The organism is Ruminococcus sp. Marseille-P328 (assembly GCF_964249465.1).
GTDB classification, from domain to species: domain Bacteria; phylum Bacillota; class Clostridia; order Lachnospirales; family Lachnospiraceae; genus Blautia_A; species Blautia_A faecis.
In genome coordinates this window covers 57,672-110,557 of record NZ_CAXUBQ010000017.1, presented here as the reverse complement: position 1 = coordinate 110,557, position 52,886 = coordinate 57,672, and the positions used below count along the sequence as shown (strand labels likewise).

Below are 52,886 nucleotides of genomic sequence, written 5' to 3'. Positions count from 1 at the left end.
TAAGTATACCACTACATAACGTATAGCTAGTATCCAGTTTTCATTTATTGTGGTGAGATTTTCTCATGATTGTCTGTCGGGAAATAGACAGTTCTAAGAGAGGGAGGGTGTGACTCATATAAACACAATTAACAAAATGAAATCAAAAATGTAGTGGGATTTGAGGAATCAAAACGACTTCCAGATGGATCGTTCTTGATTTCTTTTTCTTTACAAATCGGTTACGTTCGCAGTACTGAAATTAGTGTATAATTGTAATAGTAAAAATCACGCACAATAAAGAAATAATCGGGTTTGTGTAAAATGAAAGGAACATTATTATGAAAGCAAGAATACTGGTGATAGAAGATGAAATGGCAATCAATGATCTGCTTTGTATGAATCTGGAAGCTGCCGGCTATGAAACAGTAGGTTATCTGGATGGAAATGATGCAAGTGAAGGAGTCGCACAGGACCATGAATTTCAGTGCGCACTTGTGGATATTATGCTTCCGGGAAAGGATGGTTATACCCTGTTGCCGGAATTAAAAAAGTTTGGTATTCCGGTTATATTTCTTACGGCAAAGGCTGATGTTACAAGTAAAGTAAAAGGGTTAAAAGACGGAGCCGAGGATTACATAGTAAAACCTTTTGAAATGCTGGAGGTAATGGTGCGTTTGGAAAAAGTATTAGATCGTTATGGAACGGCACCGAAACAGATTCAGATAGACGATGTCATAATTGATACCGTAAGTCACATAGTTACGAAAAATGGAGAAGAAATATATTTAAAACCTATGGAATATAACTGCCTTATGGTGTTCGTAAAAAATCCAAATAAAGCACTTACCAGAAGCCAGATCTTGCAGGAACTGTGGAATGAGGAATTCTGCGGAGAAACAAGAACTGTGGATGCACACGTTGGACGCATCAGAAAAAAACTAAGCTGGCAGGATAAAATCAAAACCATTCCCAGAATTGGTTATCGACTTGAGGTGGATTTATGAAGCTATTTACAAAAATTTTTTTACAGGTAATCTGCATGGTGCTTCTGCTGTCATCTGGAATTTTTTTCTATACAACTTACAGGTGGAAAAATCAGAGCATACAGAATATCAACAGTTATGAAAATAGCAGGTTTCAAACAAATATTTCTAAGTTTGAAAACATGCTAATGCGGATTAAAAGTAAAACACAGGACTCTGATGATAAAATCCGGGAAAAAATGATTATTTATGCTTTTCGTCAGGTATTCCACGACAGCGCCGTTTTATATCAGGATGGAAAAGAACAATATAATGGGACAAAATATGAGTTTGATCTGCAAAATATCAGAAACCTAACAAAAAACAAACACGATGGATTCGAAAATGACAGCTATTGTGATAAACCACTGATCAGCAAAACAAATGGCAACGTAATTTTGCTCTTTTATTTTTCCAGCTACAGTTCTACAGACATGAACTATCAGATTGTCACCTACAAAGATATTACCAGTGTACAAAAACAGAGTCAGACACTGTTTTATCAGGCAGGAGGGTTTACCCTGTTTCTGGTTCTGTTTGTTGGCTTTTTCCTGTTTTTGACTTTGCGGAAAATTATGGAACCGCTCACAAGACTAAAAGAAGCGGCTGTTTCTGTGGCAAATGGAAATTATGAGATAAAAGTGCCAGCAGAGGGAAAAACGGAACTGGCACAGGTTGGGAAAAGCTTTAATCTTATGACAGGTAAAGTAAGGGAGCAGATTGAAAAGCTTTCTTCCGTAAACCAGGCACAGAGACAGCTGCTTGGAAGTTTGGCCCATGAATTAAAGACCCCAATGACTGCAATCATAGGATATGCAGATACACTTCTAACGGTACGCCTATCTCCCAAGAGGCAGGAGATAGCGCTTGATTATATTAGAAATGAATGCCGAAGGCTTTCCAGGCTTTCAGTGAAAATGCTGGAACTTACCGGATTATATGAAACAGGTGAAGCAGAATTTGTTCCAGTGGAAGTTCAGATGAATCAATTTCTGGAAGATGTAAAAAAACTTGTTACTTACAGGCTTCAGGAGAAAAAAATTTGTCTTGAAATACATTGTAATCCAGAGGAGCTTAGAAAAACTTTTGATCCGGACCTTATGATGAGTGCAGTGACAAATTTTATTGATAATGCAGTCAAGGCTTCCGATGAGAATTCAAAAATCGTACTGGAGGCAACCCAAAATCATTTATCTGTTCAGGATTATGGGAAGGGAATTCCAAAGGAGGATCTGAAAAGAGTAACAGAAGCTTTTTATATGGTCGATAAATCTCGTTCCAGAGTAAAGGGAAGTGTTGGGCTTGGTCTTGCGCTATGCCAGAAAATTGCAGATATACATGGATTCCAGCTGGAAATTACAAGTCATCTGGGAAAAGGAACGATCATATCTGTTTTATGGTAAATAATTTGAATTTACAGAACAGTTACAACTTGCGGAAGATTTGGTGTAATGAAAGATGCTATACTTGTGGACATAAACAGGAAGGAGAATTTATTCAACATGAGAAAAAACATAAATAAAATTGTAGGATTAACACTTTGTATAGGAATGCTCACAGGATGTGCCCAGACCCCGGAATCTTCCCTTGTAAAACCAAAAGGGAGCAAGGTAGAAAATGCTTATACAGAAACTGAAGGCGTAGATATGGTGAAGGAGGACTCTTCTGAAAATACAAAGGATAAGAACACAGCGGTAAGAACAACTATTCGAGACCTGCTCAATGCTCCGGAAACCTATAAAAGTCAGACTACAGATGACAGTGCAAAACTTGTAGTGAACACGGATGCCACTGTAGAAATACCGGATGTAGAAAAGATATCCGCAATTTCTGTCACGCCTGCAGAAGTTACACAGGATCTTCTTGACCGTATTACAGATGCCTTTTTCTCAGAGGCAAAGCTGTATACATCGGATAGCTATTATACCCAGACAAAGGATGAAATCAAAAAAACGTTGGATGAACTAAAAGAAGATGTAGCAAACGGAAATCTGGATCCCTATAATTGGGGTACGGATGAAGATGGTAACCTTTACTATAATATTTATGATGATATTGAATACTGGGAAGAGCAGTATCAATCAGCCCCGGAGACGAAGACCCTGGCAGAAGGAAGACCTGTTGCAGGCTCCCAGGAGACAGAAAATGGTACTGCGGAAAATGAATTCTCCGGTGTTGCACAGATGCCGGATGGATCAGAATATTTTTACATGACATCTTCCTACGGATCCGATACCTTATCTGTCAAAATCAGAAAATTGGCAAAATCTGGCGGGGAAAAGCTGCCTGTGGACACGACCTGGTCTGATTATACTTCTTCCAGTGAAGGGGAAAAACCTACTGAGGAGTCCATTGGGATTTCATTAGATGAAGCAAAAAAAATGGTACAGGAAAAAGTAGATAAAATGGGGATTACAGATCTGCAGTTTTCAGACTGGAGTTATGCATTGTGCAATAATCTTGAAAAGGATAATAGTTTAAGTAATCTTGGAAGCGGATATGCGATTTATTACACACGTACTATAAACGGTGTTCCGATTACTCGGACAATGGCAGATGGCGGTGCTTTGGAAGATATGGACAGCACTATGGAAACCTGGTCTTATGAAAGTCTTTATTTCTTTGTCGATAAAGATGGAATTGAAAGCATGTATTATTCAAACCCTTATACCATAGGAGAGACAAAAACAGAAAATTTAAACCTTCTTCCATTTTCTGAGATTATGAAAACATATGAAAAAATGATGGTAGTGACCAATGCAGATAATATGGAATATGAAAAATCAAGAGTTTATGATGTTGACCGGATTGTTCTGGGCTATGCAAGAATTTATGAACCATCCACAGATCCGCATACAGGTCTTCTGGTTCCCGTTTGGGATTTCTTTGGAAGCAGAAAAGTGGAAGGTGACTATGATGGGAATAGTTACTCGGACATCACAGACTATCCAAACTGGAGCTTCCTTACCATTAACGCCGTGGATGGCAGTATTATAGACAGGGATCTGGGCTACTGATATGAAGCAGGTACTTGGAATTGTACATTACAATTTCTTTGGCTATTTTCGAAATCCAAAAGTCATTTTTACCTTCCTTCTGGAATTTGTACTTAGCTTTCTTCTCACTGGAAGAATCATGGTTGTCATGGAAAACTATGATACACCGGTACAGGCCGTAGAGCCATTTCTTTGGACCTTTGGGGATGGAACAGCAGTACTGCTCAGTTCTCTTCTGTTGCTTCTGCTGTTCTCAGACCTGCCAAAGATGACACCAGTTACTCCATATCAGTTAATTCGAACAACAAAGAAAAAATGGCTTTTGGGACAGTTTATTTATATTATTCTTGTGACTGCTCTTTATACAGTATTGATGCTGCTATTTACATCTGTACTGTGTATGAAGGACAGTTATCCGGGCAACCTGTGGAGCGAGACTGCTGCCATGCTCGGATATTCTGAACTGGGGAAAAACTTGCAGGTCCCCTCTACAGTAAGAGTCATGGAGAGTATCTCTCCGTATGGCTGTATGCTGCAGGTTTTTCTCCTGTTATTCTGCTATTCCCTGACACTTGGTTTTGTGATCCTTGTTGGAAATCTTTATAAAGGAAAAACAAAAGGCATGGTGTTTGGACTACTTTATAGTGTATTTGGATTTTTACTGGAACCCAGTGTGGTAGCCGCAATTTTGCATAAGGAAAAATATGAAATGTATCAGGTGAATGTACTGATCTGCTGGATCAGTCCTTTGAACCAGGCTGTATATGGAAAACATAACTTTGGCTATGATCCATTACTTCCGACCATCTGGCAGTCCTGTATGTTCTTCGCAGGTATTTTATTTGTTCTTATGGTTCTGGCACTTCGCAGGATGAAAAAATATCCCTTTGAATTTCTGGGAGAAAAAACATAATCAGAAGGGGAAATATCTATGCGGGTAGAAACAAAACGTATGCTTCTTGGCAGGAGTTTCCTGGCGGCATGGCTGATTGCCTGCTTTTCTATCGCAGCAGGTCAGACTTATCCAAGTTTGAAAAAAGCATTAACATGTGGAACTTTTATCAGCCTGCTGGATGGTTCATTGAAAAGTCAGATGGTATCTTTTGCCATCCCTGTAGCTGCGGTACTGCCGTGGAGTGATTCTTTTTTACAGGAGTATAAAAGTGGATTTTTAAAAGCTGCATTTCCCAGGACAAACCGCAGGCTATATGTGGAAGGAAAAGTCTTTTCTGTTATGACATCTGGATTTTTAGTCTGGATATTTGCTATAAGCACCATACTTCTTGTTAATTTTGTTATATTTTATCCTATGGAAATAAAAGGCAGCTTTCCAAAGGAACAGTTTCTGGAGCTGCTTATGAAAGCTCTTAGGATGGGACTGATCGGAAGTATTCTAAGCACTTTTGGTGGAATCTGTGGTACCTTATGGAATTCAGCTTATATGGCATATGGGATTCCTTTTGTCAGCTATTATTTTGGAATTATACTTCATGACCGCTATTTCAAAGACCAGATCTGGTTTTACCCAGTGGAATGGATTCTGGCAGATGGAAACTGGGGAACGGATAAAGCGGGATTGTGGTTATTTCTGCTATTATTTTTATTGGTGTTAATGGGAATTTTTGGAGGTGTTTTAAATGGAAAAGTGGAAGAAATCTGAATTTCAAAATACCTGTGTGAAAATAGAACACGTAACCAAAAGGTTCGGGGAAGATCTGGTATTAAAAGAAGTAAATCTTACCTTAAAGGTGGGACAGGTTTACGGCGTTGTAGGAAATAATGGCTCTGGCAAAACAGTACTTATGAAATGTATCTGCGGATTCCTTCCTGTTACCACAGGCACCATCCGTGTTTTCGGAAAAGAAATTGGTCGTGATGTAGATTTTCCAGAAAGCCTTGGTGTCATCATTGAGACGCCTGGATTTCTTACCCAGTATACCGGTGTAAAGAACCTGGAAATACTGGCAGATATGAAAAGAATGATTTCAAAGGCAGATATCCGCCTGATCCTAAAAAAAGTAGGACTGGATCCGGATATGAAAAAGCCGGTTGGAAAGTACTCTCTTGGAATGCGGCAACGCCTTGGGATTGCACAGGCCATTATGGAAGATCCTCGCTTCCTGATTCTGGATGAACCATTTAACGGTCTGGATAAACACGGCGTGGCAGAGATCAGGGAACTTTTGCTTGATTTAAAGGCAGCTGGAAAAACCATTTTATTGGCAAGCCATAATGATGAGGATATCCGGATTTTATGTGATCACGTATATGAGATGGATGGCGGAGTTTTAAGAGAAAGGACAGCCTGAAAATGGGAAAAAAATTTGTGAAAACCACATTCGCAATATTAAGTTTCATGATGCTTCTGCCGACATCTGTTTTTGCAGAAGATGCAGGGAATATGGAAGCTGCTTTTGTGGGAGAGTCTGTTCTGGAAGCAGATCAGTCAGCTTCTTATAGTGATGCAGACAGTACATTGCCTTTTGAAGAGGAAAAAAATAATCCTACAGATGAGAAGATTCCGGAAACTGAGGAACAGACTCCTGAAAAAACGGATTCGGAAAATCAAAATTCTGACCTGGATGGATTTATATCAGGAGACGATTCTGCTGAGGACGAAAAGAAGACAATCCATGTCATAATAGAAAATGGAAATATTGATACAGATAATGGAACACAGATCACAGATCCTGTTATAGATAGTGGGGATTATTCTGCTGGAGAGTATAGTGGAGGCGGTTCTTCTGCCAGCTCGTCTGGTGAGAAAATACTACATAAACCGCAGGTTCTTTTAGAGGATAACAATCTTTCCGGACAAAATCTAAAAGCAGGCTCTGTCACAGAAATGTCACTGACATTCCGGAATAAAAGCCGTAGCCAGAATGTATTTGGTTTAAAGATTTCTATTTCTGCGGATACAAAGGGAATTGAATTTGAGAGAAACTCTTTTTATGTTCAGAGACTGACTCCAGGAGAAGCAATTACCCTGAAGCAAAAGGTCACTATAGCAGAGGACTGTACTCCAGGTCAGGCAACCGTTTCTTTTTCTCTGGATTACGAAGATTCAAAAGCGACGGGAGCGACAGGTACAGAAACGCTGTCCTTTCAGATCACTCAGCCGGCGCGTGCAAAACTGGAAGCTTCTGATATTCCTTCCGTTTTATATACCATGGATACGGTAGAAATTCCGGTGAAAGCAATGAATCTTGGAAGGGATAAGATATATAATGCAAGTGTCCGGCTGGAAGCAGACGGATTGAACCCAAAAGAGTCCGCTTTTTTAGGAACATTAGAAGCTGGAACCGCAGTACAGGGAAGTCTCCGTGTGTATGTAAAAGGAAAATCAGAAGAAGATGACGGTTCTTTTCCTGGCAGGATTACCGGAAAACTGATTCTTACTTATGAGGATGCAGCCGGCAATTCCTATGAGGAAAGTACAGAGTTTGAGTCTGAGATTAAAGAAGCTAAAATCCAGTCTTTAAAAATAGAGGATGACCAGGAAGAAACAAACAGCTGGTGGTATTCCGTTATTGCAGTTATTGCAGTACTGCTTGTTTCTGTAATTCTACTTCTTTTGGGCAAGCTGCATAAGAAAAACATACTTCTGGAAGAAACCAGAAAGGTGGATGCCCATTGAAAAAGAATAGAATAGACAGTTTTACCTGTTTTGTAGGTTTTCTTCTGATATTGACATTATTTTTCTCTATAAAGCTTTTGGCAGGAATACAGGATGGGAAAAAACAATACTCGGCACTGGTTTCCCTTGGAGACTTTACTTATGATGATGATTTTTTGAAAAAGGCAAAAAAAATAGAAGGGATAAAAGAGATATGGCCCGTTGTGGAAATTCCAGTAACCATCAAGATTGAAGATTATACGGAAACAGCCACCTTTTTAGGAATAGATCTGAATGCGTTTGGAGAAAATCCAGAGCAGAATGATTTAGGAAATACACCGGTGTTGTTGCTTGGAAGTAAAGCATTGCAAAACATGAAAGACTCAAATAATCATTCCATTTCAAAAAAACAACAGGAAAAATTCCTGCAAATGGGAGAAAATCTAACCATTTCTTATGCACTTGCTGGAAATACAAAAGAGCTTTCTGGCGCGGCAGATCATCTGGTATCCTTGACTGGGCACGAAGAAAATGAACAGCAAACTGTTTATCTTCCATGTAAAGTAACTGCCGTAACGAAAAATGAAGATATCTATATTCCTTTATCACAGGCGCAGGAGCTTTGCAGTGAGATGGGTGAGCCGCTTAAAATTACAAAAATTTATTTGAAAGTGAATGGAAAAATGAATCTGGAGAAGGCAAAAAAATTATTTGAATAAGGTATTCTTGCAAAATTAATTTGTATCAATCTCTGGTATTCATTTGACTAACTATTGTATTTTGTGCATGTTTTATGTAATTTTATCCATGTACTTATTTAAAAGAAAAGTATATACTTTATTCTTGTAAATAAAAGTATTTTATTCCCCTAAGGCTTGCTCCATTGTCTGCATGACAGGCAATGGAGGCCTTCTTCCAGCGTATTAATCATAATAAATTGGTATTTTTGTAAATTGTACCATATAATGGAAAACTTCTTGCTTAATTTGATATTGTAGGGAAGTCAAATGCAATGCGGTACTTCCGTATTTGCCACTCTGAAAACCTTTGAGCCCTCGCTCCGTCATATAATTAAACAATTCGCCTTGCTGTATTTTCTGCAAAGTTCGTTGTAGGTAATGCGATTTTTTTATTCAAAAACAATACCCACTCTTGTTTCCGTTTTGGGAAAGAATGTAATTTATAGTAAATGAATAGAAATTGCGATTGTTTTTTGGTACAATATATTGATTAGTAGTGAAATAGCTGGCGGGATTTATGCGTAAGAGTGAAACTTTTATCCTGCCTTAGCCGAAGATATCCCAGACTTTGTTCGGGAAAAGGGTGTGAATATATGGTAAAAATTATTTCAGACAGTACCTGCGACCTTTCACAGGAATTATTGCGAAAATATGAGATTGACATTCTTCCGCTTCATATTCTTCTGGGTGATAAAGAATATGAAGATGGAAAAAACATTACTCCGGATCAGATCTATGCCTGGTCTGATGCAAACAAGACAACACCTAAAACTTCTGCACCTGCCCTGGCAGATGCCATGGAGCTTTTTCGCCCCTATGCAGAGGCTGGAAGGGAAATTGTCTGCTTTTCTATTTCAGCAGGTATGTCCACTTCTGGAAATGTGATGCGCCTTGCTGCTGAAGAACTGGGGGCTTCTGACCGAATAAAAGTAATCGATTCTGCAAACCTTTCTACCGGTATCGGCCTTCTTGTAGTAGAAGCTGCAATTATGGCAAAGAATAACCGGACAGCTTCCCAGATTGTTTCTGAGATAGAGAAGTTAAAACCAAATGTGAGAGCAAGCTTTGTGGTAGATACCCTTACTTATTTATACCGTGGCGGACGCTGCAATGCAGTAGCGGCTATGGCCGGAGGTGTTTTAAAACTGCATCCCAGGATTGTAGTGGAAGATGGTGCAATGAATGCATCTAAGAAATACCGTGGAAAAATTGCTTCTGTTGTCATGAACTATGTAAAAGATATGGAAAAAGATTTAAAAAAAGCGAGACCTGAACGCGTATTTATAACACATTCTGGCTGTGAACAGGAAACTGTAGAAAAAGTGAGGGCTTATCTGAAAGAACTTGACATTTTTGATGAGATACTGGAAACCAGGGCTGGCGGTGTTGTATCAAGTCATTGCGGACCTGGTACGCTAGGTGTTTTGTATATTGCAAAATAAAGAATGCATTGCGATATCTGCCATATGCTTCATTACTATAAACCCGCAGTAACACAAATATATTTCGTATTTACAGAAGCACTGGAAGAAAATGGTATTCTGACTCAGAAATAATAAAAAACAGGACAGCAAAGGAGAACAAGCCTATGTCAACATTAACAATCATTATATCACTCATTATTTTAGCAGTTTACATTTTCTTATTGGTTACAAAGCAAAGTAATCCAAAAACAAATGGAATGCTGATGGTTGTACAGGGAGCTTTATGGACTGTGATCGCAGTAAGCAACTGGGCTGAGAATACGGTTGTAAACCGGAGTGGTTACATTATAGTAATTGTTTTATCGTTTATCTGTGGAATCCGGGAGCTTATTAAGCAGCAGTAAAAAATGAGAATGGCTAAAACTGTTCCTTTAGGTGGAGATGTTAAAAATGATTCATGATTTAATGTACATTGAACTTAAAACGGGATATTCAGATGATGGTCCGGCATGGATCGGATATGTGAAAACTTCAAAGAGTAAGAAAACAATCTATTTTAATAACCATGCTTTTCAAAAATATAATGGCAATTATTCCAATTATATAGATATTGAGAATGGCGACGAATATTGGATTTCCGGGTTGAAGAAGAAAGAGAGTAATCGTCATTGGGATGGGCATGGAAAAATCATGATCGACCGCAGAGCTGTTAAGGAATATCTTTCTCTGATTGGAGAAAGGGAGCTACCGCTAAATTTGTTTGAAGTGACTGATATGGAAGATAGCTTCCCCATTGAAAGAGTAAATAGAGTATTGAACCAGAAGATTACAAGTACTGATAATTTTGAATAACCATAAGGGAACACTTCAGCTGACAAAAGGGAATGTCTAATGAGCTGTTCTCTTTTTGTTATGCTATGACTCAAAAAAATATAATTTTTTTGAGACGTCCGTCAAAAAAAGCCGACTTTATAATTGAGAACATTTTTGAGGAGGTGAACATCATAGACGATAAAAAAATAATAGAACTCTACTTTGAAAGGAATCAACAGGCAATTAAGAAAACAGATATAGAATATGGAAAGCTCTGTCACAAAATTGCCTATAATGTCCTGAATAACCGCCAGGATTCGGAAGAGTGTGTAAATGACACCTATTTAGGAGTATGGAACAGAATCCCACCTGCAAGGCCAGGCAATTTTAAATCTTATATTTCCACAATCGTCAGAAATATTTCCATCGATAAATTTAGAAAACTAAAAGCCCAAAAACGATCAGCCAATATGGTTATGGCATTGGATGAACTTGCAGATGTACTGCCGGATGAAAGGTATGCTCCGGGCAGGAATGATGAAGAGATTGGAAAATCGATCAGTATTTTTCTTTACAAACAAAAAGAAGAGATCCGGAGAGTGTTTCTTCTAAAATATTTTTATTTTGAATCTAACATAGCTATTGCAGAGAGATGTGGTTTTACTGAACGCAAAGCATTAATGTTTTTGCATTCTTTGTTGGTATGGTTGCAAGTTACTATTTGTATTCAAACTATATTGCAGGATTTTTTCCAAGAAGCTATGCGGTGGTTTGGTTTGGATTTACATCTGTTTCTCCATTATTGGCTTTTATCTGCTGGTATACAAAGGGGAAAGGAAAAGTGGCATTTATACTGTCAGCTCTGATTTTGGCAGTGTTGTTCAATATGTGCTTTCTATATGGATTCGGATATTTTAGTGCATGATACCTATTGCCGGATTGTTATTCGTCATGCGTCCTTTGACGCTGCCCGTATGCTGGTGGCAAGGTGGAAACGGGAAATCTCCCTTGAATATTTGACCGAAGAAAAGTTTGTCCCGCTAAGCACCACAGACGAGTATCGCACATCTGCAAAAGCACACGGTATCATCACAAGGGGGGACGACTGCTATCGGAGGTAATCATATGACAAATCAGAGTACAATAGATAAAGAGGTCAAGAAAAAGAGTCGTAAAAAACCGGAAGTTAAGATATATAAAATATCAATACTTGTTCTAAAGAACTAGCACATCTTCTGTAGATTCTGTATCTTTTGATTATCCATCAGTATACTAATTTTAGAGCGAATTATCGTTCTGAAGGAGGTGTTACGATGGATTTAAAAGCGGTTGGTCAGCGAATCAAGGCTGCAAGAGAGGCAAAAAATCTTACACAGGAAGAACTGGCAGCGCTGGTAAATTTAAGTACAACACATGTCAGTGTGATAGAGAGAGGACTAAAAGTAACAAAATTTGATACCTTTGTAGCGATAGCCAATGCACTTGATATATCGGCAGATGCACTGCTGATTGATGTCGTGACACATTCTGTCACAGATGTTACCAATGAATTGTCTGAAATGATAGAAAAATTACCAAAGAACGAACAGAAAAGAATTTTAAATGCAGTCAGAGCTTTTGTAGGCTAATAGAATTAACTGCAAAATTGAAGGGCATAAAGCTCTTCTTTTTTTTATGGATTCATTTGTAAAACATGTCTTTTTTCGCAATCAAAACCATGATATTATAGTTCTAAAGAACTATATATAATTCTTAAAAATAGATATAGGCAAAATGCAGGATTTGAAGATGTTAATCTGTCTGTGCAGAAAGAACGAAAGAAAGTAACACTTAAAAGAGACAAATCGGTATTGAAAGAAGTAACAGATTATGCAGTAGGACAGTTAGAAGGGAATGAATGGAAATATGAAGAGAAGTATCATTGCAGTGATCTCAGGAGCAGTGATCTTGATAATTGCGGCAAAAAGTATTTATATGAAATCTGAATCCGGTCATAAGAAAGGTGAACCGGATGTAGTTGGAACATTTTCCATAAATCGTGATGAAAATATAACTGTGGTCGCTAACCGGGAAAATATTGAAGATAGAGAAGCGTTTGCAAGAGAACTATTGCAGATGTACAAGGATGATTCTTTTCATTCGACAAAATTCTCAACAGACCATGGATATGCGACGAGCCTTGATATGTACATTTATTTATGGAAAGAGGATATTGAAGAAGGAGAGTCGGTAATGACAGCCGAATATAGGCCTATAGAATACGGAAAGGACTATGACGTTGTCAATAATCCTGATAAATTTCAACTATATATAGATGGAGAAGAGATTGAGTAAGAATTTCCTGTGGGCAAACCTTTTATCATATTTTTTAAAGAAAAATTAAAGAATAACAATACAAGCCTTTGGATAGCTGACACCACGCTGCCTGCAGGAGAAAATCTGCGGGCGTTTTTCTATTTATATGATTTTCCATTAAATCTCAATTTTGGAAAGAAGATGACTATCTTAAAGCCCTTTCCCCATTGGGAAGCAGCTTCCAGACGAAGGTTTAGATCGTCAGCCATCTTCTTAACCAAGTAAAGCCCTATACCGGTGGCTTTCTTTCTGCTGTCAGTAAAATCCCCGGTAAAGCCCTTCTGAAAAATATACGGCAGATCATATTTTTTTACACCGATGCCGTTATCCTCAACTGAAAGGACATCTGCGGTCTCCGAATGTATCATAGAGATCGTTAGCATGGGACTATCGCTGCTATATTTTATGGCATTGCTCACGATCTGTCCCAACATAAACTGAAGCCCTCTACGGTCTGTATAGACTGTTTCAGATTGCAGTTTATTGAGAATTACAAACTGCTTTTCTTCCAGAAGTGGGGCATAGTCCTCCAGAACTTCCCCCAAGCAGTCATTCAAATTGATATCCTCAAACTGATAATCCTTTGTACTGCTCTTTAACCGGGCATAGTATAACATTTGAGTGACATCCTCCTGAAGCTGACTGCGGACATAATCCAGCTTTGCTTGCAGGGGAGAAGATATTTCGTCGCTCCGATTATCCAGGAGCATAGTCAACAGCGATAGGGGCGTTTTCGCTTCATGTGCCCAGCCCTCCACATATTCTTCATAGTCCTGTAGGGCATCTGCCATACTGTTACTCTCAGTTTTGTGTTCCTGTAAAACGGATGCCAGAAGCTGGATAGATTCTCCTTCTTCCCGGCTGATGGCACTGAGCAGCCGTTCCCTGTTGCAGATGGTAGGATCACTGAGGAAATCCCGGAACAGCTCTCGGCGGGTGGTCTCCCGCTTGTTTAGCACAAACAGGATCGCTGAAAACAGAAGGATGCTTGTCAGAACCACTAACCCAATCAAGGTCTGAAATGCCTGAATGTCAGAAATCCAAAGAATGATAGAACAAAAGCAATCCACACCCAGCAGCAACAGCAGCCAAGGGTAGTACCGTTCTATTATGCGCCAAAACTGCTTCATGGAGATACCTCCGCTTCCAAACGATAGCCCATCCCACGAACCGCAACGATTCGTTGCTTCATCTCCAGACCGGACATCGTCTTTTTCAACCGGGTCAGGTTAACCTGCAAGGCATTTTCGTCTATGTATTCTGTGGTTCCCCATAGTGCTAAGCAAAGCTGCTCCGTCGTGACCAGAGCATCACCACTGGCCAAAAGAGCAACCAACAGTTTTCCCTGATTTTTGGGAAGCACCACAGAGGTGTTATGAATATAAAGTGTGTAAGTCTGCTGGTCCAACAGGAAATCCAATCCCTCTATGAGGTTGGTACGGCCTTCATACCTTTTGAGAATATTGGATACCCTGGCAAGAAGCCGGTCTTTTCTGCACGGCTTCGTCAAATATTCATCTGCACCCAACTGGAACGCTTGCAGTTCATCCTTTACCTGGTCTCTGGAAGTCAGCACCAGGACGGGGATAGCGGTTTTATTCTTTAGCTCCTGGCAGATTTGAAAGCCACTGATTTCCGGCAAATTCAGGTCTAAGATCACAAGGTCAGGACGGAGGGCTGCCAAGAGCCGAGCGGCATCTTCAAACTCGGTGATTGCCTCCACAAGATACCCGTCCTTTTGGAGCATATTGCAGAGCTCTTCCCGCATATAGACTTCATCTTCCACAACAGCAATTCTTTTCACGACAGCACCTCCTTCCAAATTATTCTTCTCTCTGTGGCTGCATCAGTGTCAGCAAATACCGATCACTGGAGCGCTTGACCACACTCATATAAACACATTCTATCACACAAAGTAGCAAAATCATAGCAGCAGATACAGGTAGCATTTCAGACACTGTCCCACGGGTTCGTGACGAGAGTATCCCTGTAAACAACGCTCTGACTCCAAACAGACTGCTGACAGCTGCAACCAATACAGGAAGTCCCATAAACCACGAAATCTGCTTTCTGGCGGACTGGCAAAGGCTTTCGTAAGTGGCTCCCAAGCGGATCAGGGTCTGGTATCTACGCCCGGTTTTCTGCTGGCTCATCAGGAACTGAACACCCACAATGGTGTTGGCAACCACCAGGAACACAATCGCCAGATAGAGGGTAATATAGATGGATGCTACGGTGTAGAAAAGCTGGCGGCCCATATTCTGAAGATAGCTTTCATATTCAAGGCCAGTTTCGTTCAGCTTCTCGCTCAAATTTAAATATGCAGTCATAAGGCTATTTCCTTCCATAGCCTGCTTACTGAGTACCGCATTCACATACGTATCATACATTCCTTGGGTATGATAGAGGAAGGCTTCATCTGGAAGAATCAATGCAAAGGACAAAGTAATAGAACGGTCCGCGACCAAATTCACAGACTGAACCTCTCCTGTAAGATGAATCGGACTGCCAACCAGTTCCGTTTCAGGATGTTCAGTAAGTATGCCGTTCAGCATTGCGGTGCGATTTACAGTAGTGAAGTCGGAACCTATATAAACAGCGGCTTCATCCTCACTTAATTTAATGACAGGTTTGCCGGACAATTCCAGTAAACGATTATAGTCTGACAGACAAATTAGATACGGATCTGTGGCATAACCAAGAGTGTTCAAAAGGACATCCCGATCTTCCGACTGGGGCAGGCTCCGAAGAGATTCCATAACAGCATCCATGCTGTAGGCATTCTCGTAATCTTCTGTGGTGCGAATATGCCCAACCTTCATTTCAAAAAGCTCAGAAAACTGATTTTCCAAACCGTTTTCGTTCAGGGTTTTCTGTATATTCAAAAGAACCTGCGCCGAATCTTCAACGGTATAATCTTCAAAGGTATAGTCAATTACATGGTCGGTGGATAGATTGTTTGTCCCTGCGATTCCTAAGCCTGCACCAAAGCAACACAGTGCTGCAAGAATCAGCAGAGAGCTGATAGCCATAGAGCTTGACTGATGAATGACATTCTCCTGAATCTGGCGGAAAGTAAATACATGAAGCTGCTTTTTTTCTTTGCCTTTTTTGACAATCAGAGCAATCAGTGCCCGCATTCCGTAGAACAGCAACATCGTACCAGCCGAACCTAACAGTAAAGTCAGTCCCATCATACTTACCTTTGTCCATGCAATTCCTTGAATTGCCATGTAATAAGCCGTTGCCAACATCACACTTGCACATACAGCAGCCAGCCCATAGAAAATAGAAGGCATTTGCTTTTTGGGACGGTTCGCTGGCTGGGATAGCAAAGTACCGATCTCCTGGCGGCTGATCCGTCCACTCAAAATCAGAAGTGCCGTCAGCTTAATTGCCAGAAATCCTGCCAACGTCCATTCAATCGCAGACCAAGATAAAGAAAACTGATGACCGATGATTCCCATGCCTACTAGCTTGGCGGTGACAAGACTGACAATTTCTGAAAGCACCACAGCCACAGGTAAACCTATGAGCATGGCAAGAATACTAGTCAGGCAATCTTCCGCCAGAAGCATACCAAACAGTTTATTTCTACGCATCCCCAACATTAGATAAACACCAAACTCATGCCGTCTGCGCTCGAACTGATACTTGCAGGCAAAATAGATCAAAAAGAAAAGAATACCCAAGGTCATTCCGTAAAACACAGGAATCAGAAGCAAGAGCCTGTTCACGGCATCGCTCTCCATCTTCTGCAAAAAGATCATAACATCCTGAGTAGAGATGGAAAGAATCATGTAAAAGGCAACAATAGAAATCACCAGGGAGCTGAAAAACAGACCGTTTTCCTTTCGGCTGCGACGGCTGTTCCGAAGAATGAGATTAGAGAACATTTGCGCCGCCCCCTCCCATTTGCGCCATCACTTTTAGGATGCGCCCGTAGAACTCCTGCTGGGATTCGTCTCCACGTCGTAGCTCATGAAAGATCACGCCATCCTGGATGAACAGGATGCGCTTACAGAAGCTGGCGGCATTGGAATCATGGGTTACCATCAGGATCGTAGCTTGTTCGTAATGATTCAGGTCGGACAGCTTCTCCATAAGACTTCTTGCGTTCTTAGAATCCAGCGCACCCGTCGGCTCATCGGCAAGAATCATTTGAGGATGCAAGATCAGAGCCCTTGCTGCCGCAACACGCTGACGTTGACCGCCGGACATCTTGGACGGAAACTTATCCAGAACATCAGTGATTTCCAGATAGTTAGTCAACTGCTTCAGCCTCTGGCTGCTTTCTGCTTCGGATACCCCATGCAAGGAAGTCGGAAGCAGGATGTTTTCTCTGCCAGTCAGGTTGTCCAGCAATTCAAAGTTCTGAAATAGATAACCAACTTTTTTGCTACGGTACTCTGCAAGAGTCTTTCCCTTGAGCGATTGCAAAGTATCCCCATCCACCTGAATGCGTCCGCCTGTGGGCTGAATCACAGTTGCAATACAGTTGAGAAGCGTGGATTTACCGGAACCGCTGCTTCCCATAATACCGAGAAACTCTCCCGGCATGACCTGAAAAGTGATTCCGTTCAGGGCTCTCGTCTGGTTTGGCAAAGTCCCATAGACTTTGGTAAGATTTTCAATATTCAAAATTGGGTTCATATGAATACCTCCTATCCATTTTTAAGTAAATGATAGCACAGAAACACAATATATAACACTTACAGTCGCTGTAAGAATTCTGTTCCTGTTTTCAGAACAAGAATGACGCATCAAGGGGGGAGAAGTATATGTTTTGTAAGAACATCGGATGGCAATGAAAAAATATGCCGGCCTGCATGGATGGCATCCTCGGCAATCAGAAGCTCTGTCAGCTTATCCATCGCTTTCCGGTAAGCCTGCTCTGTACCGCTGGCGGTGCTTCCCTCAAACATAACCGCCAGTTCTGATATGATACCCTCAAGTAGGTTTTTATATTTTTATGCCCTACTTGAGGGTATCATATCAGATATTCTGAAAAATTTTATAGGAAGGATCTATTATAAAATTGACATAGGAATGCGGTAGAGTATAATTACAATTGAATACACTGAAAAATGGAGGAATCACATGAAAGCACACAAATATTGGTCGTTAGGAGCATTTATTACCATGATTGGAACTGTTTATACAGGATATAAAGGCTTAAAATCAAGTCACAAATATTTTGCACTAAGCTCTCTGCTTTGTATGATAATGTCTATCTATACAGGACACAAAATGATTTCTGGCAGTAAAAAAACAAGAAAGAAAGCGGAAGCTACAGAAACGGAGGATTAAAAAATGTTGGAAACAGGAACAAAAGCCCCTGATTTTGAACTGCCGGATCAGAACGGAAACATGCATAAATTAAGTGATTATGCCGGAAAGAAAGTAATTTTATATTTTTACCCGAAAGATAATACAGCTGGCTGTACGAAACAGGCATGTGGCTTTTCAGATCGGTATCCTCAGTTTACAGAAAAAGGAGCTGTTATCCTTGGTGTTAGTAAGGATTCAGTAGCTTCTCATAAGAGATTTGAAGAAAAATACGGACTGGCATTTACCTTATTGGCAGATCCGGAGCGCAAAGTGATTGAGGCATATGACGTTTGGAAAGAAAAGAAGAATTATGGAAAAGTCTCTATGGGAGTAGTAAGGACGACCTATCTGATTGATGAGCATGGAATTATCATAAAGGCAAATGATAAAGTGAAAGCAGCAGATGATCCTGAAAATATGCTGAAGGAATTGGCGTGATGAAGATTATATTATCACCGGCAAAAAAGATGGTTACGGATACGGACAGCATAGCACCCGTAGGAATGCCGGATTTTCTTGATAAGACAACGAAGATACTGAGTTGGATGAAGAGCCTGGAAAAAGAGGAACTGAAAGCAATCTGGAAATGTAATGACAAGATTGCCAGGCAGAACTTTGACAGATTAGAAAATATGGATCTTTATCACATGCTTACTCCAGCTATTTTGTCTTATGAAGGAATTGCATTCCAGTATATGGCACCAGCAGTGTTTGAAGACGGACAGTTTGAGTATATCCAAAAGCATCTGAGAATTTTATCCGCATTTTATGGAAGCTTAAAGCCACTGGACGGTGTGAAACCATATCGCCTGGAAATGCAGGCAAAGGTTACAATAGGAAATACCCGAAATTTATATGACTATTGGGGAGATCTGCTATATCAGTCCGTTATTGATGACAGCCGGATCATTATTAATCTGGCATCAAAAGAATATTCGAAATGCATAGAAAAATATCTGTCACCAAAAGATACGTATATAACGATTACATTTTGTGAATTATCCGGAGAAAAGCTGGTAACAAAAGGTACTTATGCAAAAATGGCCCGCGGCGAAATGGTCAGATTTATGGCAGAAAGAGGGATTGAAAATCCAGCTGATATACAAGAATTTAACAGACTGGGCTATAGGTTTAGAGAAGACTTGTCATCAGAGAAGGAATATATTTTTGAACGGTTGTCTGCACTGTAGTGTGGTATTGCATACTAATAAAACTACATAAAATCATAGCAGAATAATAAAACTGTAATCAGGCATTTTGAGAGAGGAAGCACTGATTGTTTTGAAAGAATACTTTGCTACTCACAAGAAAGGCTGATATACCTCCAGTTTGCAGAAAAAAATGCTGGACCGGAGAGTAAAAAATACGATAATTTATATAAATGGCCTATCATAAACCTAAAGCTGAAAAGAAGGATTGATAATTTTGAATGACCATAAAGCAACTTTTGATGTTGAAAGTAACTTTGAATATCGTAGACATACAATGTCTGGTTGAAAATTCGTGGATTCTCATTTTATGTCGTGGTAATTTTGTTACATATTGGTAAACTGTAAGTGGAAGAGAGGTAGAGACATGGACACAAAAAAGATCGGAGCTTTTTTAAAGCAATGTCGTAAGGAAAAGAATCTGACACAAGAGCAGCTTGCTGAGAAATTCAGAGTGTCTGCAAGAACAGTTTCCAGATGGGAAACAGGAACAAATATGCCAGATCTTAGCATACTTGTTGAGCTTGCTGAATATTACGATGTTGAAATGAGAGAGCTCCTGGATGGAGAAAGGAGCCAGGCTATGAATAAAGAGATGAGAGAAACTTTGGACAAAGTTGCAATGTATGAAGAATGGACAAAACGAAAAGCACTACAGGCTGGAAATCTTGCCTTTGCATCAATGTTTGTGATTGGTGTAATGGCAATTATTATTCAAATGTTATTGACAATAAATATTCGTTTTATTTTAGGAGAGACAGTAAGTGTTTTAGCCGGAGGAATCCTGTATGCAACTATTATGATATACAATGGAATATGGGATAAATGTTTGCCCCAAAATACTACTGTATGGAGGGATTTTCTTACCAGCGTATTATGTTCAGGAATTTTTGCTTTCCTCTATGGCGTATGCTTGTTAAGAATGGGAGCTACAGAAACACAGATAACACGATTAGCTTTTGAATTTTGGATCGGTATTACTATTGTCGCATTTATTATTCTTAGAATTCTGACATTTATCAATCGGAAAAAGAAACAAAATCCAACAAATACTCAAAATATAAAAGAAATTTCACCATTATCTAAGATGGAATATATCAAGATTTACAATGCACAAAATATAATAGAAACGGAACAACTCATGGAAATGTTAAGACAAAATGGAATAATGGCTTTTTCACAGGAGGCAAGTGCGAATGTTGCGATGCATGGGGCACCTGGCTTTGGAATATATGGAATGGATATATTCGTAAAAACTGATGATGCAGAAAATGCAGTAGAGCTGATTAAGGAGATTCGAAATCAAGAAAAGCAGTAGAAAATTGGTATTCTTGATAAAAAAAATTTGGATTCAGATGACAAAAAGAGAATGGCTAAAGCTGTTCTCTTTTTTCTATGCTATAATTCAAAAAAATATAAATTTTTTGAGACGCCCATCAAAAAAAGCCGACTTTATAATTGAGAACATTTTTGAGGAGGGGAATATCATAGACGATAAAAAAATCATAGAACTCTATTTTGAAAGAAACGAGCAGGCAATTAAGGAAACAGATATAAAATATGGAAAACTTTGTCATAAAATTGCCTATAATATCCTAAATAACCTCCAGGATTCGGAAGAGTGTGTGAATGACACATATTTAGGAGTGTGGAACAAAATTCCACCTACAAGGCCGGATAACTTTAAGGCTTATATTTCCAAAATTGTCAGAAGTATTTCCATAGATAAATTTAGAAAACAAAAAGCTAAAAAACGATCCGCTGATATGGTTATGGCATTGGATGAACTTGCAGATATACTGCCAGATGAAAGGTATGCTCCGAGCAGGAATGACGAAGAGATTGGAAAATCAATCAGTATTTTTCTTAATAAACAAAAAGAAGTGGTCCGGAGAGTGTTTCTTCTAAAATATTTTTATTTTGAATCTAACATAGCTATTGCAGAGAGATGTGGTTTTACTGAACGCAAAGTAACACATATGCTGGCTCACACCAGAGCCCAATTAAAAGAATATCTGATCAAGGAGGAAATCTATCTATGAACATACCCAAAATTGCAGATGCCATTGGTTATATTGATAATGAGCTTATCACTGCTACACTGGAAGCACCGCCAAAGAAAAGGCATAATCCTGTAATGAAATGGATGACGGCTGCGGCTTGTCTTACCCTATTTGTAATCGCAGGTATTTTGATTCCGCATCTTTTAAAGAATGACGCAACAGCTGAAAGCAAATATAAATATCATGTTTCTAAAACAGAACGAGCCATAGAATGGCCATGGAAATACAAGACTGCAGCTGAAAAGTATCCTGCTATTAAGTTTAATGGAAAACAGTTTACCGTAAAAAGCCAGAATCCAATCCACACAGATGCACTAGGGGATGAGATTGGCTCCTGTATAGCAGAAGGCCTTGATCCTGATACCGAAAAAAAATATACGGAAACATTTGAGGTGCGGAAGATTCATGGAATATCAGAAGAACTGATGATTGCTGCAGGGAATGAAGACGGATTTTATGTTTATGCAGCTGATGAAAGCACTGCTCCAGATACTTTAGGGAAGTTGCTGGAACTGTATGGTCTTTCTCAAAATATAGAGTTAAACTACGTGACAAAATGTGAAAATTATGAGGAAAAAGAGGAGCTTTTGCTGGATAATGATGATGAGATCTGGCAGATCCTTGCGGGCCGCAGTGATGCAAAACTTGATAATACAAGTGATTTCTTTGAAAGAGAGAACCGTATTTATCTCGCTTTCACTGCAACCTCGGAAACGCTGGGTGTTTATAACCGGGTGATCTACATTTCTGAAGACGGCTATTTCGCAACCAATATTTTAGACTATGAATACAGCTATTTCATTGGAAAAGAAGCAGCAGGACAAATCATCCGTTACGTACAAAAGCATTCCACGGAAACAAAATCCAGCAGCAGTGCGCCAACCATATCCGGAACTGTCACGGAAATTGGAAATGGATATATGATAGTTGATAATACAGCTTTATGTAGGAACCCCAAAGCCGGAAAAGAATATAAGGTATATACAGATGACATAAGGGTAAAAAGATGGAGTGAAAGTGGGGAGATCAAGACAGGAGATCTTGTAGCGGTTGAATATGAAGGGAAAATTTCCGGCAGCTGCAAGATAACGGGAGCATATTCCATATTTACAGGAACGCTTGAAAAAAATGATATTCTAACTCAGGAATAATAAAAACAGGAAAAGGAAGGATACTGGCTTGAATGCGAAACGAATTTATTTGATAAAGATTGCCCCGGTTGTTTTATTGGCAGGCACTGCTTACTGGCTCCTGGGTTCTGATTTCTTTGCATTTTTAACCTGGTGGGAGATGCTGTTTCTGTTGGGACTGGTATTTATGCCGGTAACATCCAGGATGTTTCGAGGATTTGATGATAACGGCTGGATGTTTTCCAAGGTACTGGCGGTTGCGGTATGCGGATATGTACAATGGCTACTGGCTTGTCTGAAGATCTCTCCATTTACAGGAATCACCTGTGTGATCCTCACGGTTATCTGCTGCCTTGGAAGTCTTTTATATGGAATCAAATGTAAGAACAGGTTCCCGGATTCACTTCCATGGGAACAGGCAGCCCTGGTCTACCGGGAAGAGATTCTGTTTTTCCTGGTGTTCCTTTTCTGGACATATTTGGCCGGATTCCATCCAGCAGCCCATGGGACGGAAAAATATATGGATTTTGGTTTCATGCAGGCCATGATGAGAAGTACCACTCTGCCAGCCCAGGATATGTGGTATGCCGGAAAGCCCTTTAATTATTATTATGGCGGACAGTATCTTGCCGTATTCCTTACGAAGCTGACCGGAACAAATGTAGAGGTCACTTATAATCTGATGAGGACCATGGTTGCTGCTTTTGCCTTTCTTCTTCCTTTTAGTCTGGTGCGTCAGATGCTGAAGGACAAATTAAGGACTGGGAGAGAATGGTCTTTCTGTCTTGGCGGTATTCTGGCAGGGATGGCAGTGTCCATGAGTGGAAATCTCCACTATATTATCTATGGGATCATCCTCAGGCTCCTGAAAATAAAAACAGATTACTGGTTCCCAAGTTCTACCCGCTATATCGGCTTTGATCCGGCTGTGACCGGTGATGAGACAATCCATGAGTTTCCATCTTATTCTTTTGTTCTGGGAGATCTTCATGCCCATGTGATCAATGTCTTTCTGGTCCTGACGGTACTGGGAATCCTTTATTCCTGGATGAAGACAAACTCAGGAAAAAGCTGGAGGCAGAGAGAGATCGGACTCCTTGGGCTGCTTCTGGGAATGTTCCTTTTTTCCAATACATGGGATTTTATGATCTACTACGTTGTGATCTGCGGGACATTGCTCTTTGGAAATTTGAAACGTCATTCCTCCGGCTCTTTTATAAGTCAGGCGTTGAAATGGAGTGTGATACAGTGGGTTGAACTGCTGGCGGCTGCGTTTCTTGCATCCCTTCCATTTCATTTGACTTTTGAAAATGTAATGGTCCAGGGAATTGGAATCGTAAAAATACATACCGCTTTTTACCAGTTCTGTGTATTATGGGCATTCCCGCTTCTGGTCTGCGTGCCATTTGTTATCGGGATTCTGAAAAGCATAGGGACATTTCCAGAGAAAAAATTCTGGAGCTTTTTTTACAGTATAAAGTATCCGGATCTGTATGGCCTGGTTCTTGTACTTTGTGCTATAGGGCTGATTTTTATTCCTGAGTTTGTTTATGTACGGGACATTTATGAAAAAACAGCCCCAAGAGCTAACACTATGTTCAAGCTCACTTATCAGGCGTATATCATGTTTGGGATTATGATGGCGTATATATTGGTATTCTTTACAGTAAACAGGATAAAAAGATGCAATGGCGCTGACAGTACTGTCATGTGTAAAGGGCTTCTGAGGTGTCCAAGGCTTCAGTCCCTGACAGGGATCATTGCGATCCTTGTTCTGATCTCAACCTGCGGCTACCTGGAAAATGCGATCACCCATTGGTTTACCGGATTCCCGAAAAGAAATGCATATCAGACACTAAATGCAACAAATTATCTGGAAACTGCAATTTCCGATGACGCCGCTGCGATCCGCTGGCTGAATGATAACGTCGAAGGCCAGCCTATCATTCTGGAAGCCAGCGGTGACAGTTACCAGGATTATGATAACCGTGTTTCTGCAATGACAGGACTGCCAACGGTTTTAGGCTGGTATGTGCATGAATGGCTGTGGAGAAATGATCTGGAAGAAGAAAACCAGAGAAAAGAGGACGTACAGACCATATACACTTCAAGCAACGCTGATCAAATAAAATCTTTGATAGAAAAGTATAAGATTTCTTATTTATTCATCGGAAGCTGTGAGTATGAGAAATATGGAGAAATCAATAGCGAACTCTTAGCTTCGATAGGAAAAGTTGTTTTTCGACAGAGTGAGACAACGATAATTGAAGTTTCCAATGGGACGATGACTGAATGACACATATTTAGGAATATGGAACAAAATCCACCTACACAGTCAGTCAATTTTAGGGCTCATGTTGCTAAAGTTGCCAGAAATGATTTCTATAGATACCTCAAGGTATCTAAAAAGCAAAAAAGCGGTCAGCTAAAGTAATTATCGCACTAGATGAATTTACGGGCATATTGCCGAATGAAAAGTATGCTTCTGACAGAAACGATGAAGAGATTAGAAAATTGGTCAGTCTTTTTTTCGGGAACAAAAGGTGAGCCAAAGAATATTCGTTCTAAAATATTTTTATTTCGAATCAAACAGAGACATTGCAGAAAAATATGGTTACACTGAACGTGAAGCAAAAATTTAGGTTGAATTCTAAGTAGCCTTTTTTCTTGTTTACAAAAATTATAGTCTTGCAATCTATATGGGAAGGATTATAATTAAAGTATCCAAAAAATGGGAGAAGGTGACTATATGCGTAGAAGAGAACTTTCAACTATATTAAAAGAATTTGAGCGAGATATGAGAAACATTTTTAAAGATGATTTTCGTATGGTTCGCTTATATGGCTCTTATGCAAGGGGTGATTATAACCAGAATTCAGACATAGATGTAATGGTTTTGGTAAATACTCCTGTGGATAAAATAAACTCATTTTATGATCAGGTTTCAGATTGCGCATTCGAATATCTTATGAAATACAGGGTAGATATTTCACCAGTTATAAAAAATATAGATCATTTTAACTATTGGAAGAATGATCTTCCTTATTATTATAATGTAGAACAGGAGGGGATCGTAGTTAATGGATAATGAAAAACGACAAGCTCTTTCTGTATACCGCATGGAACAAGCGGAAGAAACTCTGACAGCTGCTAAAATGTGCCTGGAATATCATCTATATAAGGACTGTATTAACCGTTCTTATTATGTTGCCTTTTATGCAGTAAAGGCTGTGCTGGCCATTGAAGGAGTAGACTTTAAAAGACATAAAGATGCTGTAGCATATTTTAACAAAACGTACGTAGCATCAGGAAAGGTATCAAGAGAAGTAGGAAAAAGGCTGGGAAGGATTAAAACAGTCCGAGAAGATAGCGATTACAGTGAATTCTACATCGCATCAGCAGAGGATGCTGCTAAACAATATGAGTCTGCTTGCTTTATTTTGGAAGAAATAAAAAAATACCTTCCAACCATGATTTAAGACAAAATTATCTCAATTTATTTATCCGGACGTGTTGCATACAGTATATTTCCAGAATCCCAAAGTATGTTTAGCGAAAAAGAAATTTTTGAAATGTATAGTGTTTCCACTGCACTATACATTTTTTATTTATTGTCCTTTTTCCTTTACACAAAAATACACATAGGAGAAGCAAAACAATGCAAGAAAAAAGAACGTAAGCGATGAATAACCCACCGTTTAGACAGTTTTCTTTTTTCATAAGATAATTCTCTCATGGAGTGGAACTTCTATACATCTTCTATGTGACTTTACTATTCGGACTATTTTACTTCACATCATTAAGGTCCTGTGTAAAAAAACACTCCAAATAATTCTTATAATTAGGGAGTGATTTACTTTGAAAAGACATCCGCGCCGATCTGATGAGGAATGGCTAAATATTATTCATGAGTGCCGTACCAGCGGTCTTTCGGATAAAATCTGGTGCGAAGAGCATCATATCCAGCCAAGCAAGTTTTATTATCATATACGCCGCCTGCGGGCCAAGGCATGTGAAATCACGGAACGGGAGGATACGCTTCCCCAGAAACAGGAAGTTGTTCCGGTTTCTTTCGCAGAGCAGAAATTCTGTATCCCGCCAACCTAAACAGCAGGTGGAGAGGGGATTCATCCTGATACTGTCATCACAATCCGGATGAACGGAATCCAGCCTGATATCTCAAACAGGGCAGCTAGGGAAACGATCGCAAATACATTCTCTGCGCTGCGGGCATTATGTTAGGCGTAAACGGTAGAACCCAAGTACCTTGACAAATATCAGGCCGCTTTTAGCGGCCGTTAATCGTCTGCCTTCTTAGGTTTCCGGATATGTTCTGGTAATGTTTTGGACCAGGGCAAAAGTTCTTCAAGAAAGTCTGTATTCTGATCATCTGTATGCTTTGGAATCTCAGCCAGCAGGTATTCAAAATAGTCAAATGGTTTCAGGTTATTCGCTTTTGCGGTTTCCGCTATGCTGTAAAGGATTGCGGAACTTGTAGCTCCATTGACTGTGTCAATCATCTCCCAGTTCTTTTTTCCAATACAGAAACCACGGATTGCCCGTTCACTGGCATTGTTGTCTATCGGAACATCACCATCATCCAGGAACACCCGAAGATACCATTCCTGATTTAAAGCATAAGTAAATGCTTCCCTTGTTTTTCCGCTTTTGGGAACCTTTGCTTCGTTCTGCTTCAGGTACGCAAAGAAAGCATCCACCAGTGGTTTTACCACCAGCTGACGCTGGGTGAGCCGTTCCTCTGCCGGAATACCGGACAACTTTCCCTCTTCCCGGTAGATGGCTTGTATCTGTTTCATGAATAAATACAGGATGGATTCTTCCCTGTGTGCCTTTGGTATGACTTCCAACGCCTCATGAAATCTCCGCCTGCAGTGAACCCAGCAGCCGGCAATCCTCAGGTCTTCCCGTTCCTTTTCCAGGGTATGGTATACCTGATATCCATCCGTAACACAGATCCCGGTATAATTTTTCAGAAAGTTCCGGGGATGTGAAGCATTCCGTGTCTTCTGGTATTCATAAAGGATGATCTGACGTTCCGGATACATGAAGCCTGACCGGTAGACCCACATATTATGTAACTAGTCACATAATATGTGGATCTATCTGAGTGAAAGCGATGGGCTTCCGGGGATCGTGCTTTACGATTACCGGCCCGGCAGAGGCGGGGAAAACCCGATCGAATTCCTGTCCGGATTCAAAGGGCTGCTGCACTGTGACGGTTATTCCGCATATGGAAGGATTGAAGATGTGGTTCTGGTATGCTGCCTGGCACACTGCCGCAGGAAGTTTTATGAAGCTGTCCCGACAGGACGTCGGAAAAAGCTGAAGCTTCTGGATATCAATTCAGAAGAGGAACTAAAAGAGCCTTCTTCCGGAATGTCAGATGATAACGGCCTTCTTCCGGCAGAAAAAGGAGTAGCTTTCTGCAACCGTCTGTTTTTCCTGGAACGCTGCTATAAGGAACTGCCTGCAGAGGAACGGAAACAGAAACGCCAGGAAAAGGAACCGGAAATATGGAATGAATTCTGGTCATGGCTGGGAAGCCTGAATCCGACAGGCGGAAGCAAACTTGAAAAAGCAGTAAACTATGCCTTCAACCACAAAGAAACACTGATGAACTATCTTCTTGATGGAAGATGTGAGATTTCAAACAACGCAGCGGAACGGAGGGCAAAGTCTTACGCAACAGCGAGGAAAAACTTTCTGTTTCATGATACAGTTGACGGTGCAAATGCAAGCGCAATCGTCATGAGCCTGATTGAAACAGCCAAGGCAAACAACCTGAACATTTATCAATATCTCTATACACTCTTGCTGTATATGCCGGACTATAAAAATGAGCCCGCAGGCATAAAGCAGCTGATGCCGTGGAGTGAATTCATAAAGGAAAATTGTTCAGGAATAACAGATACAGAAAAAATACTGCCGGAAAATCGAGGGGACCTTCCTATCTGAGGTCTCCTGGAAGTCGTACACGGGTGGTTATTCATCGCTTACTCTATTTTATTCCAGCGAATATTTCCGTTAGCATCAAGATTTGTGAACCTGTTCATATCGAAAATGCGAAAACTGCTGTTCTGCATTCCACATGGCAGCGTACTTTCCGTCCTTTGCTAACAATTCTTTGTGCGTACCAGCTTCGGTGATCCGACCATCGGAAACCACCAGAATCTGATCGGCATTTTTTACGATGGACAGGGTATGTGCGATCATCACCACGGTTTTTTTCTCTTTCAGCAGGTTTGCAATCGCCTGTTTTACCGCCAGTTCATTCTCAATGTCTAGGGAGGCCGTTGCCTCGTCAAGCAGCAGGATTGGGCTGTTTTTCAAAATGGCACGTGCTATGGAAAGGCGCTGACGTTCACCGCCAGACAGGAGATTACCATTTTCCCCAATCGGCGTATCATAACCTTTCTCCATCTTGCGGATAAAGCCGTCACAGTTTGCCTCCCGGCAGGCCGCTTTAATTTCTGCGTCCGTAGCATCCGGGCGGGCATAGCGGATATTCTCCCGCACCGTATCATCAAACAGGAACACATCCTGATCCACCATAGAAATCTGGTCTAATACCCGTTCCGCAGCTACATGATTGATCGGTCTGCCCCCTATGGAAATCGTGCCGCCAGATACTTCATAGTATTTTGCAATCAGGTTCAGTATGGTAGACTTGCCGGAGCCGGAATCCCCCACAATGGCGGTCAGCTTCTGATTCGGCACAGTAAAGGAAGCCTGTTTTAACACCGGTTCCCCGGGAACATAAGAAAAGTCCACATGGTCAAATACAATCTCATGGGAGGCTGCCTGCAACGACTTCATGCTGCCGGTTTCTTCCGGTTCCTTCATCACAGCCATGATTTTATTTTTCGAGATCATCAGATTCTTATAGCTGGTGAGGTCTACAAAAATGGAATTTGCCAGCTTTGCACAGAACAAAGGTAGCATACAAATCAAAAGATAGGACACGGTATCTAAAGTTCCGGCTGCCCAGGGGCCATAGACCGTCCAGATCACAACCGGACAGGACAGCCAGCTCAAAATACCGAATCCCGCACCAATCGGGAGAACCTTTGCTTCATACACAAAGCTGATCCTGCTAAACTCCTGCATGGCATGGATCACGGTTTTGTTTTTCAGACCGCCAACGCCATAGGCCCGGAAAGTTTGGATACCGGATACATACTCCACAATGCTGCTGACATTCTCCGCACAAATATCGTTCTTCTCTTTTCCATATTTCGCTACCTGCCGGAAGGAAAGCCATAATCCGGGAATCAAAAGCAAGTCAGCAGTCAGTAGAATCAATCCGGCAGGAAAGTAAATCGTCATCACAAAAACGATCAGCATCAGCGACAAGGCAAAATTCTTTGCAATGTCCCCAATCTTATGCGTCAGAATTTTTTCATAATTATTTACATCACTGGTAATTGTATTAATATAATCGCCAGTCTGCCCCCTCGTAAACCGGGAAAGCGGGATACGCTTGAGATGGTCGCCCATAAACAGGCGGATATTTTTACTGACTCTGGCACCGCCGATCTGTGCTTTGGTATAGCCATAGCTGTATATCAAAATGCGGAACAGGAAGATGACAGCGATAATACCCGTTAGTACCAGTATACGATTCATGTCAAACTGACCATCCCATAAAAACCGCATGACGGAATAAAGCAGCATGAACAAACTGCCAGAGAGCAACCCCTCCAGAACCGTCCCGGCAACGCCAATATAAAACTCCCTGTTCTTCTTCCATACGTTATTCGGATTCATTCTGCCCGCCTCCTTCCAGTTGATAAGTAATTCCCCGAGCTGTTTCGTAGTCCTCCCATGCTTTCTGATAGTAAGCGTTCTCTTTCCGTACTTCCTCATGGGTGCCGACATTGGTAATTGTATGGTTCTCTACCACAGCCACACGGTCGCACATTTTCAGGGCACTCAGCCTGTGCGCTACCACAATGACCGTCCTGCCTTTACAGAGGTTCTGGATGGCCTTATCAATTTCCATCTGATTTTCCGGGTCAGAGGCGCTTGTCGCTTCGTCCAGAATCAGGATGGGGGCATTTTTCAGGATTGCCCTTGCAATGGCGATCCGCTGTTTTTCTCCACCAGAGAAACGGGAGCCGAAGCTGCCTACCTTTGTGTCATAACCATCTGGCAGTGACATGATGAAGTCATCAATCTGCGCCTCCCTGGCGGCAGCCCGTACTTCCTCCAGGCTGGCGTCTGAACCCATGCGGATGTTTTCCAGGACACTGTCACGGGTAAGGAATGTCTTTTGAAATACAATGGCAATATTCTTCAGAATGGTATCGTAGTTCAGTTCATTCACATTGATACCGCCAATCAACACCTCCCCCTCCTGCACATCATAAAACCGGGAGATCAGTTCAATCACGGTACTCTTGCCCGCGCCGGACTGTCCCACAAGTGCCATGCGCTCCCCATCCCTGATCTTGAGGTTGACGCCTTGCAGGACATCCGTTTTCCCATCGTAGGAAAAACGTACATTCTTAAGTTCAATCTCATGGTTTTTCGGGAAGTCCTTTCCGCCTTCATAAACAGGAACATCCAATATTTCTTTTGTTTTGGTAATGGCGCCCAGGACATTCGCAAAGTTTGTCCCCAACTCCTGCAAAGGCCGAATCTCTGTCAGATACATGGAGCCGACATAGACGAACAGCAAAAAAGCACTGGCCGCCAGGGAGCCCTTCAGGAAGAACATTCCGCCCAAGGGAACCATCAGCAGCATCCCACATTCGATCAGAACCACAAAAGTTGCGTAAGGAGGTCCCATTCTCCGGGAGGTTTCATTCCACATGGCGTTTTCCTCCTGGATCGCGCCGGAAAATTTCTGGAACGACTTGCTCCCCATGTTGTACGCTTTAATCAGTTTCATACCGCTGATATACTCGATCATAACGGAATTGAGCGTTGTAATAGATCGGTTCGCCCGGTTCATCAAATCGTCCGTATTCCGAAACATAACCCCCATTACCACAACGGCCAGAATCAACGGCAACAGGGAAACCAGTGCCAATGGGATATTTACTGTCATTAAATAGATAAAAATCGCTACCGGCCCTACCATATAGCACACAAGGTCTGGAAGGTTATGAGCCAGGAACAACTCTAATTTTTCAATATCTTCATTCAGTACTGTTTTGATATCCCCGGTCCGCCTCTCATTCAGCGTACCAAGAGGAACTTTTGCCAGATGCTCCGCTACCATGCAGCGTACCTTGAACAAAGCGCCGTAAGCACCTTTATGAGCAGCCACGCCGGAACACCCAAATAAAACAAAGCGCAGAACCACAGAAACGGCAATCATCATGATCGTCTGTACGACAAGCTCGTTTGTGCAGATATGCTGGAAAGCGGCATCCATCACACGGTAAATCCCAATATACGGAACAATGATGCATAGGCCGCTTGCCATAGCCAGCAGAATTGCCAGTAGCAGCCAGATTTTCTGCTCACCAGCCCATTGAAGCAGCAATGTAATCCTGTTTTCCTTTTTCTGTTTCATCACTTCACATCTCCTTTCCCCCTGAAACAGAGAACAGTTCCCGGATCTTTGGGAGGAAATCCATCACAACAGGGATGTCATCCGGCATTTCCCCTTCATCAAAATGCAAGACACGTGAGCAGGTACGGCAGACAAATTCAAAATCATGGGTGACAATAAAAATGATTTTTCCCTGTTCGGATAACCGTTTGATCAATCCCGCCACCTGCGCCATGCTGTCAAAGTCCAGTCCGCTGGTGGGCTCGTCGAACACCAGCAAATCTTTTCCACAGATCATGCTGACTGCCACAGCCACCCGTTGCTTCTGTCCACCGGAAAGCGTGTTGGGATGGCGTTCCCGGTAGGTTGTAAGCCCCAGTTCCGCCATGGTTGTTTCTACTAAATCCTGATCCGGGTTTCGAATTCCGAAGGAACATTCTGCCTCCACACTTTCTGCAAACAATTCATAGTTCACATCCTGCATCACCATATAAGAGCGTTTCAGCCTCAACTTGTGTTCTAGCGGCTGACCATTCCAAAGGAACTCACCTTCACAGTTTTTATGAAGCCCGCACAGAGCACGGGAAAACGTGGTTTTTCCGGCTCCATTATGACCGACAACCCCAATGACTTCTCCCTTTGCGACAGAAAGAGCAATTTGGTGTAGAATCGTCCTCTTTTTATAACGCAGCTTAACATCACGGATTGCTAATGTAGGAGGAAGAACCGTAGGATGGGTGGCTGGAGGAAGAACCCTTGTCAGGTCAACTGCCCGCAGCCCCATGTGTTCCCGTTCGTTTTCCGTCAAACGGAGAAATTCCTCTGGCGTAAAAATCCTTGCTATTTCCCCATCTTCCAGATAAACAATGTGGTCTGCCAGCTCCATCAGATAATAGAGCCTGTGTTCCGCAATCAAAATGGTTTTGCCCTGGCTCTTTATCAGCCGCAGATGTTCTTTCAATTCCTGGATGGAAGCCATGTCCAGATTTGAGGATGGTTCGTCCAGCAAATAGATTTCCGGGTTCATGGCATAGACCGACGCAAACGCGATTTTCTGTTTTTCCCCGCCCGACAGTTCAAAAATATTTCGGTTCCGTAGCTTTTCAATATGCAAATCTTTTGTTGTCTGTTCTACCCGTTCCTCCAGTTCCTTTACCGGCCTGGCTTCATTTTCAATTCCAAAGGCAATCTCACTGTCCGTATCCACATTGAAAAACTGTGTCCGGGGATTTTGAAACACAGACCCCACCTTTGCAGCGATCTGATACATGGGTAGGTCACTGATTTCCTGTCCGTCCACTAGCACGCGCCCCTGAAGTTCTCCCTGGTAAAATTGTGGGATCAAACCGTTTACCAGCCTTGTGACCGTTGTTTTTCCGCACCCGCTGCGGCCACAGAACAAGACACATTCCCCGTCTGCAATTTTCAGGCTGATTCCATGCAGACTGTCATGCTTCTGTCCCTCATAAGAAAATGATACATTTTCAAACTCAATCACCCGATCACACCTCCCCGCTTACATAATTCAAAAATAAAGAAAGCAACCGCAATCAACATCGCCGTCCAGTCTGCAATCCCGCATTTTATCTGGACAAGACAGGTCCGGTGATTGGGATTCTCAATCCCGCGGGTAACAGAAGCGATAGAAAGCTCGTCCGCTGCCTTGGAGGCCATCATCAGCAACGGAACATAAATACACTCTACTGTCATTCCCGGATGGGAAAGGAATCCGCCCAGGGAGGGCGATACATCCCGCATCCGCATGGCGTCCTTGATAAAATGCCAGTCCTCCTGGACGGTTGGAATATAGCGCAGCATGACCGCAAATGTGATGACAAATTTTTTCGGGGCATGGATTCGGTTCATGGCGGATAAAAATTCGCTGACCTTTGTTGTAGACAAGACTATCCCTGCCAGCATCCCGCAGGCGTAAACCTTGTGAAATAGCCCAAGGAACGCAACAAACATGGTTCGCAGCGTCCCCGTCATAGCCGCCATGATCCAGACTGTCAGTACACAGACTACCGCATAAAAGCATACCCCTTTTACGGCATATTTCCACTTTCCACAAAGCACTCCTAATACAGCAATCAGCAGGACAAGCGCAAACTGATAGGTAAGAGAAGGTGCGAACATGGAACTCAGTACACACATCAAAATAAGAAAGAGCTTGGCCCGCGGGTCAAGCCAAAGCCCTTTCTGTACGGTGTTACCCATCATGCTGTAATACCCGCTTTTTCGAACTGCTTCTTCAACATTTTGCAACCCACAAATGCACTGATAGAAGCTGTTACAAGGAGAGCGACAAACATTGCGATAAAGATTCCTGCATTTGCGGTCGTCTGCATGGTGTCGATATAGCTTTGCTCAGTTCCATTTCCCAACATGGTCTGCGCCCACCCCTGGGGATCAGCGAAGAAAACAAGGTACGACCCTGTTCCGCCCAGGGAGAAAAGGATATAGGACAGACTGTTGATCTTCTTGCTTTTGTACTGCTTTGTACCGGCAACAAAATCAGCTACGACAGCCATAATGAGATAGCCCAACGCAAACGCCCAGTGCATACCAGTGACAAACCAGATGATGGCCATGATAACGCCCATGATCGTGACGCTCCAGCGTTTATGTACTTTTGCGATCATCAGCAGATAAATTGGTCCTGCAAGCAAAGCGCTCCCGGCGGGCATGAAAAAGGTCAGCACCGGGTTGGTAGCAAAAAAGACGCCTCCTACCATGATGAATACGAACAGAAGCGCAGTAAAAATTCCCGTTGTTACTAAGTCCTTGACAGACAATCCTGCCTTTGCATTTACTTGATTACTCATATTTTTTCCTCCTGCTTTCAAGAACGGTTGACCTACCGTCTGAAATCTGTTATATTATGATTAGTCGTCACTAACCACGGTCTATATCATACTAACTTTACGGGCGGGCTGCAATACATTACAGGCACATTCGTCTTTTCATTGCAATACTCCGTCCAATCGTTGCAAAGGAGGCCGTCATTTGAACAATAACATTATTGCGGATTACTATGAGCCGCTTTTAACAGATAACCATTTTATCCCGGTAGATAGCAATAACCACTTCAATTCTGCCGGACAATGCTGGCAGTTATCGCCTGAATTTGGAGAAGGCTTTTACTGGGTATATGCGAAGAAAGACCTGTACGACATTAAAATCCATGATTTTTATTTCCATGAGGATTTCTTCATGGAATTTCATTTGCCGGAAGCTCTGAGTATTACTCAGTATGAATCCATCTCCGGCGAAGAATTAAATCCCTACCGGAGGATGTCTGCCGGATGTATCAAAGCCTTTATTGGTGGCTATAAGCCATACAAGGCAATCATCCATAAAAAAATCCCCATCCGGTCTATTGGTATCGAAGTCATGCCTGCATACTATGAGGATTATTTGCAAAAACAATATCCGGGGGACTATATTAGCCCACTTGCAGCTTTCCGGCAGGTTGATCAGACCACAGACTTCCCGGCTATGGCAAAGCTGCTCCATGAGGTAAAGGTCTACCGTGGGGATGGGATTGCCGCAGGACTATTTTATGAAGCGAAAGTGGCCGAGGCCGTATCCCTTGTGGTGGAAGAACAGAAAAAAATTCTGTCCCGTAAAGAGAAGCGTTTGTCCGAGCAGGATGTGGCGCAACTGAAAAATGTGATTGCTTATCTCAATGACCACTATGCTTTTGATATTCCATTAGAACGGCTTGCAAAAATCGCCTGTATGGGAACCACTAAGCTGAAAACATCTTTTAAGCAGCTGCAAGGCTGCACGATCACAGAGTATATTCAACAGCGCCGCATGAGCCAGGCAGAGCATTTGCTGATCGATACGGATTTCACGATAGGACAGATTGCGGAAATGATCGGCTACTCTACTTCTAGCCGGTTTGCGGAATTGTTTCGTAAGAGTACGGGACTCCTGCCCATTGAGTATCGGAAAATGGCTCAGCAAAAATAAATTCACAATGCAATGCCACGACAGATCACTCTATAACGGAGGTTCAGTCGTGGCATTTTTCTATTTTCCTTTTCGGATACAGCCATTTTACCATTTTCCAGATTGTAGTATTTAGTAGATAGAAAATAGAAGGTAAGGCTTCGATGGAAAGCACAGCAAGCGAATACACGCTTGCGATTTTTCGTATTTTCAGGTTTCTTGCCCGAAAATGAAGAATGCTTGTTAGGATAATCCCAAACTCTTATGAAGAACGGAGACAGTGCATGGCGAACCGAAAACGGAATATCTAGATGAATTTTTATGTCACGGAGGATGAAAAACGGCTCATAGATGAGCGGATAAGACTGCCACCGACTCGCTCTATCAGGCAGATAAGGACAGATTCTTTCCCACAGCACCGCATACATGCCAGTTTATACATATTCCTACAATGTCTGCTGCTACGAATATCTACCCTATGCCTTTTAACTATTAAAGTTCTAAAGAATCTTCTGCATCTACCCACATCTGCAAATTTCCATCAAGATATAACCTTGCATATTCTAATGGTTCATCAATTGCAAGAAACGTCAAAGCACAATCTGATCCGGGTGTGGTTCTTAAATTCTTTTCTGCTTCCCAACAGTCAATGCGAAGCATATAGCCTGCACTGGTATAAACATCAATACTGTTGCACTGTGGATTGTATTCTGCAAATATTGTTCTCATCGTATCTTATCTCCTTATCGCTCAATCATCAGTTTCAAAAATCAGAAGCATTTCAATCAGTTCACCATGTCACTTTTATTTTGTGTTATACTGTTTTATATAATTTTCTTGCCCTTGTATTTTCCCTTATCAGAGTTCGTAAACTTATATGGGAAGATATAACACAAGGGAAACAATAAGGGAAAGCTCACCTGCGACAAATCCAGTGTTTTCAAGGGTTTACAGAGAATTTGATAACAAAATATAACAGTTATACGGTAATCATTTGCAAGAATAAGAAAAGTGCAAATCACGCACTGAATTTATTGCAGTATATCATGGTAAAACTGGATTTAAAGCTACATCCAGTGAAAACAAAGATAGTCAGCATGTGGGACGGAAAAGAGGGATTTGACTTTCTCGGAATGCACCACAGAAGAATGACAACGGAAACACGCAAAGGACAACTGTACAAGGAAACGTATCAGTACCCAAACAGAAAAGCCATGAAGAAAATGAAAGCCGAAGTCAAGAGGAATGTAAATAGACGAAGTCTGCTAGTTGCAAAGGAAGAGGATTTAATAAAGAATCTGAATCCGAAAATCACAGGATGGAAGAATTATTATTCGACCAAGAGAAACGAAAAGTGGATGCAGGCTCTAGACTGGTACATTATTTGCACTTTTACAAGATGGTATAACAAGAAACACCAGAGACGTAATCGTATGTCAAAGGTGGGATTTGTAAGAAATAGCATTTATGAAAAAGGATTAAAGAAAATGGCTAGAGCATGACGTAATGCTGTAGAAAGAAGAATGTCGGAAAGCCGTGTGAGGGAGAACCTCATGCACGGTTTGATGAGGGGCGGATGAAAATTTCATCCGCCTACTCTACCATGTATAGGAAAAAGATAATTTTTCTCATAAAATATAGTAATACTTGTCTGGAGTTCTTTCCAGTGGTATATTTATTGCAGTGAACAAAATAATAAAATATTCACTGGCGTATATGATAGGGGGAATAAAATGCCGGCCAATTTTACAGAAGAACAGCGAAAAGTAATTCGAAACAGTCTGCTTACGATTGGCTATGATCTGATCCGTGAAGTAGGATTGAAGAAGATGAAAGTATCCCTGATTGCAGAAAGAGCAGAGATTGCAACAGGAACCTTTTATCATTTCTTTGAATCAAAGGAAACATATGTGTCAGCCTTGATCGAAGAACAGGAGAAAGTCTGGAAGGAGCAGATGATTTCAGGAGTGAAATCTTATGGAAAACTTACTCTGGAACAGGCAGTCCGGATTTTCCGGGAATCATTCCGGAAAGAAAATAATATTTTAATGGAATTTACGCTGGATGACTGGGTATGGTTAAAATCGCACAGGACAAAAGACGGATTGTTCAGCAAGGAACACGATGAACTGGAAGTGCAGCAGTATCTGGCCTGTATAGATGGTATCCGCCCGGACCTTGATATCCGGATTATCATTAATTTTTTCAAAACCATTTACAGCATGGCACAGAACAGAGATACTTTCATTGATGAGGTGTTTGAGACGAATGTCGATATGATATTCGAATGTATATACAACTATATGGTTATACAGGATGAAAAGTAAAGAGAAGTAAGGAAGGGAGAAGTGAATAAGATGGCAGCAAAGATAGTAGTAGAAGCAATTGTTTATAGTCTGGTATATTCGGTTTTCATGCTGGGGTTGTTCAAAGTGCAGGGGGCAAGGAAGCAGCTTTATAATTATCCGCCGGCAATTCAGAAACGTGCAATTGAGAGAGGAATTACAACACAGGAAGAGATGAATGCAAATGCGAAAAGGAACAAAGTTATTGGACTGATTGGAATGATCGTGTTGAGTATTGTGATTACCTGTGGAGTGAATAAGCAGTATACATTTGGGGCAGGATTCATACAGTCTTATATATTTTTTAACGCATTTTCATTGTTTGATGCACTGGTGATCGACAGTATCTGGTTCTGTCATGGAACATGGTGGGTGATTCCGGGAACAGAGGATATGACAGAAGCGTATCATGATTATGCATTCCACTGGAAGTGGTTCTTCCTCAGTCTGGTAATGAGTCTGCCGCTGGCAGTGATTGTCGGGGGAATTGTGGCATTGATCTGATGATTGGCGGATATGATATGGAGTCTAAAGAATAATAAGAGATAAAACATACGATACCTGTTTGGAATTTGTAGGATGAAATTCCAGACAGGTATTTTTATCGCCACGTTCGTTCTGATAGGGTAGAATCTTCATGGCGCAGTAACTGATGTTAATCAGATTTGACCAGCATTTCAATCCCTTTGCAGCTTCTCACCATATAGTTACAAAAAGACCAGAACGTTTTCTGTTCATAGTAGCTTGTTTCAATATTCCAGCGAAACGAATATAGCAACAGTGGAATGTATTTCATACGGTCACTTCCGGTCTGATTCAATGGTGCTTTTTCCTGCCATGCACAGAAAATCTGCAGATCTTCCGGGAAAATGGTACTGAAAAACAGTCGTTTTGTACCATGTTCTTTTTCTGTGGAAGTGACATAGGCAAGGACTTCCTTGTTGCCGAAGATCTTAGTGAGAACCCGGCGGACACCGGTATAATAATCACCGGTCTTTTCATTGGAAAACGTAAACTCTGTTTCAACAGAAAGACGTTTTCCATGTTTGGCAGGACATCCCCGATGACCGGTCCGTGCAGGTGCAAGATCATACATGACAGAATCAATCCTTGCACTGCCAATCAGATCCAGATTCGGATATTCATCAACGATGGATATCAGGTTCTGTTTTGTATACCAGCTGTCACAAAGGATGATGACATGATCTTTGCTGTGAAATTCAGGCATAACCTGCCGGATCATGGAGGCTGCCAGTTCCAGTTTAGACTCTTTTTTCTGCCATATACGATAGCCAAGAGGAACGGAAAGATAATATACTTTATCCCCATTCCAGACAGGTACGCAGAGCATGACACTCACAAAGCAGTGTCCATTCAGATAGTTGGAACCGTTGTGTGCGGCATGGTCAAACAGTTTTGAAACATTTTCAAATTTTGTGCCAAATTTAGATACCATCGTATCATCCACGCACAGAAATACAGGCTGCGTCTGCAATGAATCCGGTATCAGCTTCAAAACAATCCTGACAGTAGTATTCATAAATCTGGAATAATCAACCTTTGCATAGGAACACGCATAATAAAATACATTCAGTGATTTCTCCGTTATTCTGGATAAAAAATGCTGATATAGAAACCGGATGGAATGTGCGGATTCTAAGGCCAGTATGGATAATATCAGCAAAAATAAGGTATCTGCTGTCGGAACAGAAAAAGTTTCAAAATAAATCAAAAAATATTGATGAAGTCTACCAATCAGAGTTTTTTCGTTGTATAATGCTTTTGTCGTACAGGGTCACTTTCCTTTGTAATGTTTTCAGCAAATTCATTATACATCAGAAAGCCCTGTGCGATATTTTTTTATGAAAAAGTTGTAAAGTGGTGTAAATTATAATAATCAGAGTCACTTCCTATAATATAAGAAATGACTCTGACTTCATTTGTCATGAGTTTCTAATAAAACTATTTATTGTGAAAAATGTTAGAACCCGTCAGTTGGAAGTATTTCTCTCTAAATTTTTGCGGCGCTTAAATTCTAATGGCGAAGCGTTGAACTGCTTCTTAAATGCCGAAGAAAACTTGCTTTGATTCAAATAACCAACTTGTTCTGCAATTTCCGATACAGATAAGTTTGTAGTAGTGAGTAATTCAGCAGCTCGTTGCATACGAACTTCACGTAAATAAATTGATATATTTTGACCATAAACTCCCCGAAAGTAGTTCTTCAGGCTGGTTTCACTGACGGAAAACTGTGCAGCCAGTTCCCACGCGGGATGGTGTTGGCGCAGATCAGAAGTGATGATTTTTTCCACACGTTTTGCAATGTCTACCTGTGTTTCTGTGAAGAATGTGCAGGCTTGGGAAGGTGGTATTTCTTTCAGATTTTGAAGCAGTGAAAACAGGGCAAGGGTATAGATTTTCATTTGTGGGATTGCCAGCGGAACAGAAATATCCAGTAATGACCACAGCTTTTTTAAGACTTCTTCTATCTCAGTAGTAACCGACGCAATATAAGTACCCCCATCCGGGCAGTAAAGATCTCTGAGTCTGTGGAAATCAATATCAAATTCAGCCTCTACCCAGGAGCTTTGAGCATTTACGGTATCCATATCCACAAAAAACTCAATTCCTTCATAGATTCGGCGGGGATAAACGTATTGATGTCTGGCGAATCGTTCGGTTAAGGATATCTCCCCATCTTTCACATACACAAAGTTCCCGTTATTCAGGATGAGTTCGCATCGTCCTGTTACACAGTAATTTAAGAGCAATGGTCCTGTTTCCATGGAGCCATTATCGTGAAAGTCTGGGGCTGTCCAGGCGGGAGAATTCACAAAAATATAAGCCAATGTAACTCCTGGGAACAGAGGAAAAAAAGTCATGGAACCTTTCCCGTCTCTCTCCTTTAGAATGAGTTCTGCGCTAAATTCGCCCCGTTTTATAGATATACCTGGAATTTCAATGCTTTTCTTGATAATTTCATCTATCTTCATTTTCTAACTCCTGTCATTTGGTCTGTTAACCGCTCTGTTTGAGCCTTGCACTTCTATTATAAAATCACAGTCAAAGTCAGTCAACAGAAAAACTCGGTGCTGTTTGGAGCTAAAAAGATGATTGGTTGTAGAGAATCAGCCGGTACTATGCTATCCTATAAAAGGTTAGAAGATGCTAACTGGAAAACGAATGTGGAGGTATTCATCATGAATAACAAGTTACAAGCAAAAGACCTCATTAACCTTGGTCTGTTCACGGTTCTTTACTTTGTCATTGGCTGCTGTGTCGCCATTCCGATTGGGTTTGTCCCGATCTTTCTTCCTGTTCTCGGAAGTCTGTGGTCGCTGATTACCGGTATCCCTTTCATGCTGTTCCTCACAAGGGTTAAGAAATTCGGCATGGTTACAATCATGGGTGTTTTGAGCGGCCTGCTGATGGGACTTACCGGCATGGGATTTTGGGGTGTTCCTATGGGACTGATTTTCGGCCTGCTTGGGGATCTCATTTTGAAATCCGGCGACTATAAAAGTGCAAAGAAAAGCATCCTTGGTTATGCTGTATTTAGCCTGTGGATGGTAGGTACATATATTCCGATGTATTTTATGGTCGAGGACTCCTGGGCCAGCTTTGCCGCCAGCTTCGGGGAGGAATATGCCGACCGGGTAATGGCGGTTATGCCGATGTGGAGCATTATCCTTGTGGTTGCCGGGATTTTTGTCTTTGCCATTTTGGGCGGACTGCTTGGAAAAACGCTTCTGAAAAAACATTTTGCGAAAGCGGGCATCGCATAATGGAGGGGGTATCCTTTTCCGCCACAACGGACAAAAGGAAAGGAATCCGGCTCGACCCGCGTACGAAGTTGATTTTGCTGTTGACGGTTACTACATTGATGTTCAGCACCAGCAACGAAGGGATTATGAATTTTGTAAAACCTGTGTTAAGCCTAATCCCCTTTGTGCTGATCCTGTCGGAACGCCGCTTCAAAACGGCAGGCAAATACCTGCTTTTATATCTCGCCTGCTTTGCACTGGAACGCATAGCGCTGACGACATTAAGCAATCTGCTGTCCTTTGTGGTTTTGGCGATGACATCCATTATGACGCGGTTTGCCCCTGGTATTATGACGGGGGCCTGGCTGCTTTCCTCCACCTCAGTCAGTGAGTTTATCGGTTCGATGGAACGTATGCACCTGACAGAGAAAATCGTCATCCCTTTGTCTGTTATTTTTCGTTTTTTCCCTACGATCAGCGAAGAATACCAGGCGATCAGTGATGCAATGAAAATGAGGGGTATCCGGTTTGGAGGGAAAAATCCATTTTTGATGGTGGAATACCGTCTTGTACCGCTGATGGTGTCTGTTGTGAAAATCGGAGATGAACTTTCCGCCGCTGCACTGACGCGGGGGCTTGGCGCTCCGGTCAAACGGACTAACGTATGTCAGATTGGTTTTCATGTTCAGGACATGATTGCGATCCTGCTCTGTGCTTTATGTTTCGCTCTGTTTTTGCTGGGACAGTATTTTTCTTTTTAAGGGGGTGAGCTTATGATAAAGATTGACCATATTTCATTTTCTTATGGAGAAGAGAATGAAAATACCGGCGGTGTTCGGGATATTGATCTAAATATAGAGGATGGTCAGTTTGTTGTCCTTTGCGGTGAAAGTGGGTGTGGAAAAACTACGGTCACCCGCCTGATTAATGGACTGATCCCCCATTATTATGAGGGAAAGATGACGGGAGAAGTATGGGTAAATGGAGCCAAGGTTTCCGAACAGCCCCTTTACGATACAGCTGCAGTTGTGGGCAGCGTGTTTCAAAACCCCCGGTCCCAGTTTTTCAATGTGGATACCACCAGTGAAATTACATTTGGCTGCGAAAATCTTGGACAGCCAGAAAAAGACATCCGGGAACGGCTGGCAAAAACGGTTCGGGACTTCCGGCTGGAGAAGCTGATGGACCGTAATATCTTCCACTTATCTGGCGGGGAGAAACAAAAGATTGCCTGTGCCGGGGTATCCATTATGGAACCGGATGTTCTCGTTATGGACGAACCCTCATCTAACCTGGATACGGCTTCCATCCTTGATTTGAGAAAGATTCTTGCGTTTTGGAAATCGCAGGGGAAAACAATCATTGTATCGGAACATCGGCTTTATTATCTTCGCGGTCTAGCGGATCGGTTTATCTATCTGGCAGACGGGCAGGTGAGTCATGATTATTCTGCGGCAGAATTTGAGCAGCTCACGGAGCAGCAGCGTTCCGATATGGGACTGCGCACGTTTGCTTTGGAGCGTCTCCTGCCTCCGGTTTTACCGCAGCAGGAAAAGACCGCCCTTGCGCTTCGTAATTTCCACTTTGCCTATAAAAACGAACCGGAAACCTTACATATCATGGATTGTGAAATCCCTACGAACCGGATCGTTGGAATTATCGGGAATAACGGCGCCGGGAAATCCACTTTTTCACGCTGTTTCTGCGGCTTGGAGAAGCGCTGTGGGGAGATTGTCTGGAACGGAAAGAAATACCGTCCGAAAGACCGGCTGAATACCTGCTATATGGTCATGCAGGAGGTAAATCATCAGCTTTTCACCGAGTCGGTCCTTGATGAAGTGCTGATCAGTATGGAGGAAGCAAACCAGAAGCGGGCAGAAGAAATCCTAAGTCGGTTAGATTTACTGGATTTTAAGGAAAGGCATCCCATGTCCCTGTCCGGAGGCCAGAAACAAAGGGTTGCGATTGCTTCGGTAATCGCTTCAAAACGCTCGATCCTGTTTTTTGATGAACCGACCAGCGGCCTTGATTACAGGCATATGAAAGAGGTTGCAAATGTATTACGGCAGGTCAAGGATGCCGGAATCACTGTGTATGTCATTACCCATGACCTGGAACTGATTTTAGATTGCTGTACGGACATCATTCATCTTGAGGATGGTTCGATTATTGACCAGTACGGAATGGATGAAGATGGCCTCAGAAAAATAAGAGAATACTTCATAAAGGGGGTATCTGAAAAATGAAGGAAGAAAAGAAAGCGTCGCCAATAAGTGTTTTATTGGGCTGGGGCAAACCGTATCACGGGAAATTCATCGGCAGCGTCGTCCTTGCGGTTTTGGGCGTTGCCTGTCAGATGGTGCCTTATTTCATTGTGGCGCATATCGTCACAATGATGTTGGACGGGGAGCAGGATTTTTCCCGTTATGTGACAGGTTGCATGGTCGCACTTTGCGGCTACCTAGGGAAAGTGCTGTTTTCCAGTCTGTCAACGACTATTTCCCATACAGCGGCCTATTACACGCTGCGGGATATCCGGTGGAGGCTGACAGGAAAACTGGCCCGCGTTCCGATGGGGACGATCCTGGATACTCCGTCCGGTCAGTATAAAACAACGATTGTTGACCGGGTGGAAGGGATGGAATCCACGTTTGCACATCTCATCCCGGAGATGACCGCAAACATCCTGGTTCCGGTGGTAATTGTCGTGTATCTTTTCATTATGGACTGGCGCATGGCGCTGTTGTCCCTTGTTACGCTGGTAGTCGGTCTTGCCGTAATGTCTGTCGGTATGATGAGTTACCCAAAGAAATGGGAGGGCGCGGTCAAAGCCGGGAAAGATATGGCGAACGCCATTGTGGAATATATCGGCGGGATTGAAGTTGTCAAGGCGTTCAGCCAGTCGGCCGGTTCATACAAGAAATATTCGGACGCCGTGAATTACAATGCGAATTACTATGTGGAATGGATGCGGGAAAACCAGAAAACCATGAGTGCCTACAATGCGATCCTTCCCTCAGTGCTGATCTGTGTGCTGCCTTGTGGGTTTGCCTTCTGGCTGTCCGGCAGCCTGGAATTATCTGCGTTCCTCTCCATTGTGATTTTCTCCCTGGGGCTTGTGGGGCCGATCATGTCCGTCTTTACCTTTACGGATGACCTGGCTGTACTGGGAACCAATGTGGAGGAAATCAGCCAGCTATTGAACGCGGAAGAACTGGATCATAAAGATACGCCGGTAAATCTGGCAGATACCAGTATCGGACTCGACCATGTTTCCTTTTCCTATGATGGGGAAAACGAAGTGTTGCATGATGTGAGCCTTTCCATCCAGCCGGGAACCATGACCGCCCTTGTAGGACCGTCCGGTTCCGGCAAATCTACCGTGGCGAAGCTGATCGCTGGGTATTGGGATGTTACGTCTGGCAGTATTACCCTGGGCGGCCATGAACTGAAGGAGATACCGCTGTCTGAAATTGCCGCCCAGATTTCCTATGTATCGCAGGATAATTACCTGTTTAACCGCAGCATCCGGGAAAATATCCGCATGGGCAGGCCGGACGCCACAGATGCGGAGGTGGAGCAGGCAGCAAAACAAAGTGGCTGTGACACCTTTATCCGTAAGCTGGATCAAGGGTATGATACCGTTGTCGGCAGCGCCGGTTCCCATCTTTCCGGCGGTGAACGTCAGAGGATCGCTATTGCACGCGCCATGCTGAAAGGCGCACCGGTGGTGATTTTGGACGAGGCGACCGCCTACATTGACCCGGAGAATGAGGCAGTCGTGCAGAAAGCAATCTCCGCCCTGACGGCAGGCAAGACGCTGATCGTGATTGCCCACCGGCTGTCTACCATCATCAATACAGATAATATCGTGGTTGTGAAGGACGGAACTATCCATGCCCAGGGAACGCATGATAAGTTACTGGAAACCTGTCCCCTTTACCGGGATATGTGGCAGGCGCATATCGGCGCAAAGGATCAGATGTAAGGGGGTGTTGTCAAATGTATGGAACATTGAAAAAAATTATTGCGTTTGCTGGCAGCAAAGAGGGACTGCTGAAAAAATCCCTGCTGTTTGCGTTCCTCTCCGGCCTGTTTGCAGCTTTACAGTTTGCCGCCCTCTTTATCGTGGTGGAGGCGCTGGTATCCGATAACCGGGACAGACGGTTTATCTGGATTTCTTTGGGCATCATGGCTGTTTCCCTGGTTGGAAGGATCATCACGACCTATTTCTCCACGATGGAGCAGACGGAAACCGGCTACTGTATGGTAGCGGAAAAGCGTATCCATATCGGAGACCGGCTACGTTACATTCCGATGGGATATTTTAACAAGAACAGTATCGGGAACATTACCGCTATCGTTACCACCACGTTAGGGGATGTGGAAAATTCGGCGGCGCGTGTGCTGGTATCTGTGTTGGGCGGATTTTTCAATTCGGTGGCGCTTGTCATCGTCCTGCTGGTTTTTGACTGGAGGATCGGTCTGATTGCCGCTATTGGCGTCCTGCTTTATCTTGTAGCGGCGGAGCTTGCGCTCCGTAAATCTGCGTGCTTAAGCGGAGTACGGCAGCATACACAGGAAAGCCTTGTGGAATCCGTCCTGGAGTATATCCAGGGGATGGGGATCGTGAAAGCCTTCGGTATGGAGAAGGACAGCACACAGTCCATTGACAGCGCAATCAAGGCAAGCTGCCGGGACAATCTGAAATTGACAAAAGCCAGTGTCCCCTATGATGCCCTGAAACAGGTTGTTGTCCGGGTGTTCAGTGTTTTGCTGCCCCTGGCCTCCATTTACTTCTGGCTGAACGCTTCCCTGTCATTGGCCTATGGCGTGATTTTGGTGGTCGCTTCCTTTATGGTGTTCAATGATCTGGAAAACGCCGGAAACATGGCCTCCCTGCTGCAAATGCTGGCGGCTTCTATGGATACGGCAAACTCTATTGACGATACGCCGGTCATGAATGAAAAGGGGGCGGATGTGGTTCCGGCATCCTCGGAAATCGTATTTGATAACGTGGACTTTTCCTACAAGGTGAATGGCTGCGGAGCAGACAGAGAAGGTGGTCTGGGCCACGCAGACCGAAAAATTCTGGATCATGTCAGCTTTACGATCCCTGCCGGAACGACCACTGCCATTGTCGGCCCGTCCGGTTCTGGCAAGACGACTATGTGCAACTTAATTGCCCGGTTTTGGGATGTAGACGCCGGGAGGATTACGGTTGGCGGCAAAGATGTGCGGGATTTCAAGCTGGACAGCCTGATGAAGAATATCAGCATGGTATTCCAGAACGTGTATCTGTTTGCCGATTCTATTGAGAACAACATCAAATTCGGCTGTCCGGACGCCACGCACGAACAGGTCATAGAGGCGGCGAAAAAGGCTTGCTGCCATGAATTTATTTCCGCCCTGCCCGATGGGTATGATACGTTGATCGGGGAGGGCGGCGGAACCCTGTCCGGCGGTGAGAAGCAGCGCATTTCTATTGCCCGTGCCATACTGAAAAACGCCCCGATTATCATTCTGGATGAAGCCACAAGCAGCGTTGACCCGGAAAATGAAGAAGAATTGCAGCGGGCGATTGCGGAATTGACGCACGACAAGACCATTATTATGATCGCCCACCGCCTGAAAACCGTCCGGGGCGCGGATCAGATATTGGTATTGGATGATTCCCATATCGTCCAGAGCGGCACTCATGCAGAGCTGATCCAGCAGAAGGGCCTGTATGCGGATTTCGTATCCGCAAGACAGGAGGCTATCGGCTGGAAACTGGCACAGTAAGGGAGGCAGAAATGAAGATTTATGCGTCGGGCGAGGACTATTTAGAAGCAGTCCTTGTATTGCAAAAGAAAAAAGTCATGGTTCGTTCCGTTGATCTTGCCCGGCACATGGGATTCAGTAAACCGAGTATCAGCCATGCAGTAGGCGTGTTAAAGAATGGCGGTTTTCTGACCGTGGATGAAGATGGATATTTCCATCTGACCGAAGACGGGCGGGAGGTTGCTGAGAAAATTTATGAACGCCATCAGTTCTTTACGGAGCAGCTTGTAGCTGTCGGGGTTGATCGGGAAACCGCAGAAAGGGATGCCTGTCGGATAGAACATGCAATCAGCGAAGAGGCTTTTCAGAAATTGAAAGCTTCGGTTGAAAAACAGAGCAATGATACAGCATAACTTGAATGAATTATTTAGCACAGAAATTTGCATCTAATTAACAGATATTATCTATATATTGTGCTTGAAATGTTGACGCAAACAAAATCTGGTGCTATGATAAATGTGTAAACAGTTTCATTCAGGAAATATTCTGAATAAGAAATTTCAAATCCCGGAGTGGTCCGGGATTTGAAAACAGATTGTGCAAAACGCACCGAAGAAGTCCGTTCGGGCTTCTGTAATATTGGTTCAGGCGCCAGCCTGAAAAGACAGAAATGACATCAAAAGCAAAGAATTGTTTTTTGGTGTCTTTTTTTATGTTCAGGCTGGCGGAAGGAGAAAAAAGACAAGAAGAGCCTTTGATCGGATAGATTATAAAACGAGCAGGAAAGCGGGAAACAAAATGAAAACTAAAAAACAAAGAAACTGATGTGGAGCGTAGAAAGGAAATGTTTGCGGCATAATAAAAAAATATCCGATGTCTAGATAATAGAAAAATGTTTTGATTTAATGGAGTATTATTGTGGCAAGTAAGAAGAGATTAATTGAAGGTGAATATTATGAAGTTTAGGGTATGGAATGACAACATTATTTAAGAACAGATATTGGGGAATGTCGAGCTTAGATAAAACCCAAAACCATTTGGAGCGATTTTGAACCGTTCAGAGTGGCGCTGATGTTCTGATTCTTGTATAGTATAGATGTGCAGAATCGTTCTGCACAAATTTTTACAGAATGGGTTAGATTGTGCTAACCTTTGGAGGAATACCTATGGAAAAGAATAAGTTACAGGCAAAAGACCTAATCAATGTTGGTATCTTCACAGCCATCTACTTTGTTTTGTTCTTTGCAGGTATGATGTTGGGATATATACCAATTTTCATTCCCCTGCTTGGGCTGGTTTGCCCGATTATTTGCGGCATCCCTTTTATGCTGTATCTTACAAAGGTAAAAAAGTTTGGCATGGTAACACTGTCTGGCATTATCCTTGGATTGCTGAATATGCTGATCGGCAGCGGCGTCTTGGTTTTAATTTTCGGTATTGTTTTCGGTGTTGCGGCTGACCTTATTATGAAATCTGGCAAATATAAAAGCTGGAAATTCACCCTGTTGGGTAACGGTGTATTTTCCCTGTGGATTATGGGTTTTGTGAGCCGGATGTTTCTGACCCGTACCGAGTTCTTTGATTCTCTTGTCAGCAGTTATGGGCAGGAGTATGTCGATACGCTGATGTCTTATACGCCTGGTTGGATGTTCCCAGTTCTGTTTGTTGTTACATTCCTCGGCGGCATCCTGGGTGCATTACTTGGTAAGGCCGTATTGAAGAAACATTTTGAAAAAGCAGGCATTGTATGATGGCAGAAACCACAGGATTACCTTTTGAAAAAAAGGCAATCATCCCAATAGACCCACGCACTAAAATTTTTCTTACTGTTACCGTCAGTACCATTATGGTGGCAGGAGGAACAGGCGGAATTATGACTGTTATACGGCCCTGCCTGATGGCGTTCCCTATGTGCTTGCTGCTCTTATCGAAACGATGGAAAAGCGTTCTGAAATTCTCCGCGATGTATGCTGTCTTATTTGCGTTAGAGCTGACGGTATTGCCATTGTTAACTGGAACATGGAATTTTGTCTTGGGTGCAGCTATTGGCATTTACACACATATGTTACCAGGGTTCATCATGGGATACTATTTGATTGAATCCACAACAGTCAGTGAATTTGTAGCAGCTATGGAAAGGGTACATATCCCGCAAGGGTTTGGGATTATACCAACAAGCATTTTTCATTTTCGGGCAATGGACCTGAAAATCCGAAAAATCGCAAGCGGGTACTCGCTTGCTATCGAAACCCTACCTTCTATTTCTCCCTCTACTAATACTACAATTAGAAGGTGGAAAAATGGCTGTATCCGCAAAGAAAAACAGAAAAAGGCCACGGCTGAACCTCCATTCATGGTGTGATCCATCATGGCCCTAGCTACACAAGGAATACAAATTGACTTTTCCAGGTTGGTGTTGTAAACTATGATTAGTTTTAGCTAACCATAAGGGGGCACTCATACATGACAGATATGGAAAAAGTAAAGATTCATGGTGTCCCGGAAACCATGCTGCAGACTCTGTTTGCCCGGGCGGCCCATTCTCAGAAGAAGGAACATAAATTTTATGATGCGAAGGCTATAGAGATCGTGAAGCAGCTGGACTATGACTTTTCCAAGGCGGAGAAGGATGCTGCCATGAGCAGCGGTGTGATTGCCCGCACCATTCTGTTGGATCAGATGGTGGGTGCCTTTTTAGAGGAATATCCGGATGCAACTGTTGTTAATATCGCCTGTGGCCTGGATACACGGGTCTACCGGCTGGATAATGGACAGGCTCGCTTTACCTGGGGCCTGAAAAGCGGTAAGGAACTGGAGAGCATAGTGTCGGGGCTTACATGGATCGAGGATGTGAGTTTGGTCGAAGGGATGAAGGAACTGTATCCTGTCTATAAGTTGCTGGGATGGATACAGCCTGTTAAAAACCTTTCTAACAAGCTGGTAATACTGAGAAAATAGGATAGATATAAACTGCCATTCAGCTTTGTCATAGGAGATGCGTCAGCCATGGAGAAATTGAATTATTTAAGACAGGACAAAAAAATACCGGGGAAGGAATCCTTTGTGACCTATGTGGATTTTCAGGTAAAGGATGGCACCGCCGATATGTGGCTGTATGACATTTTTCCGGGAGTACAGCTCATGGTTGTAGATTTTTCTTCTGAGAGCTGTTTCCGAAGCGGTGAAAAGCAGAATGTAATCGGGATCAATCATTGCCGGAAGGGGCGGTTTGAATGTGCGTTTGACAGCCGGAATTATCTCTATTTGGGAGAAGGCGATATTACCCTGAACAGCCAGATGCACCCGCCAATCGCGTCTTCCTTCCCCTGGAACTACTTTTATGGGTCCACTATTATTTTGTTTCCGGAGGTCATGAAGGATGTACCGGAGCTTCAGGCCTTTCAAATCAGTGCGGAGGCAATCACAGAGAAATATTCTCTTGAATCAAGATCCCCGGTATTTCGCCGCAATGCGGAAATAGAGCATGTATATCAGGAACTGTATACACATCTGGATCGTCCGTCTCTGCCCTTTTTGCGACTGAAGATTTTGGAGCTCCTTTATCATTTCCAATTCAGACAAACTCTTTTTGAGGAGAACCAGGACTATATTTCGGGAGTGACTGTGGAGCGGATCAAGCATGTCAGGGAGCATCTGGTACAGGATATGGAACACCGGACCAATCTGAAGGAACTGGCATTGGAGCACAATTTAAGTCTGACACAGTTAAAAGATGGATTCAGGCAAATTTATGGCGAATCACCTTACGCATATTTGCGTAGTTACAAAATGCATCGGGCGGCACAGCTTTTGCGCCAGTCAGATAAAAAAATCAGCGAAATTGCGCTGGAAATGGGTTATCAGAATCCAAGCAAATTTTCAGAGGCATTCCATGCGGTGATAGGCTGCAGACCAAGTGCCTATCGAAAGGAAAAAAAGTAGAAGAAAATCATAGTGACACCTTCCGGATGGAGGTGTCATTTTTTGGCTTTTTGGAGCATTTTGCAGAAGGCATGGCTTTTCGGAGTGGCAAAAGGATCTTTCACATGGTAATATGTTTAAGTTAGCATAGACTAACCCAAAATACAGAAAGGAAAGAAATACATATGAAAACAAAACTTACAACAAAGGATTTAATTACCGCAGGCGCCTTTGGCGCAATTTATTTAGTGCTGCTCACGGTGTTGTCTTCAGTCCTGACCATTGTTCCAATCCTCTTTCTGGCAACGCCGTTGATTGCCGGCATCATACTGGGAACTGTGTATATGCTGTATGCCACCAAGGTGCCGCGCACCGGTGCGATCCTGGTGCTGGCGATCTTGGTGGGGCTGATTACGTCCATGGCAACCATTTATCCGCTGATTTTTGCAGTTGTATGGGGATTAATCGCTGAACTCATTACCGCAAAAAGACGCAAATCTGCAGGTGCTCTGGCAGTCAGCTACTGTGTGTTCAACCTGACTTCTATGGGTCCCTTCTTTGCCCTTATTCTGGCAAAGGACGCCTTCTTAGAAAGTTGTGCAGGGTACTATGGAGAAGAATATATCGCAACGCTGGATAAGCTGACGCCCAGCTGGATTGTTCTTGTGCTGATTGCTTTGGCTTTGGTGGGCGGATTACTTGGCGGTCTGTTTGGAAGAAAGATCCTGAAAAAACATTTTGTGAAAGCCGGTATTACAGCGTGAACCGCGAAAAGATTTCCAGTGGTCTTTTGGATCCGAGAAGTAAGCTGGCGGTATTTATTGCCGCCTGCCTTTCGGCATTTTCCGGGCTGACACATCCGCAGGAATTTGTCCTTCTTGCCCTGTGTGTGGGGATAACGCTTCTGTGCCAGAAATGGAAGAGGGCTTTTTA

General features: G+C 42.6%; 56 protein-coding genes (1 of these 56 only partly in view). 42 read left to right on the top strand and 14 right to left on the bottom strand.

Annotated features, from left to right (window positions below):
• Positions 1 to 320: 320 nt before the first annotated feature.
• The 15 genes from ACESTK_RS13170 (at position 321) to ACESTK_RS13100 (ending at position 12,927) form a co-directional block, all read left to right on the top strand.
• A complete protein-coding gene (locus ACESTK_RS13170) occupies positions 321 to 986 on the top strand; it encodes a response regulator transcription factor (RefSeq protein WP_373119947.1) in 666 nt (221 codons plus the stop codon).
• The gene (locus tag ACESTK_RS13165) at positions 983 to 2,407 is read left to right on the top strand and encodes a sensor histidine kinase (RefSeq protein ID WP_373119946.1); all 1,425 of its coding nucleotides are present in this window, start codon (positions 983 to 985) and stop codon (positions 2,405 to 2,407) included. Before ACESTK_RS13170 ends, ACESTK_RS13165 begins: the two co-directional genes overlap by 4 nt.
• 99 nt (positions 2,408 to 2,506) lie before the next feature.
• Positions 2,507 to 4,021: a DUF6034 family protein gene (locus ACESTK_RS13160; RefSeq protein WP_373119945.1), complete on the top strand. Its 1,515-nt coding sequence runs from the start codon at positions 2,507 to 2,509 to the stop codon at positions 4,019 to 4,021.
• A gap of 1 nt (position 4,022) precedes the next feature.
• Positions 4,023 to 4,913 (top strand): hypothetical protein, encoded by an 891-nt coding sequence (locus ACESTK_RS13155; protein WP_173735712.1) that lies wholly within the window; start codon positions 4,023 to 4,025, stop codon positions 4,911 to 4,913.
• An 18-nt stretch (positions 4,914 to 4,931) separates the two neighbouring features.
• Entirely contained in the window at positions 4,932 to 5,660 is a 729-nt protein-coding gene (locus ACESTK_RS13150; protein WP_226815837.1) for an ABC transporter permease, read from the top strand.
• A complete protein-coding gene (locus ACESTK_RS13145) occupies positions 5,638 to 6,309 on the top strand; it encodes an ATP-binding cassette domain-containing protein (RefSeq protein WP_117854462.1) in 672 nt (223 codons plus the stop codon). Before ACESTK_RS13150 ends, ACESTK_RS13145 begins: the two co-directional genes overlap by 23 nt.
• A 2-nt stretch (positions 6,310 to 6,311) precedes the next feature.
• Positions 6,312 to 7,637: a hypothetical protein gene (locus ACESTK_RS13140; protein ID WP_373119941.1), complete on the top strand. Its 1,326-nt coding sequence runs from the start codon at positions 6,312 to 6,314 to the stop codon at positions 7,635 to 7,637.
• On the top strand, positions 7,634 to 8,335 hold the full coding sequence (locus tag ACESTK_RS13135) for a hypothetical protein (protein WP_373119939.1): 702 nt from the start codon (positions 7,634 to 7,636) through the stop codon (positions 8,333 to 8,335). Before ACESTK_RS13140 ends, ACESTK_RS13135 begins: the two co-directional genes overlap by 4 nt.
• 614 nt (positions 8,336 to 8,949) lie before the next feature.
• Complete coding sequence (locus tag ACESTK_RS13130) at positions 8,950 to 9,798, top strand: DegV family protein (RefSeq protein WP_195983276.1); 849 nt, start codon at positions 8,950 to 8,952, stop codon at positions 9,796 to 9,798.
• Between the two features lie 146 nt (positions 9,799 to 9,944).
• Positions 9,945 to 10,184 carry a hypothetical protein gene (locus ACESTK_RS13125; protein WP_373119937.1) on the top strand — a complete coding sequence of 80 codons (240 nt, stop codon included), beginning with the start codon at positions 9,945 to 9,947 and terminating at the stop codon, positions 10,182 to 10,184.
• Between the two features lie 46 nt (positions 10,185 to 10,230).
• A complete protein-coding gene (locus tag ACESTK_RS13120) occupies positions 10,231 to 10,632 on the top strand; it encodes a mannose-1-phosphate guanylyltransferase (protein ID WP_373119934.1) in 402 nt (133 codons plus the stop codon).
• Between the two features lie 32 nt (positions 10,633 to 10,664).
• Positions 10,665 to 11,459, top strand: a complete 795-nt coding sequence (locus tag ACESTK_RS13115; protein ID WP_226815834.1) for an RNA polymerase sigma factor — start codon at positions 10,665 to 10,667, stop codon at positions 11,457 to 11,459.
• A 33-nt stretch (positions 11,460 to 11,492) separates the two neighbouring features.
• A complete protein-coding gene (locus tag ACESTK_RS13110; RefSeq protein ID WP_148462679.1) occupies positions 11,493 to 11,714 on the top strand; it encodes a hypothetical protein in 222 nt (73 codons plus the stop codon).
• Positions 11,715 to 11,906: 192 nt separating this feature from the next.
• On the top strand, positions 11,907 to 12,221 hold the full coding sequence (locus tag ACESTK_RS13105) for a helix-turn-helix domain-containing protein (protein WP_195991801.1): 315 nt from the start codon (positions 11,907 to 11,909) through the stop codon (positions 12,219 to 12,221).
• Positions 12,222 to 12,486: 265 nt separating this feature from the next.
• Entirely contained in the window at positions 12,487 to 12,927 is a 441-nt protein-coding gene (locus tag ACESTK_RS13100) for a hypothetical protein (protein ID WP_226815833.1), read from the top strand.
• A 119-nt stretch (positions 12,928 to 13,046) separates the two neighbouring features.
• On the opposite strand, the gene ACESTK_RS13095 is transcribed toward ACESTK_RS13100, so the two are convergent.
• The 5 genes from ACESTK_RS13095 to ACESTK_RS13075 all read right to left on the bottom strand — a co-directional run bounded on the left by ACESTK_RS13095 (position 13,047) and on the right by ACESTK_RS13075 (position 17,873).
• Positions 13,047 to 14,078, bottom strand: a complete 1,032-nt coding sequence (locus tag ACESTK_RS13095; RefSeq protein WP_195991799.1) for a HAMP domain-containing sensor histidine kinase — start codon at positions 14,076 to 14,078, stop codon at positions 13,047 to 13,049.
• On the bottom strand, positions 14,075 to 14,752 hold the full coding sequence (locus ACESTK_RS13090; RefSeq protein ID WP_023922618.1) for a response regulator transcription factor: 678 nt from the start codon (positions 14,750 to 14,752) through the stop codon (positions 14,075 to 14,077). The genes ACESTK_RS13095 and ACESTK_RS13090 overlap by 4 nt, the downstream gene beginning before the upstream one ends.
• 19 nt (positions 14,753 to 14,771) lie before the next feature.
• The gene (locus ACESTK_RS13085; RefSeq protein WP_195991797.1) at positions 14,772 to 16,844 is read right to left on the bottom strand and encodes an FtsX-like permease family protein; all 2,073 of its coding nucleotides are present in this window, start codon (positions 16,842 to 16,844) and stop codon (positions 14,772 to 14,774) included.
• Positions 16,834 to 17,601: an ABC transporter ATP-binding protein gene (locus tag ACESTK_RS13080; protein ID WP_173719095.1), complete on the bottom strand. Its 768-nt coding sequence runs from the start codon at positions 17,599 to 17,601 to the stop codon at positions 16,834 to 16,836. Before ACESTK_RS13080 ends, ACESTK_RS13085 begins: the two co-directional genes overlap by 11 nt.
• A gap of 110 nt (positions 17,602 to 17,711) precedes the next feature.
• Positions 17,712 to 17,873, bottom strand: coding sequence for a hypothetical protein (locus tag ACESTK_RS13075; protein ID WP_173719094.1), 162 nt, complete (start codon positions 17,871 to 17,873; stop codon positions 17,712 to 17,714).
• Positions 17,874 to 18,048: 175 nt separating this feature from the next.
• Between ACESTK_RS13075 and ACESTK_RS13070 the strand changes: the two genes are divergently transcribed.
• The 10 genes from ACESTK_RS13070 (at position 18,049) to ACESTK_RS13025 (ending at position 26,787) form a co-directional block, all read left to right on the top strand.
• A complete protein-coding gene (locus ACESTK_RS13070) occupies positions 18,049 to 18,258 on the top strand; it encodes a DUF6219 family protein (protein ID WP_148462673.1) in 210 nt (69 codons plus the stop codon).
• Positions 18,259 to 18,261: 3 nt separating this feature from the next.
• Positions 18,262 to 18,717 carry a thioredoxin-dependent thiol peroxidase gene (gene bcp, locus ACESTK_RS13065; protein ID WP_148462672.1) on the top strand — a complete coding sequence of 152 codons (456 nt, stop codon included), beginning with the start codon at positions 18,262 to 18,264 and terminating at the stop codon, positions 18,715 to 18,717.
• On the top strand, positions 18,717 to 19,469 hold the full coding sequence (yaaA, locus tag ACESTK_RS13060) for a peroxide stress protein YaaA (protein WP_195983277.1): 753 nt from the start codon (positions 18,717 to 18,719) through the stop codon (positions 19,467 to 19,469). Before bcp ends, yaaA begins: the two co-directional genes overlap by 1 nt.
• Before the next feature lie 385 nt (positions 19,470 to 19,854).
• Positions 19,855 to 20,805, top strand: coding sequence for a helix-turn-helix domain-containing protein (locus tag ACESTK_RS13055; protein ID WP_173719092.1), 951 nt, complete (start codon positions 19,855 to 19,857; stop codon positions 20,803 to 20,805).
• Positions 20,806 to 20,842: 37 nt separating this feature from the next.
• A complete protein-coding gene (locus ACESTK_RS13050; protein WP_173772303.1) occupies positions 20,843 to 21,529 on the top strand; it encodes an RNA polymerase sigma factor in 687 nt (228 codons plus the stop codon).
• Positions 21,526 to 22,701, top strand: coding sequence for a hypothetical protein (locus ACESTK_RS13045; RefSeq protein ID WP_195991795.1), 1,176 nt, complete (start codon positions 21,526 to 21,528; stop codon positions 22,699 to 22,701). The genes ACESTK_RS13050 and ACESTK_RS13045 overlap by 4 nt, the downstream gene beginning before the upstream one ends.
• A 28-nt stretch (positions 22,702 to 22,729) precedes the next feature.
• Entirely contained in the window at positions 22,730 to 24,976 is a 2,247-nt protein-coding gene (locus tag ACESTK_RS13040) for a DUF2298 domain-containing protein (protein WP_195991793.1), read from the top strand.
• 453 nt (positions 24,977 to 25,429) lie between these two features.
• A complete protein-coding gene (locus tag ACESTK_RS13035) occupies positions 25,430 to 25,768 on the top strand; it encodes a nucleotidyltransferase family protein (protein WP_173736142.1) in 339 nt (112 codons plus the stop codon).
• A complete protein-coding gene (locus ACESTK_RS13030) occupies positions 25,761 to 26,159 on the top strand; it encodes a HEPN domain-containing protein (protein ID WP_195991791.1) in 399 nt (132 codons plus the stop codon). Before ACESTK_RS13035 ends, ACESTK_RS13030 begins: the two co-directional genes overlap by 8 nt.
• Before the next feature lie 379 nt (positions 26,160 to 26,538).
• On the top strand, positions 26,539 to 26,787 hold the full coding sequence (locus ACESTK_RS13025) for a hypothetical protein (RefSeq protein ID WP_226837924.1): 249 nt from the start codon (positions 26,539 to 26,541) through the stop codon (positions 26,785 to 26,787).
• 191 nt (positions 26,788 to 26,978) lie between these two features.
• Here ACESTK_RS13025 and ACESTK_RS13020 read toward each other — a convergent pair whose 3' ends face one another.
• Positions 26,979 to 27,770 (bottom strand): IS66 family transposase, encoded by a 792-nt coding sequence (locus ACESTK_RS13020; RefSeq protein WP_330637238.1) that lies wholly within the window; start codon positions 27,768 to 27,770, stop codon positions 26,979 to 26,981.
• A 22-nt stretch (positions 27,771 to 27,792) separates the two neighbouring features.
• Here ACESTK_RS13020 and ACESTK_RS13015 point away from each other — a divergent pair, with 22 nt between their 5' ends.
• Complete coding sequence (locus ACESTK_RS13015) at positions 27,793 to 28,656, top strand: IS66 family transposase (RefSeq protein WP_195991790.1); 864 nt, start codon at positions 27,793 to 27,795, stop codon at positions 28,654 to 28,656.
• Between the two features lie 75 nt (positions 28,657 to 28,731).
• Here the strand turns inward: ACESTK_RS13015 and ACESTK_RS13010 are convergent, their stop codons facing one another.
• The 5 genes from ACESTK_RS13010 to ACESTK_RS12990 are packed head-to-tail and all read right to left on the bottom strand — an operon-like array spanning position 28,732 to position 35,028.
• Positions 28,732 to 30,468 carry an ABC transporter ATP-binding protein gene (locus ACESTK_RS13010; protein WP_195991789.1) on the bottom strand — a complete coding sequence of 579 codons (1,737 nt, stop codon included), beginning with the start codon at positions 30,466 to 30,468 and terminating at the stop codon, positions 28,732 to 28,734.
• Positions 30,455 to 32,224, bottom strand: a complete 1,770-nt coding sequence (locus ACESTK_RS13005) for an ABC transporter ATP-binding protein (RefSeq protein WP_373119929.1) — start codon at positions 32,222 to 32,224, stop codon at positions 30,455 to 30,457. Before ACESTK_RS13005 ends, ACESTK_RS13010 begins: the two co-directional genes overlap by 14 nt.
• 4 nt (positions 32,225 to 32,228) lie before the next feature.
• Positions 32,229 to 33,701: an ABC transporter ATP-binding protein gene (locus ACESTK_RS13000; RefSeq protein ID WP_373119927.1), complete on the bottom strand. Its 1,473-nt coding sequence runs from the start codon at positions 33,699 to 33,701 to the stop codon at positions 32,229 to 32,231.
• Positions 33,698 to 34,423, bottom strand: a complete 726-nt coding sequence (locus ACESTK_RS12995; protein ID WP_226837921.1) for an energy-coupling factor transporter transmembrane component T — start codon at positions 34,421 to 34,423, stop codon at positions 33,698 to 33,700. Before ACESTK_RS12995 ends, ACESTK_RS13000 begins: the two co-directional genes overlap by 4 nt.
• Complete coding sequence (locus tag ACESTK_RS12990; RefSeq protein WP_226837920.1) at positions 34,420 to 35,028, bottom strand: MptD family putative ECF transporter S component; 609 nt, start codon at positions 35,026 to 35,028, stop codon at positions 34,420 to 34,422. The genes ACESTK_RS12995 and ACESTK_RS12990 overlap by 4 nt, the downstream gene beginning before the upstream one ends.
• 181 nt (positions 35,029 to 35,209) lie before the next feature.
• Between ACESTK_RS12990 and ACESTK_RS12985 the strand changes: the two genes are divergently transcribed.
• Positions 35,210 to 36,181 (top strand): AraC family transcriptional regulator, encoded by a 972-nt coding sequence (locus ACESTK_RS12985; protein ID WP_226837919.1) that lies wholly within the window; start codon positions 35,210 to 35,212, stop codon positions 36,179 to 36,181.
• Positions 36,182 to 36,652: 471 nt separating this feature from the next.
• Here ACESTK_RS12985 and ACESTK_RS12980 read toward each other — a convergent pair whose 3' ends face one another.
• Entirely contained in the window at positions 36,653 to 36,889 is a 237-nt protein-coding gene (locus ACESTK_RS12980; RefSeq protein ID WP_187566254.1) for a DUF6061 family protein, read from the bottom strand.
• A gap of 317 nt (positions 36,890 to 37,206) precedes the next feature.
• Here ACESTK_RS12980 and ACESTK_RS12975 point away from each other — a divergent pair, with 317 nt between their 5' ends.
• The 3 genes from ACESTK_RS12975 (at position 37,207) to ACESTK_RS12965 (ending at position 39,009) form a co-directional block, all read left to right on the top strand.
• Complete coding sequence (locus ACESTK_RS12975; protein ID WP_226837918.1) at positions 37,207 to 37,662, top strand: group II intron maturase-specific domain-containing protein; 456 nt, start codon at positions 37,207 to 37,209, stop codon at positions 37,660 to 37,662.
• Positions 37,663 to 37,893: 231 nt separating this feature from the next.
• The gene (locus ACESTK_RS12970) at positions 37,894 to 38,487 is read left to right on the top strand and encodes a TetR/AcrR family transcriptional regulator (RefSeq protein ID WP_148462656.1); all 594 of its coding nucleotides are present in this window, start codon (positions 37,894 to 37,896) and stop codon (positions 38,485 to 38,487) included.
• A 30-nt stretch (positions 38,488 to 38,517) separates the two neighbouring features.
• Positions 38,518 to 39,009 carry a hypothetical protein gene (locus ACESTK_RS12965; protein ID WP_226837917.1) on the top strand — a complete coding sequence of 164 codons (492 nt, stop codon included), beginning with the start codon at positions 38,518 to 38,520 and terminating at the stop codon, positions 39,007 to 39,009.
• A gap of 151 nt (positions 39,010 to 39,160) precedes the next feature.
• On the opposite strand, the gene ACESTK_RS12960 is transcribed toward ACESTK_RS12965, so the two are convergent.
• Entirely contained in the window at positions 39,161 to 40,189 is a 1,029-nt protein-coding gene (locus tag ACESTK_RS12960; protein ID WP_373119925.1) for a transposase, read from the bottom strand.
• Between the two features lie 307 nt (positions 40,190 to 40,496).
• Entirely contained in the window at positions 40,497 to 41,498 is a 1,002-nt protein-coding gene (locus tag ACESTK_RS12955) for an AraC family transcriptional regulator (protein WP_195991786.1), read from the bottom strand.
• A gap of 207 nt (positions 41,499 to 41,705) precedes the next feature.
• Here ACESTK_RS12955 and ACESTK_RS12950 point away from each other — a divergent pair, with 207 nt between their 5' ends.
• The 12 genes from ACESTK_RS12950 to ACESTK_RS12895 all read left to right on the top strand — a co-directional run.
• On the top strand, positions 41,706 to 42,290 hold the full coding sequence (locus ACESTK_RS12950) for an MptD family putative ECF transporter S component (RefSeq protein ID WP_019161220.1): 585 nt from the start codon (positions 41,706 to 41,708) through the stop codon (positions 42,288 to 42,290).
• Positions 42,290 to 43,030 carry an energy-coupling factor transporter transmembrane component T gene (locus ACESTK_RS12945; RefSeq protein WP_118331633.1) on the top strand — a complete coding sequence of 247 codons (741 nt, stop codon included), beginning with the start codon at positions 42,290 to 42,292 and terminating at the stop codon, positions 43,028 to 43,030. The genes ACESTK_RS12950 and ACESTK_RS12945 overlap by 1 nt, the downstream gene beginning before the upstream one ends.
• A 12-nt stretch (positions 43,031 to 43,042) precedes the next feature.
• Positions 43,043 to 44,515 carry an ABC transporter ATP-binding protein gene (locus tag ACESTK_RS12940; protein ID WP_195991785.1) on the top strand — a complete coding sequence of 491 codons (1,473 nt, stop codon included), beginning with the start codon at positions 43,043 to 43,045 and terminating at the stop codon, positions 44,513 to 44,515.
• On the top strand, positions 44,512 to 46,257 hold the full coding sequence (locus tag ACESTK_RS12935) for an ABC transporter ATP-binding protein (protein WP_195991784.1): 1,746 nt from the start codon (positions 44,512 to 44,514) through the stop codon (positions 46,255 to 46,257). Before ACESTK_RS12940 ends, ACESTK_RS12935 begins: the two co-directional genes overlap by 4 nt.
• 14 nt (positions 46,258 to 46,271) lie before the next feature.
• A complete protein-coding gene (locus tag ACESTK_RS12930; RefSeq protein WP_195991782.1) occupies positions 46,272 to 48,053 on the top strand; it encodes an ABC transporter ATP-binding protein in 1,782 nt (593 codons plus the stop codon).
• 11 nt (positions 48,054 to 48,064) lie between these two features.
• On the top strand, positions 48,065 to 48,445 hold the full coding sequence (locus ACESTK_RS12925) for a metal-dependent transcriptional regulator (RefSeq protein WP_195991780.1): 381 nt from the start codon (positions 48,065 to 48,067) through the stop codon (positions 48,443 to 48,445).
• A gap of 753 nt (positions 48,446 to 49,198) precedes the next feature.
• Entirely contained in the window at positions 49,199 to 49,783 is a 585-nt protein-coding gene (locus tag ACESTK_RS12920; protein WP_187566336.1) for an MptD family putative ECF transporter S component, read from the top strand.
• A complete protein-coding gene (locus tag ACESTK_RS12915; protein ID WP_195991778.1) occupies positions 49,780 to 50,394 on the top strand; it encodes an energy-coupling factor transporter transmembrane component T in 615 nt (204 codons plus the stop codon). Before ACESTK_RS12920 ends, ACESTK_RS12915 begins: the two co-directional genes overlap by 4 nt.
• 101 nt (positions 50,395 to 50,495) lie before the next feature.
• On the top strand, positions 50,496 to 50,990 hold the full coding sequence (locus ACESTK_RS12910) for a class I SAM-dependent methyltransferase (RefSeq protein ID WP_226854527.1): 495 nt from the start codon (positions 50,496 to 50,498) through the stop codon (positions 50,988 to 50,990).
• A gap of 48 nt (positions 50,991 to 51,038) precedes the next feature.
• Positions 51,039 to 51,974, top strand: a complete 936-nt coding sequence (locus tag ACESTK_RS12905; RefSeq protein WP_373119922.1) for a helix-turn-helix domain-containing protein — start codon at positions 51,039 to 51,041, stop codon at positions 51,972 to 51,974.
• Positions 51,975 to 52,138: 164 nt separating this feature from the next.
• Positions 52,139 to 52,717, top strand: coding sequence for an MptD family putative ECF transporter S component (locus ACESTK_RS12900; protein WP_021926387.1), 579 nt, complete (start codon positions 52,139 to 52,141; stop codon positions 52,715 to 52,717).
• Positions 52,714 to 52,886, top strand: the start of a protein-coding gene (locus ACESTK_RS12895; protein ID WP_195991774.1) for an energy-coupling factor transporter transmembrane component T. Its footprint extends 532 nt past the window's final position; the window shows 173 of its 705 coding nt (coding positions 1–173); its start codon is at positions 52,714 to 52,716; its stop codon lies beyond the right edge, outside the window. The genes ACESTK_RS12900 and ACESTK_RS12895 overlap by 4 nt, the downstream gene beginning before the upstream one ends.

What these genes read in the sequence shown, in the direction of transcription:
- bcp (WP_148462672.1), top strand. Translation starts at nt 18,262, where the DNA reads ATGTTGGAAACAGGAACAAAAGCCCCTGATTTTGAACTGCCGGATCAG.
- ACESTK_RS13160 (WP_373119945.1), top strand. Translation starts at nt 2,507, where the DNA reads ATGAGAAAAAACATAAATAAAATTGTAGGATTAACACTTTGTATAGGA.
- ACESTK_RS13080 (WP_173719095.1), bottom strand. Translation starts at nt 17,601, where the DNA reads ATGAACCCAATTTTGAATATTGAAAATCTTACCAAAGTCTATGGGACT.
- ACESTK_RS12955 (WP_195991786.1), bottom strand. Translation starts at nt 41,498, where the DNA reads ATGAAGATAGATGAAATTATCAAGAAAAGCATTGAAATTCCAGGTATA.
- ACESTK_RS12900 (WP_021926387.1), top strand. Translation starts at nt 52,139, where the DNA reads ATGAAAACAAAACTTACAACAAAGGATTTAATTACCGCAGGCGCCTTT.
- ACESTK_RS13170 (WP_373119947.1), top strand. Translation starts at nt 321, where the DNA reads ATGAAAGCAAGAATACTGGTGATAGAAGATGAAATGGCAATCAATGAT.
- ACESTK_RS12935 (WP_195991784.1), top strand. Translation starts at nt 44,512, where the DNA reads ATGAAGGAAGAAAAGAAAGCGTCGCCAATAAGTGTTTTATTGGGCTGG.
- ACESTK_RS13035 (WP_173736142.1), top strand. Translation starts at nt 25,430, where the DNA reads ATGCGTAGAAGAGAACTTTCAACTATATTAAAAGAATTTGAGCGAGAT.
- ACESTK_RS13130 (WP_195983276.1), top strand. Translation starts at nt 8,950, where the DNA reads ATGGTAAAAATTATTTCAGACAGTACCTGCGACCTTTCACAGGAATTA.
- ACESTK_RS13045 (WP_195991795.1), top strand. Translation starts at nt 21,526, where the DNA reads ATGAACATACCCAAAATTGCAGATGCCATTGGTTATATTGATAATGAG.
- ACESTK_RS13050 (WP_173772303.1), top strand. Translation starts at nt 20,843, where the DNA reads ATGACAAAAAGAGAATGGCTAAAGCTGTTCTCTTTTTTCTATGCTATA.
- ACESTK_RS12910 (WP_226854527.1), top strand. Translation starts at nt 50,496, where the DNA reads ATGACAGATATGGAAAAAGTAAAGATTCATGGTGTCCCGGAAACCATG.
- ACESTK_RS12975 (WP_226837918.1), top strand. Translation starts at nt 37,207, where the DNA reads ATGGTAAAACTGGATTTAAAGCTACATCCAGTGAAAACAAAGATAGTC.
- yaaA (WP_195983277.1), top strand. Translation starts at nt 18,717, where the DNA reads ATGAAGATTATATTATCACCGGCAAAAAAGATGGTTACGGATACGGAC.
- ACESTK_RS13055 (WP_173719092.1), top strand. Translation starts at nt 19,855, where the DNA reads ATGGACACAAAAAAGATCGGAGCTTTTTTAAAGCAATGTCGTAAGGAA.
- ACESTK_RS13105 (WP_195991801.1), top strand. Translation starts at nt 11,907, where the DNA reads ATGGATTTAAAAGCGGTTGGTCAGCGAATCAAGGCTGCAAGAGAGGCA.
- ACESTK_RS13005 (WP_373119929.1), bottom strand. Translation starts at nt 32,224, where the DNA reads ATGAAACAGAAAAAGGAAAACAGGATTACATTGCTGCTTCAATGGGCT.
- ACESTK_RS12965 (WP_226837917.1), top strand. Translation starts at nt 38,518, where the DNA reads ATGGCAGCAAAGATAGTAGTAGAAGCAATTGTTTATAGTCTGGTATAT.
- ACESTK_RS13110 (WP_148462679.1), top strand. Translation starts at nt 11,493, where the DNA reads ATGGATTCGGATATTTTAGTGCATGATACCTATTGCCGGATTGTTATT.
- ACESTK_RS12925 (WP_195991780.1), top strand. Translation starts at nt 48,065, where the DNA reads ATGAAGATTTATGCGTCGGGCGAGGACTATTTAGAAGCAGTCCTTGTA.
- ACESTK_RS13125 (WP_373119937.1), top strand. Translation starts at nt 9,945, where the DNA reads ATGTCAACATTAACAATCATTATATCACTCATTATTTTAGCAGTTTAC.
- ACESTK_RS12980 (WP_187566254.1), bottom strand. Translation starts at nt 36,889, where the DNA reads ATGAGAACAATATTTGCAGAATACAATCCACAGTGCAACAGTATTGAT.
- ACESTK_RS13095 (WP_195991799.1), bottom strand. Translation starts at nt 14,078, where the DNA reads ATGAAGCAGTTTTGGCGCATAATAGAACGGTACTACCCTTGGCTGCTG.
- ACESTK_RS13020 (WP_330637238.1), bottom strand. Translation starts at nt 27,770, where the DNA reads ATGTGGGTCTACCGGTCAGGCTTCATGTATCCGGAACGTCAGATCATC.
- ACESTK_RS12905 (WP_373119922.1), top strand. Translation starts at nt 51,039, where the DNA reads ATGGAGAAATTGAATTATTTAAGACAGGACAAAAAAATACCGGGGAAG.
- ACESTK_RS13115 (WP_226815834.1), top strand. Translation starts at nt 10,665, where the DNA reads ATGTCTAATGAGCTGTTCTCTTTTTGTTATGCTATGACTCAAAAAAAT.
- ACESTK_RS12945 (WP_118331633.1), top strand. Translation starts at nt 42,290, where the DNA reads ATGGAGGGGGTATCCTTTTCCGCCACAACGGACAAAAGGAAAGGAATC.
- ACESTK_RS13150 (WP_226815837.1), top strand. Translation starts at nt 4,932, where the DNA reads ATGCGGGTAGAAACAAAACGTATGCTTCTTGGCAGGAGTTTCCTGGCG.
- ACESTK_RS13165 (WP_373119946.1), top strand. Translation starts at nt 983, where the DNA reads ATGAAGCTATTTACAAAAATTTTTTTACAGGTAATCTGCATGGTGCTT.
- ACESTK_RS13145 (WP_117854462.1), top strand. Translation starts at nt 5,638, where the DNA reads ATGGAAAAGTGGAAGAAATCTGAATTTCAAAATACCTGTGTGAAAATA.
- ACESTK_RS13155 (WP_173735712.1), top strand. Translation starts at nt 4,023, where the DNA reads ATGAAGCAGGTACTTGGAATTGTACATTACAATTTCTTTGGCTATTTT.
- ACESTK_RS13140 (WP_373119941.1), top strand. Translation starts at nt 6,312, where the DNA reads ATGGGAAAAAAATTTGTGAAAACCACATTCGCAATATTAAGTTTCATG.
- ACESTK_RS12920 (WP_187566336.1), top strand. Translation starts at nt 49,199, where the DNA reads ATGGAAAAGAATAAGTTACAGGCAAAAGACCTAATCAATGTTGGTATC.
- ACESTK_RS13070 (WP_148462673.1), top strand. Translation starts at nt 18,049, where the DNA reads ATGAAAGCACACAAATATTGGTCGTTAGGAGCATTTATTACCATGATT.
- ACESTK_RS13075 (WP_173719094.1), bottom strand. Translation starts at nt 17,873, where the DNA reads ATGTTTGAGGGAAGCACCGCCAGCGGTACAGAGCAGGCTTACCGGAAA.
- ACESTK_RS13100 (WP_226815833.1), top strand. Translation starts at nt 12,487, where the DNA reads ATGAATGGAAATATGAAGAGAAGTATCATTGCAGTGATCTCAGGAGCA.
- ACESTK_RS13015 (WP_195991790.1), top strand. Translation starts at nt 27,793, where the DNA reads ATGTGGATCTATCTGAGTGAAAGCGATGGGCTTCCGGGGATCGTGCTT.
- ACESTK_RS13085 (WP_195991797.1), bottom strand. Translation starts at nt 16,844, where the DNA reads ATGTTCTCTAATCTCATTCTTCGGAACAGCCGTCGCAGCCGAAAGGAA.
- ACESTK_RS12995 (WP_226837921.1), bottom strand. Translation starts at nt 34,423, where the DNA reads ATGATGGGTAACACCGTACAGAAAGGGCTTTGGCTTGACCCGCGGGCC.
- ACESTK_RS12940 (WP_195991785.1), top strand. Translation starts at nt 43,043, where the DNA reads ATGATAAAGATTGACCATATTTCATTTTCTTATGGAGAAGAGAATGAA.
- ACESTK_RS12930 (WP_195991782.1), top strand. Translation starts at nt 46,272, where the DNA reads ATGTATGGAACATTGAAAAAAATTATTGCGTTTGCTGGCAGCAAAGAG.
- ACESTK_RS13030 (WP_195991791.1), top strand. Translation starts at nt 25,761, where the DNA reads ATGGATAATGAAAAACGACAAGCTCTTTCTGTATACCGCATGGAACAA.
- ACESTK_RS12950 (WP_019161220.1), top strand. Translation starts at nt 41,706, where the DNA reads ATGAATAACAAGTTACAAGCAAAAGACCTCATTAACCTTGGTCTGTTC.
- ACESTK_RS13010 (WP_195991789.1), bottom strand. Translation starts at nt 30,468, where the DNA reads ATGAATCCGAATAACGTATGGAAGAAGAACAGGGAGTTTTATATTGGC.
- ACESTK_RS12970 (WP_148462656.1), top strand. Translation starts at nt 37,894, where the DNA reads ATGCCGGCCAATTTTACAGAAGAACAGCGAAAAGTAATTCGAAACAGT.
- ACESTK_RS12915 (WP_195991778.1), top strand. Translation starts at nt 49,780, where the DNA reads ATGATGGCAGAAACCACAGGATTACCTTTTGAAAAAAAGGCAATCATC.
- ACESTK_RS13120 (WP_373119934.1), top strand. Translation starts at nt 10,231, where the DNA reads ATGATTCATGATTTAATGTACATTGAACTTAAAACGGGATATTCAGAT.
- ACESTK_RS12990 (WP_226837920.1), bottom strand. Translation starts at nt 35,028, where the DNA reads ATGAGTAATCAAGTAAATGCAAAGGCAGGATTGTCTGTCAAGGACTTA.